This is a genomic window from Paraburkholderia sp. RAU2J (assembly GCF_003634845.1).
GTDB lineage: Bacteria > Pseudomonadota > Gammaproteobacteria > Burkholderiales > Burkholderiaceae > Paraburkholderia > Paraburkholderia fynbosensis.
The window spans coordinates 691,553-749,223 of the sequence record NZ_RBXG01000003.1; the positions used below are offsets into that span (position 1 = coordinate 691,553).

A 57,671-nucleotide genomic window follows, 5' to 3' on the forward strand; every position below is an offset into this window, starting at 1 on the left:
AGACCAACTCGGTGTTCGACAGGATCGCGTCCTCCGTCACCGTCGACGGTTCGAGCTTCATTCGTCGCAGCATCAGCTTGCCTTCCCGCGATGCCATCCACGCGTGCATCAGATCCTTGCGTGTCTTCGCGTCGGCCGCGTTGAAGTGGTCACGGCCCTTGCGCGAGTCCTCGTTCATGCGGGCGCGCACTTCCTCTTCGCGCGACGCAACGCTAAGCGCCACCGACTTTCTCGCCTCGGATTTGGCCACCTGTTCCTGCGTTTCGTCGGCGAGAAGCTTGGCCTGAACGTCGACCATCGTTCGTTCGGCTTCGGACATCTTCCAGTTGTCGCGCAGCGCTCGCATCAGGTAACCCGCGGGGCTCTTCTTGACCTGCCCGCGTTGGACCCTGAATCGCGTGTATTCGACCGCCTGCTGGATGCGTTCGTCGGTCCATACATCCCGGTTCTCGGAAATTTCGCTGAACTGCTTGGTGGACAGCGCGAATTCGTCGGTGAGAATCTTGTACAGGTGACTCGCATCCGCGAGGCTGGCCAGCACGGCGTCCGCGGTGTCCTTGCGTTTGAGCAGGAATCGGATGCGGTCGATTTTTTTCGATGACGTTGACGCGGTTCGAGTCTCGTACGACAGCTCGATGTCCGAGACGTCGTTGATCTCACGGACCGCCGGCTCGAGCCAGTCGCGCTTGAAGTATTTGAAGATGGCCGCGTTCGCGCCCATTCTGCCGGGCCAGTTGCGCATCTCATCGAGCTGAATCCAGTCCGTCCGGCCAGCCGGCACGTGCGGCAGCACTTTGTCATAGATCGCGCGCGCGAGGCTGCGCGTGAACGCGGTCGAAATGCGCAGGCTCAGCCAGTGCGACTTTTGCGGATCACGGATGTGGGGGACCAGGCGTGGATGCACGTCGAAACGCATCCGCCCGCGGTGAAAACCGACCATCCCGATTAGCTGCACCTGGACCCACAAATCGTTCTCGTTAGGGTCACGGTCCATGGGCGTGTTGGTCACCCGGACCTTCGCGTTCTGCGCTTCATCGGCGATGGTGCGCAAGTGCTTGAGGTTGCGGCTGTCATAGCGCATCAACCACTTGAAGTAGTTCAGCTCGACGTCGTATTGATCGCGCTCATCGGTCTCCTGCGCAACGATGAAATACGCGGCATCGAGGAAGCGCCGCGCCGGCAAGCCCATGTTGACGATTTCAGTGAAGAAGTCATTGCGCTGATAGCCGATTTCACGATTGGCTTCATTGATTCGCAATCCCTGGTCGAACATGTCTTCGAACAACGCGAGCGCCATCTGGCGAGACGTTGCCTTCGATTTGCCCTCTTCCGGATTGTCCGACGCCATGTTTTTCATCCACTTTTTCGCTCCCGGGACTGTAGCACGCAGTGGTGAGCTGTCAACACACAGAACCTCACCTTCGATGAGGCGTCGCAGATGAATTGGGTAGTTCTCGCCAATTACGCACATAGAACCTCACCAACGACACAATCAACCTCACCACGACGGCGTGTCTTTCCCTCCCCGACTCCTTATTCCACGGGGGCTAGGCGTGGATCCTGCAGCGAGTGCACAACCTACCTCACCTTCTGATCGTGGCTCGGGGTGAAGCACACCTAACCTCACCTTGATGTGGAAGGAGTCTCACCTTACTGCACAATTGACCGCACCTATTCGCACACCGCACCTCACCTTTGACACATCTGACCTCACCTTTTCGAGGTTAAGTCATTGAATCAAATGTGGATAGAAATTCTCTGTTGGTTTGTTGGCTTGTTTAGGTTTTAAAAAAAACAAACAAACCGGTAGTCAGGGATGAAGTCGTTGAGGTGTCTAACATGGTGAGGTTGATTGTGCTGTTGCTGTGCTTGCTAGATGCCCGGCACCGCGATGGTGAGGTTGGTTGTGTTTGAAATTCGCGCAGTCGCCTGTCATGTCGCGGCGGTACGGGGATTCCGACCTTTTTCGTGGACAGACGGCAGGGTGAGATTGATTGTGCGCGGCGAAAAGTAACGCCCACCACGGCATCGGTTGCTCACAAACAGCGTCGCTGGCCTCATCAAGGTGAGGTTGATTGTGCGGGCAGTTGGCCCGCTGCCTGCGCGATAGGGAAACCTGCACAACTGACCTCACCCTCTGCCGGTTTTTTGAGCAAACGGACTCGTTGGATTCCCCGTTTGCCTCTTGATGGTGAGGTCATTTGTGCATATTCGTTTTTCTACGAGCGGCGTGTCCTGTCAGGACGAGCCTAAATTCGACTTGAAATCGTCCATCGCGCTTCATAAAAAGGCGCTGTTTCCATAGAGTGCTAAAAATTGGACGTAAAAACAGCGATTTAAAGAGCTAACTTCAAGTATTTCCTGTATTCTGAGCTTTCTGGAATTTTATGGATAAACCTCAGAATGGTCAGAACGAGCCAACTTCCTGCCGTAGACCGAACGGTTCACTTTGAACAGATCAGCCAGTTTGCGGAAAAGGTCACGATTTTCACGAATGAACTCCGTGACACGATTCTGGCGCCGCGTCCGCGAAAGACGGCTCCAGTTTTCAAGACGGGCGAGATCGCCGAGATGTGCAACATCTCCCACTCCCAGGTTCAATATCTCGCCACCAAAGGCGACGGCGAGTTGCCGCCCGGCACCGCAGCCGGCACCGGCCGAACTCGCACTTTTACGTTGGAAGAAGCGCGCATTTGGGTTCAGAAGGTCTCGGACATTTATCAGACTCCTCTCGTCACGCGGTTAAAAGAACCGGATGGGAAGATCATCATCACCGCCCAGCTTAAGGGAGGGTCGGCCAAGACCACCACGACTATGTGTCTTGCGCAGGGGCTGTCGCTTCGCGGGCGGAAGGTACTGGTGGTCGATCTGGATCCGCAGGCCTCTCTTTCGGAGCTCTGTGGACTCTACGCCGAAAAAGACGTGACGCCGGAAGACACGGTGCTGCCGTACGTCTACGATCAGGACATCGAGGGCGGTCTGGAAGCTCGAGTTCAGTCGACGTATTGGGACGGGATTGATGTGATTCCCGCGCACACGGAACTGATTGGCGCCGAATTTCATTTGCCGGCAATGCAGAAGATGCGGCCGGGATTCCGCTTCTGGACTGTGCTGAGGCAAGGGCTCGAACCGCTGCGCAAGAAGTATGACTACATTCTCATGGACACGTCCCCGTCCCTGTCGTACCTCAACCTGAACGCGCTTATGGCAGCAGATGCGATGGTGATGCCGATGGTGCCGGAGAATCTGGATTTCATCAGTTCGTTATCGTTCTGGAGACTTTTCTCGGACGTCTCCAAGAGCTTTATCAAATACGAGAAGGACAAGAAGTACGACTTTGTTTCGTTGATGCTGTCGCGTGTCGACTATGGGCGAAATTCGTCAGCACCCATCGTGCGCGCTTGGGCGCAAAGCGCATACGAAAATTGGCTGCATTCGATTGAGGTGCCGGCAAGCTCCGTCATGAGCACGGGAGCGCTGGCGTTCTCGACGGTCTTCGACATCAGCAGTACCCATAGTGCGTCCAAATCGCTGCAACGCGTACGGCAGCCCCTTGTCGATTACTGCCGATGGGTGGACGAAATCTATTCGGAAAAATGGAGGAACGCGCAATGAGCAATATGCGTGAACAATTGCTGGCGAAGACGTCTGGCATCCGTAAGACCTCGTCGATTAATGAAGACGAAGTTAAGCGCAGCAATCGGACGCAAACGGCGCCTGGACTTGCGGGCGCGTTGGCGGTTGCGCAACTTCGGGTACAGGAGCTTGAGTCGACGGGTGTTGCGTCCCAATTGCCGGTAGCGGGAATTTTGCCGAACCCTTGGCAACCGCGCCGAGTATTCAACGAGGCCAAGCTGACGGAACTCGCCGAGTCTATTCGCGAGGTTGGGCTCATGCAGCCGATCGTGGTTCGGCGCGTTGAAAATGACTATCAGATCGTGGCGGGGGAGCGTCGGTGGCGGGCGCACAAAATGTTGGGGAGCGAGACGATCAAGGCAGTCGTCGCGGATTGCTCCGATTCAGATATGGCTGTCCTGGCGATGGTGGAGAACATCAGCCGCGATGATCTCGCCGATTACGAAATCGGCGTCGCTATTCGCCGCTCGGAGACGGAATTTCCCAATCGCAAACGGCTAGCCGAAGCGATGGGGCTATCGCGTGCGGGCCTGTACCAGTTTCTCGCATTCGATAATTTGCCGGATTTCATCAAGAAGGATCTGGACATTCAGCCTCGCCTGCTCGGGGGAACCGCGGCCCAAGCCATTGCCGCAACAATTAAGAAGCATGGCGACGACGGTATGAAAGCCGCCATGGAGATCTGGCCGCTCGTTCTGAAAGGAGAGATGGATCAGGGTAAAGCCGCTTCGGCGATTACTGCGCTGGCAACTCGCCGGACGACGTCGGAAGGAACTGGCGGGCGCAGCATCGATAAGTTTTTTGCCGGAAAGGAACACGCAGGCAGTATTACCAAAGACATCAGTAATTTCACCGTGAAGATTAAAACCGGCGTGATTACCGAGGCGCAGGAAATCCAGATTCGGGAGCTGATCGGACAGATGTTTCAGGCACAGCCCAAGGCTGGCTGATAGAGGATTGTGTTGGGAAATGAAGCCCGCGATTGCGGGCTTTTTTTGAAGAAGCCTTTCCTGCTGCGAGAGGGGAGTGTCTAGACTCTAGACACTCCCTTGTAGGCTCAGATCGGACCAGAGCATCGTCCCATGGATGTCGTCTCGGCAGGGACATCCTGCGTGTGGCCGGTCATAGCTGCATTCGAATTATGGCTGCTGCGGCCGCACATCGTCTGATTTTCGTATTCTATCGGGATCTGGCCGTTTTCAGATAATCGCTTGGCAATCGAGCCTGAGGTCCCTCCACTTGCTGCGCGAGGTTCGGTGCCGTCGAAAAGTCATCAAGGCGGGCGCCGATCTTATGTATCCGGGGAAAGACGTGCCGCAAGCGCGGGGTGGCGAAACCAAATTTGGCGTCCAATGGGTGCCATCAGAAGCCGCTCAGAAATTTCCCTCGTCGTGCCCGCCGCGTTCAATGGAAGCCTCGTCCAATGGGATCCCTGGTCGATGCGCATGTTGTCTGTGCGCTAAACGCGCTCAAACGATCTATCCCATTGTTCAAAGCGTGGCGTTGGTCGGATCCCTCAAGATGTTGTTATATGAGTCGTGGTCACTCGGGCCGACCGACCGGAATCAACGGATATAGCCAGCCGCTGCTGGGACGCAGGATTTGCCAGCCGCATTTTTCAGGGCACAAAGCGGGGCTGGAAAGTTCTGAATTTTCTAGTGGCGCGCGTCGTGCCAAAAGTCCGACTATTTCATAGCTCGACCAATTTCTCTCGTCTTGATGATTCCAGGAGGGATAGGGCTGTCCCTCCTGCATCTTCGCTTCACGCGAGTCAGGGCGATAGCGAGAACGCAACAAGCGCAGCGGAGCCAAGACCAACACCCGCGCGCAGCCTTCCATCGGCATGACCCAATCGGACGCTCGGTAACGTAAGTCAGTATCACCGACGGATATCAGGAAAGACGACGACTTCTTTCCGAACCGCCGCCGGCCGGATGGGGCGGCTATCAAAGTCTGCGCTCCCGACGATGGTGTTCTTTAGCCTGCACTGCAGTGATGCCGGACGAAGCTATTTCTGAGAGTGGCCCTCGATAGGCGGCCATTCGAATCGCCGATGACTTTTCCCGAGTGTCGGCTGTCAGCGGATCGATGCCATGCGAACTGCCAGCGGTTCCGCGAATTCCCTTTGGGTGCGTGGAGAACCGCCGATTGGCAAAGTCGCCTGTTCCGAATTCGTCTTATCTTCATCGAACGGGACTTGGCCGACTGTGTAGCCGCCCATCCCGTCTTGAAGGGCGCACCAGCGCGCGGGATGCACCTTCCCCTTCGGCCGCACGTCACTTGATGATTCGGCGAATGTGTTCAACAGGGTTGTTGAGGTCTTGACGGACCTCCACGCGAAACGACCTCGTGAGACCGGAGCGAAAGAGTTTTTTCGTCTCAGCCTAGCAAATCAATCGCGGCTCGACTCCATGTAGTAGCCACCGTGTCCATTGGTGCGCACCAGAGCTTGATTTGATTAAGATTGAACGGTGGGCTAAATCAGATTCATACGAACCGCATGAACATTAATTCCACGCGACGACTGGGCGAGCATTGCATGGTCGATGGCACACAACATTGCCTCGCAAACCCTGCTCGATGGAGCGGACCGCGACACCGCGTTGATGGAGGGAATGCGGCAAACTGTAGTCACCTAGAACAAAGGTATTAACTTCTGAAGAGCGTCACAGCCGGATCCTGAGATGGTTGTTACCACCGGGAGGGGACGCCTCGCAGTTGATTACCCGCTTGTTGCAAACTACCGGATACCCGTCGTTCAAAGCAGGTGATTTAGCACCCAGACAAATAGCCCACCTTCGCGGCGCCTACACAGAGCGAAAAAGTTTCGCGCTGCAGAGCAACGCAGAATGCCCAATTCGTTGCACGGGCGCTCATTTAACAATTCAGAGAGCATTCAGATTCGAGTTAATTTTAATTATTGGGGCCATAACAATTTGGCCTTGGAGCATCTGGAAAGAACTTAGTCTGAAGCGTCGTATCGATTCCGTTTCCTCTGCGCCCTACACCGAGCAGCACCGGCGCTATTGAGACCCTTGCAGAGGCCTGGCGAGTTCGGTCGTTCCAAATCACGCGTCATCTAGTATCTGCTAAATGCAATTCGTCGTGAAACATCCTAAAAATCGGAAGCGAATCGAATAACTTGCTGTTTAATATATAGTTTCACCCGATTCTGCCAATATGTTCCACGCGAAAGGACCTCTTACGCGTGCGATCGCACTGACAAGACGCCTTTTTCGATTTGGTTTCAAAACACCGGCCAAATTTCCCAAAAATGTAGTATTCGTTACGTGATATGTAATGGCTCTGTCTGACAGTGGCGATTTCGTCTTTCATCCGTAGCCTTGGGCCTTGCCGCGCTCCTTAGCACAACTGCCGGAGCGCCCCAAAGGCGGACAGCGGTTCAGCGCATGTGCCCCTCGTGCCGATTTTCCAAAAAGAATGAGCCCTCGCCCGCGACGCCTCGCTGAAAGTCTCACAGAATTGGCCGTCTTTACACATCTCAAAATGGCTATCGCCAGAGGCTTCGATAACGCGCCTACCAGCGGCGCAGCGAAACGCAGATCGGCTAAGGGCTCTATAGGATTCTCGAGTCGGACTCGTTTCTCAGGTGAAGCATTCACGTTTGACCCCGAGGGCAAATCAACTTGCCGCCTGCGCCCCCTGCGATCCATACGCTTTCTGCGGACGCTTCATCAAGCGAAGACAAAACGCTCGCTGAGCGCTTCCCCTGATCGAGCGCCTCAATCCGTTCCCGAGAGGGTGTCAGATCTTCGCGGAGCCGCACTGGGCGAGATCGGTGTGTGAATGAAAATAGGCGCGTCGCCACATCTTGCATGCGGCGACAAGGGCACGGTCTGTGGTGGTAGTCGGCCTTGAGGCTCCCTCGGCGTAATTGCCAACTACGCCGCCTGCGTGTGCGGTTGAATGTCGATGGCGGATTCGTTCACCGTCGGGCATGCTCCACGGCGCTCCGCTGAGTGCGTCCGGTAGCCGCCTTCGGCCCGCGCCATCCTTGAAGGCCGCAGACATGTACCTTTGCATTATCAGCTGGCAAGACCGTTGCAACTCTCGATCGACGCCGCGTCGTGGACCGCATGGTGCGAAGTGGGTGCAAGGCGCAGCACACGCGCCATGGCTAGCCTCGTCGAAAGGCCAAGTTGTGCGCGGTCACGTGATAAGGAATCCGGAATAAAACGAAGCTTGTGAACTCTATCTGTTAGCCCGCCCTGTTCCCGCTAGATCGTGATTCGCAGAGTCAGCTTTTGCCGACCGTCCGGTTTGCAAATTCTATCCAACGTCCGCATGGCGCTTTCTCACAGCCGACACTTGCCTGAGCGCTACAAGCCTAGACGAGGCCTCGCGCAACGAGCCCGCATCCCGCCGCCCACCATGGCGCAACAAACCACGACCCTTAACGCTTACACGCACGCCGCTCTCTATTGAACAGCCATCCCCGGCTCACAGCCCACGAATAACCCGGACTCACCACTTCTCGCCACGTCCGCAATATCCTCGTGCAGAATCCGCCGGATTTCAAAAATGGCTTCGGGCGTTTCCTGAACACTGTGTCCGGAAACGATCACCTTCTCGGAGACCGCGCCCGCCAGATGCGCACTGCGATAAGGCACGACTCCGTCGTCCGAATCCTCGAGCGGACCCGTCGCCCGGCGTCTCGCGATAATCGAATGGAAGCACACGTCCGGGCTGATCGGCAGCTTGGCGGTGGCGCGGATGAGCGGATCGGTTTCGCGCAACTGTTCAATACTGTTTGGAACGTGGAAGGTCTGGCCTTCGAGCTGTCCGCCGCCATTGTTGGTGGCCGTCTGCATCACGTCTTCGAACTCGTGCAGAAGGGCGAGCGGCAAGCGCACCAGGTTCGACGCCCACCGGGCAATGCGATTGCTGGCGAAGGGCGTGCCCCGGTGCGGGGCCGCGATGAAAATTGCTCTCTCGACTTGCGGCATCGGCGTAAAGCGCAGAAAGCGATCAAGCCGCTCGTCCTCGCGGTCGAGCTCGGCGCCCTCGGGCACATACTTGTTTTCGAAGGTAGCCCACAGTTCTTCGTCGGAGGTCGAAACGAGCAGCCTCGCCAGAACGCCGCCCATGCTATGTCCGATCAGCACCATCCTCTGCGAAGCCGGCAACGTGCCGGTTGGATCGAAATGCTCGAGCGTGAGTCGCGCCGCTCTGCGAATTCGCGCGAGGCTGACGAGAATGGGGACATTGGTCGGGTAGTAGACCTGCCACACCTGAAAGTGCTGGCGGAGTATTTCATCACCCTGAATGTCGTTCGCGAGATTTACCCACGCTTCGGGACTGCTGGCCAGGCCGTGCAACATCAGAACGATGCGCCGCTGCGGATCGAACGGCTGCATCATGTAGATACGGGGACTATCAATGCCGCGCGCCCGGCCAAACAGTGTGCGCAAGGATTGTCCGGCAAAGCCGGAGCGCGCGAGCCAGATGCCGTAACCCGCGCTGAAATTGGCCGCCAACGGCACGGTCTGGTCATGCCGTACCACGCTTTTCTCACGATAGGGATCGTAAACGGATAAGACGACATCATGTGCGTCGCGCAGTTGTTCGAGATTCTCGGCGCTGAAGCCAAGAAGTACGGTGACGTTCGGCGACGGCATTTCGCTAAACGGGCGCGACGGTAGCGTTGACCAGGTCGACGGACGTGACGCAGTGTCTGCGCTGGCATCCGAGGCGGGCGAAGCTTTCACGTCCGGCGCGGGGATGTTCATGACGGCGACAAGTTCGGCGCCCAGACCGTCGCGGCGATAGATGCTGCGCAGCCCTGCGAACGAGAGTCTGGACGCCGGGATCACCTCGCGCAGTTCGCGCACGCCTTCGGGAAGCCGGACCCGGCTCAGGTCGATATGAATGGTCCAGCCCGCGATGAACTGCGTTGAGGGATCGCCTTTGCCCAAATCTGTTTCGAGCGCGCCGCGCCGGAATAGCGCGCCGGCCAGCTCCTGGACGGCATAGTTGTAATAGTCGCGAACCTGCGTTTGACGATCCTCGAAGGCGCGTTCACCCGCTGTGCGTTGACCGAGGAAGAGAAACGCGTATGCATAGCGGGCCGTTCTCAGCCACAAGTCGAATCGCGCATCGCTCCACGCCGTGCTGTCGTTAGGTGGCGTTTGGGCAATCGCCATCGCCAAGGAAAGCTCGGCCAGACTGGCGAGACGGCGATCGACGTTGATTCCCGGAACGGTCGTGATCGAATCGATGCACTCCTGCGGCGCTTGCTGGCAACGCGCCTCGTCGTGAGCCGCGATGCGCAGTGTGTCACGCGTCGCCGCGCTGAGTCGGCCGGTTGAAAGGATATCGCCGCGCCGCATGGCGATGTATTGCTGCGGGCCGAGCGAACTGACCCGCACCATGGCGCAGCCGGACAGGAGAACGGTGACTAGCAGGCTGAACGTAAAGCAACGCGGTATGCATCGTGAGAGAGTGTGCGTCATCGCGCGTTCGCCCTTGCGAGGCGCCGGGCTGTTTTCGGATTGCCGACGCCTTTGTTCGAGCAGACGATCTGGTATGCGGATCGCCGGGCGGGTGGCGAGAGTCGCGCTTGCAATCCGGCAGGACTCCGTCTGTTCGGATGCCAGGATGAGAAGAGGCGCGGTGCCGACATCGACAGGTCAACGCCTGCATATCTGAGCACTGAATAGTTCGGCCGCCATCCGCGTGGTGACGCGCAGTCAGTAGTCTTGCTGGGGACCGTTGCCATGGCTGCATCACCGACAGGACTTTCCGATCTCTCAGGCCATGATGTGCTTGGCCAGTGAAACCGGCAAAATGATGGAGGGTCTATCAGCTATAAGTCGCTGTTTTATGCGCAGGACCGACAAGAATTCATGCATATTATTCGTCGCAGAGTACTGTACGCTTGGCAAATTGCTTACGCAAGAAGCGACAGTCAGCGGGCGCTTAGTAACGCTGGCTTTTGATGACCATAAGAATGAAGCGTGTCCCGGTTGAACGCACTGCATGCGCTTATTAAGCTGCACGATTGGCATATCAAAAGTAGGTGTGCTCATCTTTGCGATTGAACAATCGTCAAAGCTCTCCGCGGCCACATGTGTATATTCGCGATGTCGATCTCGAACCAATTGACGCCGCCAGCTTCGATCCGCCATCATGCGCTAAAGCGCGCGACGCTCCGTCATTCAACCCCGTGGTATGAGCATGCGTTCGACAACCAGGCACTTTGGCGGCAGACGGTGACATGCTCATGACATCCCATCGTGGACGGTCGCAATACGAGCGCGCCAGTTTTCCGAGTAGCAATACCTGAAGTGCGCTTACCGCTGACAAAAGCAAAAACAATCTGGCTGAGTGTTCAGAACGTCAAGTTTTATTTCGACAAGACAAGGCAGTGGCAGCGAAATTCTTGACAAGGATTTGTTTGGGAACTTAAATACTTTTCAGGCAGCCCCGTCTCAATGAACCGGCGTCTCATGCTATGACAACCGATACGCAAAAGCTTTCGTTGTTGGATCTAGCCGGCATGGTTGTGTTTCCCATACTGAAGATGGGACAGCGTTGTCTCCCGCGATCTTTCGTCAGAGTGGCGAGGTCGTACCGCGCATCAGCAAGAATATCGACATGTCAGTCATTGTCTCCCAGGCCGAAGGGGTAACTCCGCGTTTGCCGTGATTGGAGCGTTGCCGGCCACTTTCCTTGTGGCGACAGGCAGGAAACCTTCAACCCGAGGAACGGACATGAACAATATAAAGCAGGGTGGAGCAAGCCTCGATAGTCCGAATACGACGCATAGACCTAACTGTTGTAGAGGGCGGGACCGAAGCCATGGCGATCGTCGACACAGACCCGGAGCGCGGACGCGGTAGCGGCCATTGCATGATCTCTCGGATCGTGCGCGGCGTGTCGGACCAGTCGCGTTCACGAGTATCGGCGGGCGCGAAGGCGCCAGTCATTCCTTTACCTCGCATCGCCTGTCTGATTCGTTGGGCCTGACCTCGGCGCCGGAAGGGCGCCGCAGTCCGCATGGACGAGGTTTTCGGTGAGGCTTCGATCGGAGCATGTCGGCAAGTGGCAAGTGTCTTCATATCGCGCGCACACGCGATATTGAATCAACCATACCGAGAGGCCTGAATGTCCGCTCACGAAAGCCACCCTGCAGTTGGGTCCTGCGAGCTGCACGGGGTACAGCGGGCGGCGTACCGGTCGCGGATAGTCATCGTTCTGGCATTCGGATTACTGGGTGCATGTGGGCGGCAGCAGGAGGCCGCGACCGACACCGGGCCGCGCATGGTGCAACTGGTGCCTGTCACGCAGGAAGGGGCGAACGAACTTCGCGAGTTCACCGGCCGCGTCGAGCAGACCAGCATTTCGTCGCTTGCCTTCGAGGTGTCCGGGCGTGTCGTCCAGATCGCCGTGCTCGACGGCGCACGCGTGCGCAAGGGGCAACTGATCGCGAGAATCGATCCTGAGCCCTTTCAACTGGTGGCGCGCCGCGCCGACGCGCAGTACGCACAGCTTGCCGACGACCTCAAACGCAAGTCTGTGCTGCACGACGAAAACATTCTGTCGGCGGGCGCGTTCGAGCAATTGAAAACCACGCTGGAAGTCGCCAGAGTACAACGAGATCTCGCGCACAGGGACTTGCGCAATACCAGTCTCATCGCACCGTTCGACGGACGGATCGCGCGCCGGACGATCGAAACCCAGCAGACGGTGCAGGCCGGTGCGCCCGTGTTCAATCTGGAGAACGCGGAGCGCATCGAGATCGGCGTGGAGTTGCCGCAAAGCATCGCCGAAAGTCTGCCGCTCAACAGTGGGCTGCGTGCCGAGGCGTGGACGCCGGATCGTCCGGATAACGTGTTGCAGCTGGTCTATCGCGAACATGCCACGCAGAGCTCCGCCGCCGCGAGTTCATACCGGCTGCTGTTCAGCGTCAAACAGCCGAGGAATCTGACGCTGCTGCCGGGCATGGCAGTGCGCGTGCGCATCGGCCTGAACCAGGCACCGGCCGCGAACCTCGCGCTCTCTGTGCCGATCGCCGCGCTTGCTGTCACGCCTGATGGCAAGCACAGGGTATGGCGCTATGACACCGCGTCGAGCAAGGTGCATGCGGTGCCGGTCGATCTACGTGAGATCCGCAATAGCGTGGCTATCGTGGCGGGCGATCTGCATGCGGGGGACAAGGTCGTAGGGGGCGGCTCGCAGTTCGTTGCCGAGGGGCAAGCGGTGCGGCCTCTGGATGTGAATCAATGAACCTCGCGCGCCCCCTTATCGAAAAGCCGTTGATCGCATGGGTCATCACGCTCGTCTCGCTGTTCGGCGGACTCTTTGCGTACATCAACATCGGGCGGCTCGAAGATCCGAAATTCACCATCAAGACCGCGGTCGTCGTCACGCTCTATCCCGGCGCCAGCGCGAAGGAGGTGGAGAACGAGGTGACCGACCGGCTTGAAAGCTCGATCCAGCAGATGGAGCAGATCGACTTTCTGCGCTCGCGGTCGATGCCCGGTTATTCGGAAGTCCGCGTCCAGATCCGCGACAGGTACACGTCCGCCGATCTGCCTCAGGTGTGGGACGAGTTGCGCCGCCAGGTGAGCGACGCGCAGCCGCGGTTGCCGCCGGGAGCAGGCCCGACGGTCGTGTTCGACAGGTTCGGCGATGTCTACGGGATGTTCTACGCGATCACGGGCAAGGGCTACTCTCAGGCGCAACTCTACGAATACGCCCGCGAGTTGCGCAAGCAATTGCTGACGTTGCCGGATGTCGCCGATATCGTGATCGCGGGCAACCAGCAGGAGCAGGTCACGGTCGAGGCCGACCAGGCCAAGCTGGCGGCGAACAATCTCTCGACCGACGATCTCGCGCAGACGCTCGCCCTGCAAAACGAAATCCGCTCAGCCGGCCGTGAGCGGGTGGGGGATCTGCTGATGCGGATCGCGCCGACGGGCACGCTGGATTCGCTTGACGCAGTCCGCGCGCTGCCGGTGGGCACGACCGCCGGCCCAGTTCTGCTCGGCGATCTCGGGACCGTGAACTACGGCTACGCGAAGATTCCGAACGCGTTGATCCGGTATAACGGCGAACCCGCACTCACGATCGGCATCAGCGCGCGCGCTCGAGTGAACGTCGTGAACGTCGGTGCGGCAGTGAAGGCGAAAATGCGCGAGCTGGAGCGCGGCCGGCCGCTCGGGATGGAACTGCATGTGCTTTACGATCAGCCGGAAGCCGTCGATGCCGCTGTCAAGGGCTTCGTGTTCGACGTAATGCTGGCGGTGGCGATCGTCGGCGTGGCGTTGGGCATCGGCCTCGGTTGGCGCGCGGGCGTGGTGCTCGGCGTCGAACTGTTCCTGACGATTGTCGGCACACTGTTCGTGATGTATGCGGCGGGTATCGAGTTGCAGCGAATTTCGTTAGGCGCGCTGATCATCGTGATGGGTATGCTGACCGACAACACGATCGTGGTGTGCGAGGGCATGCTCGTGCGCGTGCAGAAGGGCATGTCGCACATTGACGCGGCCAACCAGGTGCTGCAGCAGGGCCAGTGGATTCTGCTGGCTTCGACTATCGTGGGGATTCTCGCGTTTTCGGGCATCGGTCTTTCGCCGGACGCCGTCGGGGAGTTTTGCGCATCGCTGTTCGCGGTGGCGGCGATCTCGCTGCTGTTCAGTTGGGTGATCGCGATCGGACTGACGCCGCTTTTCGGTTTCTACCTGTTCAAAGCCGACGAGGGCGACCGGCCCAATCCGTTCGACTCGCGGTTGTATCGCCAATACCGGGGCCTGTTAGGCTGGGTGGCGGCACGCCGGGTGCCGGTGGTGGTGTCTCTGGCGGTGCTGACCGGCGTGTGCATGTGGGGATTTCGTTTCGTTGAGCAAAGTTTCTTTCCGAACTCGACGACGCCGATCTTCTATGTCGACATGCGTTTGCCGCTTGGCTCCGATATTCGTGCGGTCGCTGAAAAGACCCGTGGCGCGGAGAAGTTCCTGCTCGCGCAAAATGGCGTGGCGAATGTGGGCACTTATATCGGCGGCGGAGCGACGCGCTTTTTTCTCGTCTACGATCCGGAAACCCGCGACCCGAGATACGCGCAATTCATCGTCACGGTCAAGGATCAGCGCGATATTGACGGGATGATCCCGCCAATTACGGCGGAACTCGAGAAGCGCTTCCCCGACGCGACCTGGACGGTCACCCGGCCGAGCTTCGGTCCGGGCGGCGGCACGCCGATCCAGGCGCGCTTCATGGGCCCGGACCCAGGCGTGCTGCGCGCGTTGAGCCGTCAGGCGCAGGCGATCCTGCATAAAGACGGCGGCATGGTCTCGATCCGCGACGACTGGGAAAATCCGGTCAACGTGGTGCGGCCGATATTCGACGACTCGCGCGCCCGCTCCGCCGGTGTGACTCGACGCCAGGTGAACGACGTGCTCGCGTATGCCACCGAGGGCATCACCACCGGTATCTTCCGCGAGCACGACCAGCTGTTGCCGATCGTCCTGCGCGCGCCGGAGAGCGAACAGGGCATGGAGCGCCTGCTCACGATGCAGGTCTTCAGTGCGGGACAGCAGCGCTACGTGCCGCTGGGCGACGTGCTGGACGGCGTCTCGCCGCAAACGGAAGAGAGCATCGTTTCGCGTAACGACCGGATTCGCACGCTGACCGTCTCGGCCGGCGTCACGTACGGCAGCAACAGCGTGGCGGCGTTCGAGCGCGTGCGGCATTCGATCGAGTCGATTCCCTTGCCGCCCGGTTATACCTTCGAATGGGGCGGCGAACACGAGTCGTCGACGATTGCTCAGGAGAGTCTGTTCCGTCAGTTGCCAATGGGTTTCCTTGGGATGATTCTGCTTGTGCTGTTCATGTTCGGCCGCCTCAAGCCCGCGCTCGTGGTGCTGCTGGTGGTGCCGATGTCGATCTGCGGCGTGACGATCGGCCTGTTGATGTTCCGTGGCGCGTTCGGTTTCATGGCGCTGCTCGGGCTGCTCAGCCTCATCGGCATGATGATCAAGAACGGCGTGGTGCTGGTGGAGGAGATCGATGGTCAGGTATCCGCGGGCGTGCCACGCATGCAGGCGGTGATCTTCGGCTCGATGAGCCGTTTGCGGCCGGTGGCGCTGGCTGCGGGCACGACGATCCTCGGCATGGTGCCGCTGCTATGGGACCCGTTCTTCAAGGACATGGCGATCACGATGATGGCGGGGCTGGCGTTCGCGACGGTTCTGACGATGGTCGCAGTTCCTGCCCTCTATGTGCTGCTCTTCTCGATCAAGAGTACGGAGTGGGAAGAGGGCCAGCAACCCGGGGATCAACATGGAAAGACCTGATAACCGGAACCGCGTGATGTCGCCGCTCGCATCACTCGTTGCACGACGTTTGCCGCTGGCGTCGATCGTCGTGGCGATCGCTTCGGGCTGCACGGGTACGCTGAAACTCGACTCGCCGAAGACGCTTCCGCAGCACTTCAACGAAGCGTCGCCGGCGCTCGCCGATGCGCACGTCGCGCCCGACGACGCACAGCTGGCGACGTGGTGGACGCAGTTCAACGACCCGGCGCTGACCCAGTTGATCGAGACGGCGATCGAGCACAACTACGACATCTCGATAGCGGCCGCGCGCGTCGATCAGGCGCGCTCAGGCATACGCCTCGCGCGCTCCCAACTGCTGCCTTCAGTGGGCGTGGGCGCGCAGGCTGCGAGTTATCACGGCGGGGAAACCCAGCTAGAGTTTCAGGAGTTTCTCGGGATCAACGATGTCGATGCGAAGTTCTGGCGTATCGGTCTTCAGACGCAATGGGAGATCGACGTATTCGGCCGCGGACGCGCGCGTCTTGCCGCCGCGCGTGCGTCGACGCTCGCAGCGGCGGGCGATGCCGAGGCGGTGCGGCTGAGCGTCATCGGTGCGGTCGCCGATCTGTATATGACTTACCGTGGCTTGTTGCAGCAGCGCGAGTTGCTGGCGCAAAGCCACCAGATCGCCGCAGATTTCGTTGGGATTGCAGAGAAAAGTTTCACGGCCGGCGTGGGGTTGAGCACGAATATCGAGGTGGCTCGCGCGGGGCTTGCGCAGGTCGAGGCGCGACAACAGGATGTCGAGACGGCCATTGCCGCCTCGCAACTGGCGCTCGAGAATCTGTGCGCGGTCCAGCCGGGGGAACTCGCCGCCACGCTGAGCACCGTCAGCGGTTTGCCGAAGCCACTGCCGGAGATCACGCCGGGGCAACCTGTCGATCTGCTGATGCGACGCCCCGATCTGATCGCTGCGCGTGACCGCCTGTTCGCGAGCGTGAAGCAGTCGGACGCCGCGCGTCTGAACTACTGGCCGACATTCTCGCTGAGCGCGATGCTCGCGCGCAACGGCTGGGACATTGCGGGTCAGGGTCTCGGGCCCAGCACATTCTGGCTGTTCGGCGCAGCGACGGCCCTGCCGTTGATCGATTTCGGTGCGCGCGAATCGCAGGTCGAGTCGTCGGATGCGCAGGCGCAACAGGCGTTTCACGCTTATGAAAAAGCTGCATCGGGCGCGCTGTTCGATGTCGAGCAGGCGCTGTCGAGATTGAAGCGGCAGGAACAGTTGCAGCTCGCGCGCAATGAAGAAGTCAAACAACGCACCGAGGTGCTAAGGAAGACGACGCGCCAGTTCACGGTGGGGGATATCGGCGTGATGGATGTCGATCAGGCCCGTCTTGCGTTGCTCGAAAGCCAGGCGACCCTCGTGCGGGAAGAGGTCGGGCAATTGCAGGCTCAGGTTGCATTGTTCCGCGCGATGGGGGGCGGATGGCAACCGGCGGGCTCCGCGATCAGCGCGTCGCCGCCGTACCCGGCACCATCGGCGAGTCAGTAGTTGGGGCGATGTGCCGGCAAAACCCCATAGGTTGCCGGGCGTGACGATTCGCGTGAAAACGCCGTTACCGTGATGCAACGATAACGGCGTTCTCTCTGAGTGGTCGAACGTGCCATAATTTCAACTCCACTAGTTAATATGACTAATTGATGCATACAGCGTGATGAGCTTGCGGCTTTTCTGTGAGTCCGGCGCTTCCTCGTTGGTCAACCTCTGCTTGTGGTCTACTCCTTTCGAAATACTTGCTGCTTGTTTGGTTTAGTTCTTGAGCGATTAGTATCAAGACAGGATACCGAAATGTACCATGGCTAACCTTTCACTAATTCTGCAACGTGGTTCAAGGGGGTGAATGGCATAGGAGATTTAATTCGCTTGTCACATGCGATACGGGTTAATTTCTAAAAGAAGGAAATGTCAAATAGGCGTTGCATATCGCAAGCTATGCGCTGGAGCAGAGGGTGCAGGAAGGTCCGTCGTCTTCAGAAAAATTCATTGTTTGTCGATGCACCGTACGGCTTATTCCGCTAGCGGATTCGCAAAGACTTGCCGTGTCGTGTGGTTGTCACGTGAAGTGATGCAGGAGGACTTCAATGGGCGCTCGCGATAAGAACAGCTCTTTGCTTTTCCCCGCAACATTGGCGGAGGAGGAGTGCAAACCAACTGACCATATCGCTGCAGATATCCTATTATGCCTAGAGGCGCGACGCTGAGGAAGAGACACTTCAGACGTGTGCAAACGGGCCTCTCTGAAGCGGCTCTTCAACCAAGACGACGAGGACATTCCCGACTACAACAAACACCGCCTGATCGAGAGAGCCGGTTTGACGTTGCACGCCGGCTGGCCAGCATGGATGCGACGAACCGATTCGCCTCTTCCGGCGCAATAGAAAACGCGGTTCGGGAGGACTATCGCTGTAGCGCTCGGAGAGAAGAGCGCAATGCTCACCCGCGTTGGTCCACTTCTAAAAGAACCCCAGCTCCTTGAATGGTGAACAATGGCGTCACAGGTCGAGCCGAAACTGTCCTTGCCCGCATTGACCGCGATGGTCGTCGGATCAATGGTGGGCGCAGGGATCTTTTCGCTGCCGCGTAACTTCGCGCGCGCGACCGGGCCGGTCGGCGCGATCATTGCATGGTGCATCGCGGGCATCGGCATGTATGCGTTGGCGCGCGTTTTCCAGGCGTTGGCCCAACGGCGGCCCGAACTCGACGCCGGCGTGTTCGCGTATGCGAGAGCGGGCTTCGGCGACTATGCGGGCTTTCTCTCCGCATTCGGCTATTGGATGGCGGGATGCTTCGGCAATGTCTCGTACTGGGTGCTGATCAAATCGACGCTGGGCGCATTCGTCCCGGCATTCGGCAATGGCAATACGGCGACTGCGATCGCGGTGTCGTCGGTCGGCATATGGCTGTTTCACTTCGTGATGTTGCGAGGCGTAAAGCAGGCCACGATGATCAACACCATCGTGACGGTGGCGAAAGTCATTCCGATTATCGTGTTCATCGGCATATTGATCGTCCTGTTCCGCGCCGACATGTTTCACGCGAACTTCTGGGAAAGCGGCGATGCGCTCTCGGCAGGACTGTTCTCGCAAGTCCGCGCGACCATGCTCGTCACCGTGTTCGTGTTCGTCGGCATCGAGGGCGCAAGCGTGTATTCACGTTATGCGAGGCAACGTTCGCATGTCGGCGCCGCGACGCTCTACGGCTTCGCGGCCGTTCTGTGTCTGCTGGTTCTGGTGACGCTGCTGCCCTACGCGACCTTGCCGCGCGCGGACATCGCCGTGATGCGGCAGCCGTCGATGGCGGCGGTGCTGGGCGCACTGCTGGGTCCGTTCGGCACGGTCTTTATCGGCGTGGGCCTGATCATTTCGATTCTCGGCGCGTACCTCGCTTGGTCGCTCATTTGCGCCGAAGTGCTGTTTGCCGCAGCACGCATGGGCACGATGCCGCGCATCTTCGCCAAGCAGAACGAGCGCAAATTGCCGGTCGCCGCGATCTGCTTGACCAGCACCGTGGTGCAGCTATTCGTGATCAGCACGTATTGGTCGACGGATGCGTTTTCGCTGATGATCAACCTCACCAGTTCGATGGCGCTGATTCCGTATTTTCTGGTCGCGGCTTTCGGCATCAAGGCCGCGCGTCACGATATCGAACAGGGCGACGAGCAGCGCAGCGTATTGCGCCGGGAATACTTCATTGCCGCTTTCGCCACGCTGTATACGGCATTCCTGTTATTTGCGGGCGGCGCCAAATTCCTGATGATGTCGGCGATGCTCTATGCGCCTGGCACCGTGCTGTTCATCCTCGCCAGACGGGAGCGCGGTGTGCCGGTGTTCATCAGAACCGAGTGGATCATTTTCGCGGTTGCGGTGTGTGGTGCTATCGCCGCGCTGGTCGGTTTGATAACCGGAGCGATCGTGATCTGAGCTAACGGGTTGTCGTAGTCGTGCCGGACGGCATGCCATGTCTGGCAATCGAACGTCGGCTGAAGCTTGCCGATGTCTGCGCTATGCGGGAACGACGATCTCTCGCGCACCAATTCAGGCAGCTTGCCTCGTGTGGACGAATGATTGTCCGCACGGCACGCTGTCTCGTGCTTCTTTCTTGCCCTCACTCGGAAACGTATCGCACTTCATCGTGTTGTCCATCCGTTCTCGCGACGAGAGCATCGCGCTCGCCACGACAATCGCGGGCTATTCGCTGCCCGTGCTAATGACGATCAAGGAATCGGGCGATCGCAAGTACGAGAGTTCGCTGATCGAGGGCATGGGCGGTGAGGCTCCGATGGCTGGACAAGTCTAAGTTCAGTTACGCAACTAACCGTCCACGCTCATTTCGCCGCCACAAACGTAAGGCGAGGCCTTAGCGGCAGATTTTCGCACTGCTGCAATGCCAGCTTCCCAGGAATGGATGGGCGGGGTTCAGTAGCTGCCTGAGCACGGCTGTCCTGCTTCGCCGAGGCGATATGGCGGATTGGCGCACTATTTGTTATACGTTGTCGTATATCTATAAGCCTCGTCGTCCGTTCACTTCGGCTGGGCTGCGGTTTGGCTGGGGACCCGACAAAGCGAAAAAAAATTCCATTAAGCTTTCGCTGACTTCCTCGGGTAAATGCTACTTTTCCTGCCCCGGTAGCACCCTTAAACTTGCCGATGATGTACGACGACATACGAGATTCGGGACGCTACGGCACCACCTCCCGACCTTCGAGTCGCCGCCAAAATAACCGCCCAGCTCGGCGCAAAGCCCACCGCATCACCAGGCCCGGAAGCTCCTGCAGTCATCAAAAGCCGCACTCCCGTTCCAGGCCGACGCATGCGTTCAGGCGCAGTCCACCGACCGGGCCACGTGAGGAGAAAAGCCATGAAGTCGCGATACCGCTGGGTGGTTGCCGCGTTGCTGTTCTTTGCCGGCATGCTGAATTATCTGGATCGCGCCGCGTTATCCGTGGTGGCGCCGATCATCAAGGCGGACTTGCACATCAACGACGCGCAAATGGGTCTGCTCTTCAGCAGCTTCTTTATCGGCTACTGCGTGTTCTGCTTCGTCGGCGGTTGGGCTGCCGACAAATTCGGCCCGCGTAAAGTCTTCATGCTTGCGGCGGGGTTCTGGTCCGCGTTTTGTGGCGCAACCGCGTTCGCCGGCAACTTCGCCACGCTGATGGTCGCGCGGGTCGCGTTCGGCGTCGCCGAAGGGCCCATGGGCACCACGACCAACAAGTCCATTTCCAGCTGGTTTCCGCGCAGTGAAGCGGGCAGGGCGGTTGGTCTCACCAATGCCGGGCAACCGCTTGGCGCGGCCGTCGCGGCGCCGATCGTCGGGTTGGTTGCGCTGCAATTCAGCTGGCGCGTCTCGTTCGCCGTGATCGCGGTACTCGGTTTCGTCTGGATGGCGTTCTGGTGGCGCTGCTTTCGCGATCAGCCGGATGAACATCCGTCGGTATCGAAGCAAGAGGCTCAATGGATTGCCGCCGATCGTCAGCCGACGCCTTCGAGCTCTACTGGCGCGGCCGCCACGTCGCATGGTGTCTTCCACTATCTGCTTTCGCTGCCGGTGCTCGGCGTCGCGATGGCGTTCTTCGCGTTTAACTACGTGTTGTACTTTTTTCTTTCGTGGTTGCCGAGCTACCTGACCGACTACCAGCATCTGGATATCAAGCACATGAGCCTGGTCGGTATTCTGCCGTGGCTCGGCGCGACGCTCGGCTTCGTGCTGGGCGGCATGATCTCGGACGGACTCTACAAGCGCACGGGCAACGTTCTCTTTGCGCGCAAGACCGTGATCATGATGGGCCTCGGCATGGCGGCGATCTGCGTGATGCTCGTCTCGCGCGTGAGTTCGCTCCTGCCTGCCGTCACGCTGATCGCGGTTGCGAGCCTCTTCGCCTTCATGACGCCGCAGGCCTGCTGGTCGCTGCTGCAGGACATCGTGCCGCGCGAGCGAATCGGGGCGACTGGCGGCTTCGTGCATTTGCTCGCGAATCTCGCGGGCATTCTCTCGCCGAGCATCACCGGTTTCATGATTCAGTACGGCGCGGGGTATTCGTCCGCGTTCGTCGTCGCGAGTGCGCTCGCGGCGCTTGGGCTGGTTGCCTTGGCGCTTACGGTACGTGAGCGGAACGTGGCGCGGCTGCGTAGCGCGCCGGTGTGAACACGCAGAGGAGCGCCGGGTTCTGGGGCAGCGCTTCGTGGTGTCGACGAGTCGAGGACCACGAACGCCTGGTCAGTCGATTGGGCAGTTGAGATCGTCGACGAATCGAAGGCGCGTCCGCGCGATAGTTCAGTCTCTCCGACAACTCGCCCGCCGCCTGCTTCACCTGGGCGACGAGGCCCTGGTCGAACATCGCCTTCGCCCATCAGCACGTGTCCATGCACACGGACGCGTGAGCGGGAATACGCGTTCCGACGTTGACCTTGATCGCGCTGAGCACCGAATCGCGCGTCCAGGCCTTGGCGACGAACACGGCATCGCGTCCGTCGCGAACGACTCCGGCCTCACGTACATCAGCAACAAGAAAGGCGGCTCATCCGTCGGCACGGCATCGGGCATCGGTTCGCCGACGCGTTGGCGATTGCAGGGCAGCGAAGATCTGGGCGGCGGCTACAGAACCGTGTTCATGCTGGAGAGCGGTTCAACATCAATTCAGGCACGTTGATCAAAACAAATACGTTGTTCGATCATCAGGCCTATGTCGGCATTGATGGGCCCTATGGAACGCTCACGTTCGGGCGGCAATCGGATCTGATGGACGATGTTGCGATTCGCTACTCGAACGCATTCTGGAATCGCAACCTCTATAGCTTCCACGCAGGACTGCGGATAGAAACTGGTGCCCAGGGCGGGATTTGAACCCGCACGCCTTTCGGCGCTACCCCCTCAAGATAGTGCGTCTACCAATTTCGCCACCTGGGCAAGGGGGCGCCATTGTAACGGGCGAATCATCTTTTGTGAATGCCCGCATCTTTATCCGCCGATGGGATGTGAACGACCGTTGTTCAGACGTACGATGCCAGGTGAACTCCAACGCCGCCTCGCAGATCGTAGCCACTAACGCGCGACTTCAATACCACCGCACGCGCGCAAAATCGCGTGCGGCAACGGACGCCGCGCGCCCATCCATCTTCACAGATAGCTGCAAACGTAATCGAGCGTTTCGATCACGTCGATATCGAAGCGGCTCTTGCCGGGCACCGAGAACGACTCGCCCGCGCGATACGTCTTCCACTCTTCGCTGCCTTCGAGGCGGATGCGGCACTGGCCCGCCTGCACTTCCATCAGTTCCGGCGCGTCGGTGCCGAAGTTGAGCGCGCCTGGCAGAATCACGCCGAGCGTCTTTCGCGAGCCGTCGGCGAAGAGCACGGTGTGCGAGACACACTTGCCATCGAAATAGACGTTGGCTCGTTTGATAATGGAAACCTGATCGAATTGCGTTGCGGCCGTCATGGCGAGTCTTCCTCCGGGTCGTCGTGAATGGATAGGTTGGCACCGTGGAACCGCGGCGGGCGGTGCGCGATCTGCTGCGCGGGCCGACCGCGCGGGCTTTCGCTCCGGCGCGAGCCCGCCATCATACAGCTTGTCGGCGACGCCAAGCGCGGCCCGGCATGCAGCGGCGCTTGTCGTTGGCGAGCCTGCAATCAGCTCGTACCAGAACACCGAGCGCGTGCGTTCAGACTGCGCAGCCAAGGGTGCGCATCGTGCCAACAACACCCTCGGCCAGCAAAGCGTTTACTTGCGCGGCAAATAGCATCACCGTGGTCATCGCATGCGTGATCATCCAGTTCGAAGGCATGCCCGATTCCGTCGTGTGCATCGGCGACCGTTATCGGATCGGCGGCGCACTGTTCGAGGTGACGCAGCCTCGGGTGAAGTGCAATCGCGTGGGCATCCGGATGAACGAGCTACGCATGCCGGCTTTGCTGACAGCCAGCGGGCGCCCGGGCTTCTACTTGCGCGTGCTGCGGGAAGGCGAAGTGTGCGCCGGCGACGAGACCGTGAAAGTGGGCGAGGCGCGCGAGCGCATGACGGTCGCCGAGGTCAACGCGCTCCTTTATTCACCTGATCATCCGCGTGACCGGCTGGACGGCGGGGAACTGAAGTCGATCTGAATGCGACGCGACGTCACGTGTGGAGTGCAGCAAGGGTCGGCAACGAGGATAGAGCGCAACGTCACTGTGAACGCTGCTGCGCCTGTTCGCGCAGCGCAAGGAATTGCAGCAGCATGATGGTCTTGGCATCGACGATGTCGCCACGGCGCATGCCTTCCAACGCTTCTTCCAGCGCCAGCTCGACGACCTCGATGTCTTCGCCTTCGGTTTGCACTCCGCCGCCGTTGCCGACCCGCGTCCCGGCATCGTATTCGGCGATGAAAAAGTACAGCTTCTCAGTCACGGAGCCGGGGCTCATATAAGCTTCGAAGACTTTCTGCACGTGTTGCACGCGGTAGCCGGTTTCTTCCTCCACCTCGGCGCGAATGCGTTCTTCCGGCGACGCCTTCTCGAGCAGACCCGCCGCGGCTTCCAGCATCATTCCGTCGTGACCGTTGACGAACGCGGGCAAGCGGAATTGCCGGGTCAGCACCACGGTCTTTCTCGCACGGTTGAACAGCAGCAGCGTCGCGCCGTTGCCCCGGTCGTACGTTTCGCGCGTTTGCCGTTGCCACGTGCCGTCGCGCCGCAGGAATTCGAACGTTGTTTTCTTCAGTACGTACCAGTCGTCGGACAGCACGGTCGTATCGATGATGCGCACACGGTCTTGCGTGGCTGCCATGGCCGGCTCCGGCTGGTTGGATAGTGGCATTGATGATATCGTGCATATTCGTGTAATATCAAGAAAAAACGTGCAAAACCATGTTGACCAGCCAACGTAAGAAAACCATCCTCGAATGGCTTGCCCGGGACGGGCAGGTGCTCGCGGCGCCGCTCGCCGTGCAGTTCGGCGTGTCGGAGGACACCATACGGCGCGACTTGCGCGAACTCGCCGCCGAGGGTTCGCTGCAGCGGGTGCACGGCGGCGCGCTGCCCGCGTCGCCGGCTGTCGCCTCTTTTTCAAAGCGGCGCACGCTGGAGTCCTCGGGCAAACGCGCGATCGGCATGGCCGCGGCAGCCATGATCGAGCCAGGACAGATCGTGATCATCGACGGCGGGACGACCTGCGCCGAACTCGTCAGGCACATCCCGTCCTCGCTGGCGGCGACGGTCGTGACGCACAGTCCCACGATTGCCGTCGCGCTGGCCGAGCACCCGTCGCTCGAAGTGATCGTGATCGGCGGCAGGCTCTATAAACATTCGATCGTGACCGTCGGCGCAGCCGCCATCGAGGCGATGTCGCATATCCACGCCGACCTCTACTTCATGGGCGTGACCGGTGTTCATCCAACGGCGGGACTCAGCACTGGTGATCTTGAAGAGGCCTACGTGAAACGCGCGCTTGCCGCGCGTTCAGCGGAGACCGTCGTTCTTGCGACCAAGGAAAAGCTCAACGCGGCGTCGGCCTATGCCATCGGCGACGTGACGCTTGCACAGACCGTGGTAGTCGAGCGCTCGACCGATGCGGGGTTGATCGCGCCACTGGAGGCCGCTGGCGTAACCGTGGTTCGTGCGTGACGTCCAACGCGTGCGATGCGTGGCCGTTCTTCTTGCACAGGGCTTTCGCCAATGTCCGCGAGTCGCGCAAGCAAACCCGCGAGCGCTTCCGGCACACAGCTATAATCGCGCTCGAACGTGGCTTAAGAGGTTTGACTCGTGAAAAAGATCGCTGCTTCTGTGCTTGTTGCGCTTGTACTCGCCGGTTGCTCGTCGCCTGAAAAGCAGGCGAAGCAAGCCGAGCAATTTCTCCATAACGAAACCGGCCTGGCTGCTGCTCAGCGCAATGCGACCGTCAATTGCGATGCACAGAACTGCGACGCGGCGTGGGCGCTGACCAAACGCTACATCGAACAGCATTCCGACACGCATGTGACACGCGCGGACGCGGTCGCGATCGAAACCGACGTACCCTCTGGCTCGGGCGATGCCGCCTTCTCGGCGAGCCGCGATGCGAAAGGCGCGGGCGCGACGCTCACGCTCTTTGCACAGTGCCGCGGCATGTACGGACCGGACGGCGCGAAGGGTTCGGACTATGACGAGTGCGCCGAGAAGATCCTCAAGACGCAGAATGGTTATGTGGCGTTTCTGCGCGCGCATACGTCGGGGCAATAAGCGATTATTTAATCTCTGCTCTCACGCGATGAGCGCGCTTTGTTCCATCCCAATTCGCTCATGAGCTAATCACCGTTTTCCTGCGCATACTCATTGCACATTGGCGGCCGATTCTTTTTCATCGGAAGCGACGTTCTGCCGCAGCAACGCCCGGTCTCGTTCACCAGCACTAGCTCTTCTCCAGATCACGCGCCTGCTCATCGAGTTCGCGCAAACGAACGAGCTTCTCGCCGATCCTGCTTTCGAGGCCCCGTGGCACCGGCTGATACCACCGCTGCTCGGGCATGTCCTCCGGAAAGTACTTTTCTCCCGCTGCGTACGCATCCGGTTCGTCATGAGCATAGCGGTAGTCCTTCTTGTAGCCGAGGTCCTTCATCAGTTGCGTCGGCGCATTGCGCAAATGCAGCGGAACCGCACGCGTGCGGTCGGCGCGCACGAACGTCAACGCCTGATGCCATGCCGCGCTGACCGCATTCGACTTCGGCGCCACCGCGACGTAGACAAGGGCTTGCGCCAACGCAAGTTCGCCCTCGGGCGAGCCGAGGCGTTCATACGCTTGAGCGGCGTTCACGGCAACTTCCAATGCTCGCGGGTCCGCGTTGCCGACTTCTTCGCTCGCCAGAATGATGATGCGACGGGCGAGATAACGAACGTCGACACCGCCATCGATCATGCGCGCCATCCAGTACAGCGCGGCATCCGGATCGGAGCCGCGGGCCGATTTGATCAGCGCCGATATCTGGTCATAGAACGCTTCGCCGCCTTTGTCGAATCGTCGCGTGGTGTTGGCCGACGCCGTGCCGACGAAGTCGCTGTCGATGTGTTTGATGCGTGCCGCGGTTGCCGCGTTGACCAGTTGCTCCAGCAGGTTGAGGAATTTCCGGCCGTCGCCGTCGGCGAATTCGATGATCGCGTCGACAGCGGAGTCCTCGAACGCCAGTTCGCCCAAACGGGGACGGGCGCGCGCAAACAGCTCCCACAACTCCCGATCGGATAACGGCTTGAGCACATATACCTGTGCGCGCGACAGCAGCGCACTGTTGACCTCGAAACTCGGGTTCTCCGTCGTCGCGCCAATCAGTGTGAGGCGGCCCACTTCCACGTGGGGAAGCAGCGCGTCCTGCTGACTCTTGTTGAGCCGATGAATTTCATCGAGGAACAGGACGGTCGATCGGCCATGGTGGTCGAGCACCTGCTGCGCGTGCGCGGCGGCCTGCCTGAGTTCCTTGACGCCGGCGGCGACCGCCGATTCGGCGATGAACTCATGATCGAACGCCTTCGCGGCAAGCCGCGCGATCGTCGTTTTGCCCACACCGGGCGGACCCCAGAGAATGAACGAGTGCAGCCGGTTCGAATCGAGCGCGAGCCGCAGCGGCTTGCCTGCGCCCAGCAGATGGGACTGACCCACGACTTCTTCGAGGGACTCGGGGCGAAGCTGTTCGGCTAGCGGCGCACGTGGGGTGGAGCTGAAGAGGTCGGTCATGTCGCGGATAGCGTGCGGCGTGGGCGCCGGAGCGCAGATCGAAGGTTTCGAATCGGGAGTGGGCGGGATTTCTGCGGTTTGTGAATTCTACGCATACCTGTGGGGGTCGTCATTGGCTGCGTCGGGCGCTGGTCGCCGAATGGTGAGTGAGGCCGTTGCAAAGGGAGCAGGTAAAGACAGTGCAATCAGAAAAGGCCTTCAGGGATTGACTCTGTTCCCTCGCCCATCGGTGATCTGAGGCGAGGCGCGACGCTCAGGATACTGAGTTGCAAACCACAGCAGCGCGGCGCCCCCAAAACGCCGTGCGAACTCGGCGTCTCGAGAGGAACGGCGTCAACGGGGCGCGCGCCGACTGCATGGGCGAAGACCTGGCGCGTGATTCCCGGCAGTTGCTGACAGGGTTTGCTCTGAACCCCTCGTTCGACCTGATTCGTCGTGATGTGACCGTTGACTTAAGGTTCTCTTAAGGAGGCGGCTCACATAGTCTGGCAACTCGCACATCGCCCTGCCGCGCAGGCCGACAGCCTTACCGACCACTTCCTCGCATTGACAGACGACCCAGGCGCTTCCGGTTGCCCGTCTTGTGTTGCCACCACGTCCATGAACATTCACCGAATTCTGGAACAAGCCGGCTTGCGGCCCACGTTCCCACGTGTGCTGGTGCTGGAGTTCTTTCAGCAACATGCCCACGAACACTTCAGCGCCGAGCAGCTTTACAAGCGGTTGAACGAGGACATGCGCAATCTGAGTCTGGGCACCCTCTACCGGGCGCTCGGTTTGCTGGTCGACGCGAAATTGCTGTCGAGTGTCGCATTCGGTGACGGCCGTCTGGTTTATGAACTGAACGACGGCAAGCGGCACGATCACCTGGTGTGCACGGCCTGCGGCTGCATTCATGAGTTTTTCGATGCCGAGATCGAGGCGCGGCAGAAGGCGGTGGCGGACAATTTCGAGTTCGACGTGTCGGAACGGCAACTGGTGGTGTTCGGTCTTTGTGCCGAATGTAGAAAGGGCGAGGTGCGCGTGAGGACGGTGGTCAGGCGATAGCATGTCCAAAGGTTTGACAGGCAGCGGGTAACCCGTTGAACTGCGGTTTCGATTCGACGACTGCGGAGCAAGCCGATGACCCTTCTGAACGCCATACCGATTTTGCGCATGTTCTCCATCGAGAGGGCATACGAGTTCTATCTGACCTACCTTGGCTTCGAACTCGACTGGGAACATCGGTTTGCCGACGATTTACCGTTGTATGCGCAGATCAGGCGTGACTCTGTCATCCTGCATCTGAGCGAGCATCACGGCGACAGTACGCCGGGATCAGCCGTATTCCTGCCGGTCGACGACATTGAGTCGTTGCATGGGGAGTTGCACGGCAAGCAGTATTCGTATGCAAGGCCCGGCATCGAGGAAGCCGGTTGGGGACGGCAGATGCAAATCACCGACCCGTCCGGGAATCGGCTGCGCATTTGTCAGTTTTCGTAGATCTCTACCGGACGTGTCGATCGCTCACGTCATCGAGATGCGCAGGCCGGCTCATTGCTCACTCACCTGCGTCGTTACCGGCACGCCGCTGCCAAGCGCCTGAAATAGCGCCGCCGAATCGGCGAACTGCTCGGCTTGCGCCCGCGTCCGGTCGATTGCGGTCTGCAAGGCCTGACGCTGCGCGTCGAGCAACGCCGTCTGGCTAATTCCTCCCGCTGCATATTGCCGGCTCGCAATTGAGACGCTCGCCTGCGCGTGTTGCCAGGCGTCGTCCCGGGCCTGCAATTCGTGCGCGTCATCCCGCAGTGCTGTCAACGAATCGGCAACCTGCTGCAGCGCCTGCAAAACGGTTTGCTGATAGCCGGCCAGGGCGGCCTCGTAGGCGGCCTGCGCTGCGCGCTTCTTCGCATGCAATTCGCCGCCACGGAAAAGAGGCTGCGTCAGATTGAGTCCGATGTTCCAGATGTTCAAACCATTGATGACGTCGCCGATGTTCGTGCGCTGCGAGCCGAATCCCGCCGATAACGAAAACTGCGGATAAAGGTTGGCCGTCGCGACGCCGACATTCGCGCTGGCCTGATGCAACAACGCTTCGGACGCGCGAATGTCGGGCCGCTCGCGTGCGAGTGTCGAAGGCAGCGTGACGGGCAGGTCGTTGGGCAGATGAAGCGCATCGAGCGTGATGCCGCTGAAATCCGCTTTCGACGGCGTGGCGCCCAGCAGAATCGCGAGTTGATGATCGGTTTGCGCAAGCTGCGTGGTGAGCGGCGGCAAAGATGCGCGCGTTTGCGCGAGCAGGGTGTGCTGGCTGTGGACGTCGAGTTGAGCCACGCCACCGGCGGCGAAGCGCGCTTCGACGATCGTCAGTTGCCGGGCCTGGGCGTGCTCGAGATCTTGTGTCAATTCGATCTGCTGTTGCAACGACGCGCGCCGGATTGCCGCCGACACGACATTGCCCGCAATGGATAGCCGCGCCGCGTCGAGTTCGAACGACTCGTAATCGACTTGCGCGAGGCTCGCTTCGAGCGCGCGACGATTGGCGCCGAACACATCGAATACATACGACACACTCACCGAAGCGTTGAACAGCGAGAACGGCCCTGGACTGTTCACGTTGGGCACGCCGAACGCGGCAGGGTCGACCTTCTGGCGCGAAGCGGAAATTGTCGCGTCTACGCTGGGAAATTGCGTCGAACCCGCCTGCGCGTTGTAGTCCTCGCGGGCTTCGATCAGCTTTGCGCGAGCCTGCGCCAGCGTCGGGCTTTCGCGCAACGCCTCGTCAACCAGCCGGTCCAGCGCATCCGAATGAAACTGCCGCCACCACATCGGCGTCGCACTGTCGCTGATGCGCAAGGTCTGCGCAAATGCGGCCGTGCTGTTGGCCGATGCGGCGCGTTGCGGCAGGCCATCGCGAGTATAGGTTTGCGTGTCCGGCGCGGCCGGGCTCTGAAAATCCGGGCCGACTGCGCAGCCACATAGCGCGAGCGCGCCCACGATAACGAGTGGTTTCATCGCCTTGTCCTTCTAATCGAGCGTGCGCCGGTAGAAGCGCAACGCAATCGCCATGACGATCGCCGTAAAGAGCATCATCGGCCACACCGACGGCCACAGGTCCGCCCAGCCATTGCCTTTGAGCAGAATGCCGCGGATCAGGCGATTGAAATACGTCAGCGGCAGCAGATTGCCAATGAACTGCGCCCAGCGCGGCATGCCTGCGAACGGAAACATGAAACCCGACAACAGGATGTTCGGCAGGAAATAGAAGAAGGTCAGTTGCATCGCCTGCAACTGGTTCTGTGCGAGCGAGGACAGCGTAATGCCGACGGTGAGATTGGCCGCGATGAAGAGCAACGCGGCAAGATAGATCGCCACCGGGCTGCCGACGAACGGCACGTTGAAGACGAAGCGCGTCGCGGCGAGAATGATCGACGCTTGAATCAACCCGATCGCAACGTAAGGCACGATCTTGCCGGTCATCACTTCGATCGGAAGGACCGGTGTCGCGAGCAGATTTTCCATCGTGCCGCGTTCGCGTTCGCGTGTGATCGCGAGGCCCGTCATCATGACGAGCGTCATCGTCAAAATGACGCCCATCAAGCCGGGGACCACGTTGTATTGCGTAATGCCCTCGGGGTTGTACAGGTTGTGAACCTGCACGCCGAATGCGCTCGGGCCGCCGTTCAGATGCGCGAGCGGACCCGTGATGTCCTTGTCGGCGACGGGCTGGATCAGACCCGGCAGCGCCGCGACGGCGGTGCTGGTCGCGGTCGGATCGGTTGCATCGGCTTCGACCAGCAACGAGGGGCGCTCACCGCGCAGCAATCTCGCAGAGAAATCGACCGGAACGTTGAGCACGAATTGCACGCGGCCTTGCGCGAGCGCACGACGGCCGGCTTCTTCATCCGGCAAGCTTTCTATCACGTTGAAATACGCCGAGTTGGTCATTGCAGCCACGAAGCTGCGGGAGAACTCGCTTTGATCGTGAATGACGACGGCGGTGGGTAGATGCCGCGGATTCGTATTGATGGCGAAGCCGAATAGCGAGAGTTGAACGATCGGCAAACCGATGATCATCGCGAACGTGACCCGGTCGCGCCGAAGTTGCAAAAACTCCTTGAGCACGATGCTCCACCAGCGGCTCAACGAGAACACGGTTCGTCTGCTCATGATGGCGCTCCGAAGTTGTCTTTCGCATGACTCATCAGGTAGATGAAGACGTCTTCGAGTCCCGTGCCGATCGGCTCGATACGCAACGCGGTGCCCGCTGTCGCCTGCCTGATTGCCTGTTCGAGCGCGGCGTGGTCGCGGCCGCTGACATGCAGCGCAGAGCCGAAGACAACGGTCTGGTCGACGCCGGGCATCGCGCGAAGCTGTTCGGACAGGGCGCTAAGGTGTTCGCCGTGGATGCACCACGTCGACAGATGCTGTGACTCGATGACTTCGTTCGATGTGCCTTGCGCGAGCAACTTGCCGTAGGCGATGTATGCAAGCTTGTGACAGCGTTCGGCCTCATCCATGTAGTGCGTGCTGACCAGCACCGAAATGCCGCGTGCGGCCAGCCGGTGCAGTTCCTCCCAGAAATCGCGCCGCGCGGTGGGATCGACGCCGGCAGTCGGTTCGTCGAGCAACAGCAGCTTCGGTTCGTGCAGCATGCATGCGGCGAGCGCGAGCCGCTGCTTCCAGCCGCCGGACAACGAACCCGTCAACTGATTGGCGCGGCTTTGCAGTCCAAGCGATTCGAGCGAGCGGTCGACCGCCTGACGGCGGTTCTTCATCTGATAGACCCGTGCGACGAAGTCGAGATTTTCGCGGATGGTCAGGTCTTCCCAATATGAAAAACGCTGCGTCATGTAGCCGACATTACGCTTGATGGCTTCGCTCTCGCGCAGGATGTCGTAACCGAGACAGGTGCCGGTGCCGGAATCCGGCGTCAGGAGTCCGCACATCAATCGGATCGAGGTGGTTTTTCCGCTGCCGTTCGGGCCGAGAAAACCGAAGATTTCACCTCGTCCGACCTGTAGCGACACGTCGTTGACGACATGCTTGTCGCCGAAATGCTTGTTCAGATGCTGCACGTCGATGACATGCTCGGGGATCTCGCCGCTCATTGCAGCACCACCGTCACCGGCTGGCCCGGATGCAGCCTGTTTGCGTCCGCGACGGACGGATGCGCTTCGACCATGAACACGAGCTTCGCGCGGGTTTCGTTGCTGTAGATGACGGGCGGCGTGTATTCCGCCTCGCTCGATATGTAGGTGATTTTCGCGGACACATCGGCTGCGCAACCGTCGCAATGAATCGCCACGCTGCGGCCGTTCGCGAGTCGGCCGACGATGCTCTCCGGCACGAAGAAGCGCACCTTGATATTTTGCGGTGGCAGCATCTGCACGACGGGGCTTCCCGCCGGCACCCATTCTCCCGTTCGATAGATCGTGTCGTAAATCAGGCCCCCGGCAGGCGCGCTGACACGCTTCTGATCCAGCTTCCATTGCGCCTGCGCGACGACTGCTTCGGCGGCTGCTACCTGCGCCTGGAGCGCCGCGATCTGTTGCGAACGCCCGGGCAGGCGCGCCACTTCGACCTGATTCGTCAGCTCGCGCACCTGCGCGGCGGTGGCGTCGGCGTTGGCTTGCGAATCGTCGAGTTGCGCTTTGGCAATGCCGCCTGCCGCGAACTGTGCCTTGTCGCGCGTGAGTTGCAAGGACGCCTTGCGCGCATTGGCGACGGCCTCGGCAAGCTGCGCGCGATTGACGTTGACCTCCGGCACGCGCTTGCCGGTCTCGATGTCCGCCAGTTGCGCGCGCGTCGCCGTGAGTTGCTGTTCGGCCTGTCTAAGCGCGGCTGTTTCGTCGATTGCTTCGAGTGTGAAGAGCTGCGTATCCGCTTTCACATATTGCCCACGTGCGGCCGATAGTTGCGTCAATCGCCCTGCCTGCGACGAGCCGAGATAGACGAATTCACCTTCGACATAGCCTTGGTATGCGTTGTTGTCGGAATGGGAGCAGGCTGCGAGCATAGCGCCCACGAGCATGGCGAACATCATCATGAAGCGGCCGGGAACCGGTGGCACAAGGTTCGTTAGCGAGGTAAGCATGGGTTCATCCGCAAAAACGCGCCTGCTCGGACACGCATGTTCAGTAAGTAATCCATATCATTGAGAGCGCGATACAGCGTTCATCTGGCTGACTCGTGGCTACCAAAAGCGACTGCGCGGTGCGCGCTGTCCGCGGCCGAAGCCGCCTTGCATGCGGTTGAACCGACGCAAGGCGGCCTCGGATGAAGTAGAATCGATGATATGTGAATTTGAATTTGAATTCAAACTATTTCCAGAGTCACCGATTCTTCATGCGCACATCCTCAGCAAAAACCGCTTCGACGCGCAAACAGCGGGCGACGCGTCCTGACGGCGCGGCGACGCGCCAGCATCTGCTCGACACAGCCGGGCAGGTATTCGCCGAGCGCGGTTTCGCGGACGCCACGAGCAAGGAGATCTGCGAACGCGCAGGTACGCCGATGGCATCGGTGCATTACCACTTCGGCAGCCGCGAGGCGCTTTACGAAGCGGCGCTGGTGGAAGCGCACCGGCAGGTTGTCGGGCTCGACGAGTTGAAGGCGTTAACCGAGGGCGTGAGCGATCCGAAGGACAAGCTTCGCGCGGTGATCTCGCACTTTGTCGGCTTGTCGGTCAACGCGGCGGCGCCGTGGGGATTCATGCTGATGCTGCGCGAGGTGCTCTCGCCGTCGCCGGCGATTCCGGCGCTCATCGAGAAAGCGGTGCGGCCCAAGGCCGCGCTTTTGCTGGGACTCATCGGCGAGGTGCTTCAGTTGAACCCCAAAGAGGCTGCCGTGCAGCGGGCGTTGATGTTCACGGTGCTGCCGTGCATCGCGATGATGATCGCGCCGAAGCAGGTGCAGGCGGCCTTGCTGCCCGCAGTCGCTAAAGACAGGAAAGCGCTTGCCGATGACTTTGTGCGTTTCGTGCTGGCAGGGCTGGATGCGATTGCACTCGCGCATCGCGCAGGCAAGTAGCGCGTTCATTGGGCGACACGAACTACATCCTCAACCACCCCTGCTCGGGCGATTGATCGGTACGGCGCCGTTACTCGAAGAGATCAGCCTGCACATACTGCGCGCTGGAATGTTTCGGCGCGGGCTCACGCTTTGGCTCGATCCTGAAGAAAGCCGGGTCGACGCCGGCATTCTTTGCTGCCCGCAGCCAGTCCGGCATGTCGCCGAGTCCGTTCCAGTCGTTGCCCTTGGCGTCACGGTAGATCGGCGGATTGTCGAGATCGTGCTGGATGGATTCGGCGAGCGCTTCGAACGTGATGCCGAACTCGCTCATGCGGCGGCGACTCCAGATAATGAGACGTTCGCGCGCCTCACCGTCGGCGATTCTTCCTGTCATCGTTGTGCTTGCTGTGTCGGATAAGAAAAAGCCCGCTCGGAGGCGGGCTGAATCCATATCAGAGGAGACATGGAGGAGACGTGCCTAGTATAAACCCCATAACTCCATCGTGACCGGTGACGCGGTCAATCCGTTGTGTACTTGCCACTGAGGCCGCCGCCAGTGATCTTTGTCGAAAAACGCTTCGGTGCGACAGAATCATCAGCGGCCTCACACCGCCTTTTCGGCGTCCCGGCAATACACAGCACGCGCGCGACGATCCTCGTCCCCATGCCTCAAGCGAAGACTACCCACCGCGGCGATGATCAGCGCAACTGCCAGAACGATGAGGCCGTTGGTCGCGCTGCCCGTCGATTGTTCGATCAGGCCCATGACCGTAGGCCCGACGAATCCCCCCAACAGGCCACACGAATTGACCAGCGCAAGACCGCCGGCCAACGCGGCGCCGCTGAGCCGCGAGGACGGGAACGTGAAAATGATCGACTGCACCACGAAGAACATGAATGCGGCGAGGCACATTCCAAGCAGACCGATCGCGGGCCGCGAGTGCGCGGCGATCAACAAGCCGAGCGCCATCACAATCAGCCCGCCGACCAGCAGCAGCCGGCTGCGTGCCGACGTGCTGGCGAAACGCGGCAGCGCCGCCGCGCCGATGGCGGCGGCAATCCACGGTGTCGCCGACAACGTTCCCACCATCAGCGGCGAGAAATGTCCCGACGCGCCGATCACGCCCGGCAGAAAGAAGATGGTCGTGTAGATGGTCAGTTGATGACAGAAGTACACGAGAATGGCGAGCCAGACTTGCGGATCGCCCAGTGCGTGGCGCAGGGAATGGCTGGCACGTCCGTCTCCGGCTTGCGCGTCGCGTTCGGCGGCGAGGCGCGCCTCGATCTCCGCGGCTTGCGCCGGCGACAGCCACGATGCTTCCAGGGGCTTGTCGGGCAGCATCTTCCAGACCACGATCGCGAGGAGCACCGCGGGCAACCCTTCGATCACGAAAAGCCACTGCCAGCCGCGCAAACCGAGCATGCCGTCGAGTTCAAGAAGTGCACCGCCGAGCGGCCCGCCGACAATGTTCGCGACGCACACGCCGATCAGGAAATAGCCTGTTGCAAGCGCCCGTTCTTCGCGGGTGAACCAGTACGTCAGGTAGAGCATGACACCGGGGAAGAGGCCTGCTTCAGCGGCGCCCAGCAATAGCCGCATCACGTAGAACGACGTCTCGCCGCGCACGAAGGCCATGCCAATCGATAGCACCCCCCACGTGACCATGATGCGCGTGATCCATAGCCGCGCGCCCACCTTGTTCATCACCAGGTTGCTCGGTATTTCCAGCATTGCGTAGGTGAGAAAGAACAGGCCCGCGCCGAGTCCATAAGCGGCCGCGGAAAGCCCGAGGTCGATGCTCATGGTGTGTCGAGCCAACGCGATATTCGTGCGGTCGAGAAAGCTGATGACGTAGACAACGACGAGTAACGGCATCAGCTTGCGGATCAGGAGCCGTGTAAGTGCGGATTGCGCAAGCTGATCGGCTTGCGGCTTCGTTGATCGATGCGTTGACATGTGATTCCCCAGATCTGGGTAGGTGGAACGTCGGAGTTCCCGGTGCCCGGTTCGGCGCAGCAACTGCGCCCCGGCAACGGGCAACGACCCGCTTTGCGCGTGTATGCGTGGAGGCGAAGGGCGAGGCACGCGCGGCCAGATGCCCTTCGACTGCCCCTGCCGTCTCCTTCCGTTTCCGTGCCGGAAGGCTCGCGTGGGCGGCGATTAGAAACGCACGTTGTCCTTGCCCTTGAGACCGAGCATCGCGCGCGCTTCGGCCGGCGTGGCGATGTCGAGAGACAGTCCTTCGATCACATTCCGGATCTGCCGAACCTGTGCGGCGCTCGATTCGGCGAGTTTGCCTGGTCCGATCCAGAGCGAATCCTCGAGTCCGACACGGACGTTCGAACCCTGCGTCAGACCCATGGTCGCGAGCGGGATCTGGTTGCGGCCGGCGCCGAGGATCGACCAGACATAGTCGTTGCCGAACAGACGGTCGGCGGTGCGCCGCATGTGCATCAGGTCTTCCGGATGAGCGCCAATGCCGCCGAGCAAACCGAAAACGCTTTGAATGAAGAACGGCGGCTTGGCCAGATTGCGCTCGACGAAGTGGGCGAGGTTGTACAGATGCGAGATGTCGTAGCACTCGAACTCGAAGCGTGTTCCATTGGCGCCGCATGACGTCAGGATGTACTCGATGTCCGCAAACGTATTCTTGAAGACGAGATCGCGGCTCGCTTCGAGATGCTGCCGCTCCCAGTCGTGCTTCAGCTCCTTGAAGCGTTCGAGCATCGGATACAGGCCGAAATTCATCGAGCCCATGTTGAGCGAGGCGATCTCCGGCTGGAAGTGATGCGCGGGGCGCAGCCGCTCCGCCACGGTCATATGCGGGCTGCCGCCGCTGGTGAGGTTGATGACGGCGTCGGTTTGCGCCTTGATCTGCGGCAGGAATTCTGAAAACACGGCCGGGTCCTGCGTGGGCCGTCCATCGCCGGGATCGCGGGCATGCAGATGCAGGATCGCGGCGCCTTCGGTTGCTGCCGCCAGTGCGGCCTCGGCTATCTGCTGCGGGGTGACCGGCAGGTAGGGCGACATCGACGGTGTATGGATCGCGCCCGTCGGCGCGCAGGTAATGATGACTTTACGGGTTGAGGCCATGAGAATCGGAGTCCACGCTGAGGAAGGAAAGAGTGAAGCGTCAGAGCACTTCGACGTTGCCGCACACGGAGATCGCCTGGCCGGAAATGCCACTGCCGCCCGGCGCGCACAGGAATAGCGCGGTCGCCGCGATTTCCTCCTGAGTGGTCATGCGGCGCAGCGAGATCTTTTCGAGGTACTTCGCTTCCATCTCCGCGTAGCTCAGACCGAGCTGCTGGGCTCGCGCCCCGATCACCCCTTCCATGCGGGGGCCGCGCACAATGCCCGGCTGAATGGCGTTCACGCGAATGCCGGCGGGTCCGAGTTCGATCGCGAGGCTTTTGGTCATGCCGATTACAGCCCACTTCGTCGCGGAATAGGGCGCGCGATACGCATAGCCCAACCGCCCGGCCACCGACGACATGGCGATGATCGAGCCACCGTGAGGCGATTCGCGCAGCAGCGGCACCGCCCGTCGCGCGAAATAGAACTGCGCGTTCAGGTTGATCGCGACCGTCTGTTCCCATTGCGCGGCGTCGATTTCATCGATGCCGCCGGTCGGTCCGGCGATGCCCGCATTGTTGATCAGCACGTCGAGACCGCCGAGCCGGGATTGGACGTCCTCGAAGACACGGGCAACCGCGCTTTCATCGGCGACGTCGGCGAGCGTGGCCGAGATGCTTTCGTTGTTCCTGTCGGCGCGCATCGCTTCGAGCACGCGTTCGCTCGCGTCGCAGACGTGCACTTTTGCGTCCACCTCGGTGAAGGCCCGCGCGATCGTGAGGCCGATCCCACCGCCGCCGCCTGTAACCAGTACACGCAAACCCGGCGGTGGTTGCAGCATTGTCACAATACTCATGTCTTCTCGCTCCGTTGACAGACTGATGTGCTGACGCGTGTTGGCAGTCAGGAATGGATAGAAATAGTTGTACTAATCGAATCAATTGCGTATGAATCCGTCCGGATTCATGTGTGTTTGTTAGCGGTTTGCCTGCTTCCCGCCGACGTCTTCGCGCATCTGCAGGCGGTCGATCAGACTCTGCGCTGCGTCGCCGATATCGCGCGCAATGCCCGCCCGCGCGGCTTCGCCGTCCCGCCGGCAAAGCGCGTCGACGATCTGCCGATGCGCTTCCATCGAGCGCCGCATGTGCGGGATGTCCGGCGCGACGACGTTGAGGAACGGCCCGATGCGAATCCACAAACTCTGGATGGTGGCGAGCGTGATTTCGCTCGCGCCATGCCGGTAAATTCCGCTGTGGAACGCAAAGTTGCTGCGCAGATAGTCCGTGACTTCGCCGGCTTCCGCGTGCCCGTTCATGACCTCGTAAATATCCTGAACGGCCCTGAGATGAGCGTCGGACATGCGGGTGGCGGCGCGCTGTGCCACGCAGCCCTCCAGCGCGATGCGCACGTCGCGCAGTTCCTCGACGAGTTCCAGTGTGATCGGCGGAACCATCAGCGCCCGGCCCGGCCCGTCGACGAGCGCGCCTTCTGTCTGGAGCCGGGTGAGCGCGGCGCGCACCGGCATCGTGGAGGACCCGACGGCTTCGGCGACGGAACGCAGACTCAACGGCAGACCCGGCTCGAACCGGCCGCTCATGATCGCCTCGCGCAGTTGCTGATAGACCTTGCCGGCCATCGTTTCGTGCGCGACCACTTCGAGCGGGAGCACGGATGGGGATGTGGGACGGGTTGCCAAGCTCGACTCCGTTGATTTGCATTGCTGTGATGTGTGATCACAGTGAGGCAAATTCTATCCGCTGGTCGTGGGGAAGGGGCCTGGGGGAAACGTTAAGTGCGTGAGTTTCTGGTTTCGGGTTTCGGCGCCGCCGGGCACCTTCATTGTCGGCTCAGATTCTGAACCGGCGCGGTATCCCACGATTCGTCTGCTTTTTATCGGCCTTCATTTTCCTTGCGGCACGCAAGATGCTCATTCCCAGAACAACGGCATGCGCCGTGAAACCAGGAGACAGTCATGGATACCTTGAAAGTTGCTTGCGCCGCGCTCGTGCTTTGCATGAGCAGCGCAGCCTACGCGCAACAGGCCGGCAAAGCACCGGCAAACAGCGGCGCGCAAACGAAGGAAACTCAGCCTGGACAGGCGGGACAAGCCATCGATGCCCCGGCCGCGCAAGGCACCCCCAACAACTCGCCCGGAACGCTGATGGATAAGCGTGCGAATGCGCTGTCGCCAAATGGTGCGTCATCATCGGCGCGAACGGGGACGGTGAAGCAATAGCAACAGACGGGCGGCCCTTGCACTTCGCGACGCATCGTGGCGCAAAGGCCCGCATCGGCATGCGTATCGCCAGCAGCGGCGCGACGATCGGAGCACCGCCGATCGCACCGTCGTTCAGGCATTGGCCGCGAATCGAATCCAGGTCCCCACGTCTTGTGAGCAGGGCGTCTGCGGCACCTGTCTGACGAGGGTCTTTCCGGTCAACCCGCCCTCTGGATTCCTGCCTTACCGCCAAGGAGAAGCAAGCGAACGATCAATCTTTGCCACGCTCAACCCATCACGCATAACTTGCCTGACTTTCCGTACAAGTCATAAATGACGGGCTCACTATGGACCCGCTGTCCGCTACGACAGCTAATCCTATGGAGCCACAAAATGAAAAGCGTTCTTGATCGCACGACACAGCGGCATAACCGACCGGTGTTGCCGGCCTTCGTCACCTCGCGCGTCGAGCGGTATTACCGTGAGCGGGTGCAGGAAACCTGGGGCGGCGGACATATCATGCGCGGCCGTATCGCTGGGCCCGACGCGTTGCATCTGTCGAGCAACGACTATCTCGCGATTGCGCGGCATCCGGACATTATCGACAGCATGGCCGGCACGCTGCGTGAGAACGGCAACGGCCTGCTGATGTCAGGCATCTTCCTGCACGGCGATTGCCCGCAGCTTCGATTCGAAAGCCGGCTCGCAACCTTCATGCGTGCGGAGGCGGGCGTGCTGTGTCAATCGGGCTATGCAGCCAATACCGGGCTGCTTCAGTCGATCGCGTCGGCGCAAACGCCGGTCTACGTCGACATGATGGCGCACATGTCGTTGTGGGAAGGCATTCGCAGCGCGGGTGCGGTGCCGGTCGCCTTTCGGCATAACGACGTTGCGCATCTGGAGCAGCAGATCGGGCGTTATGGACAGGGGGTGGTACTGGTCGACTCGGTGTACAGCACGACCGGCGGCGTCTGCCGGCTCGTTGAGATCGCGGACGTCTGCGAGCGGCACGCCTGCGTGTTCGTCGTCGACGAATCGCATTCGCTCGGCACGCACGGCCCGCGCGGCGCGGGACTCGTTGCCGAACTCGGGCTGGAGTCCCGGGTGGCGTTTCGCACCGCGAGTCTGGCGAAGGCGTTCGCGGGCAGAGCTGGCTTCATCACCTGTCCGGTCGATTTCCAGGAGTACTTCAAATTCGAATCGAATCCCGCCATCTTCAGCTCCACGCTGTTGCCGCATGAAATCAGCGGGCTCGACGCAACGTTGTCGGTGATCGAAGCCGCGGACGGGCGGCGCGCGCGACTCACTGCGAGCGCCGCATGGCTGAGGCAGCGTTTGACCGAACTCGGCTACAACCTGAACGGCAGCCAAAGTCAGATCATCGCCCTCGAAGCTGGCACGGAACAGCGCACGATCGTATTGCGCGACGCGTTGGAGTCGCGTGGCATTTTCGGCTCGGTGTTCTGTGCGCCTGCGACGGCGCGCAACCGTGCGCTGATGCGCCTGTCGGTCCACGCGGGGCTGAGCGATATGCAGGTCGAAAAGATCGCGAGCGTGTGCCGCGACATCCGCAGCGAGGTCGAACTCGACAAGTGGGCGTCCACGCGGCGTCTCGGGGATGAGCTGTCGTCCCGCCGGCGCAAGCGCGAGACCATGGACGAAAACACCGCTGTGACAGCCTGATAGGCGCGTGACATGGAGCCCGGTTTGCCGGGCTCCATGTCGCTTACATTTCGCGGTCGAGCCGTTCGAGGTAATGGTCATAGCTGAGCACCTGGCTCAGGTCCAGCCCCGGCGGGTTGGATATGACCGAGTACACGTAATTCTGCCGGCCGCCAAGTTGCGTCGCCGGGTGCATATAGGGTTCCCACGCCGTGCAATCCGTGGGGTAATGTCCCTCGGTTTGCCAGAAGTAAGGCAGGCTGCGCCGACTGTCGAGTTCCTTCAGAAACTCCGCAGGCGCGTCCTGTTCGATGGCTATTTCCCGCAAACCCCGCAGTGTCTCGTCCGTATGGACGATCAGCAGATACGACTTGCCCCCGCTGTCGAGCATCAGCAGCCCGCCGGGGCAGTACGACAGATAGTGTTCGACGATGCCGAGCGAGTCGGAGATCTCGGCCACTCGCGCGGCCAGCGCTTCGTCGCGCAGGAACGCGTATTCCGACACGGCCAACGTATCGAGGATCGACTGGCACACGTCGTCGAAATAGGCGTTCTGCAGATCGCGCACCGCGCGATTGAGCGCCGGCACCGCCGCCGCATCCTGCTTGCTGATGAAGCGGTGAATGATGCCTTCGTTGAAGCTCTGCACTGCGATGTGTTCGTCCGCTTTGCCGGTCAGCATGATCTTGCGCACGGTGGGGTCGGTCATGCGGCGGCAAAACTCCAGACCGTTCATGCCGGGCATGTCGTAATCGACCACCACGACCGACGTCGCCAGAAATCGCTGCGCGTTGTGCACCTGCTTACGGACCGTATTGACGCTCAGCGCGATCACCTGGTGAGCGACGTCCTCGTCGGTGCGGTCACGAAACGGCGCGAAAATCGGTTCGTCCAATGGTCCTGGGCGCGGGCGGCTGTTCACGAAGTCGAGCGCTTCCCCGGGCGAACTGAAGAGGCGGAAAGCCAGTTGCGGGTCGAGCTGAAGGCACAGATTCGACAGGAAGGTCGGACTGTCGTCGACGAACGTGACGGTCGTCGGGAAATAGAATGGTTTGATCGTGTGCATCGTTATGGCCGGGGAAAGGTCAAAGCGAATTCGGTAAACATCCCTTCGACAGACTTGCAGTCAATGGCGCCGCCTATTCCGCGCATCACATCGCGGCAGAAAGCGAGACCGATGCCGGTACCGATCGAGGCGTCGTCGATCCCTGCCGACGACGTATAGAAGCGGGTAAAGATGTGCGGCAGCACATCGGGTGCGATGCCGGCGCCGGTGTCACGGAACAGCAACTGGTTGTTCCGCGGCCCCGGCACGAGCCGGATCGAGATCAGTGCGCTGTCCACACTGGCCATGCCGCGCAACGCGTTTTTCAGCAGATTGAACAGCACGTGGACCATCAGCATGTCCGAGCCGTGGAACGTGAAGTCCGTGGCAAGGTCGGTCAGCACCCGGTCGCGTTCGCCTTCGCGAAACGGATAGCGCTCCAGCGCGCTTCTGACCGACTGCGCGATGGAGCACCCGGTCGCGCCATGCGCGTAGCCGCCCGTGAAGCGCGCGTTCGCGAGCAGCATGTCGATGATCGCATTCGAATGGATGGCCTCCTGTTCGATGCGCGAGAGCACGCCGTCCATCGACCGAAGATGCACGAGACGGATTTTCGGCACCGGCAGTTCGCTCTGTTGCGCGATCGAATAGGTTTCGAGCAGCGACGGAAGATAACAGCCAAGCCCCGAAGCGCCCGCGCGAATCGCGAGGAGCGGCGTGCGCAGCTCGTGGGCAATGCTGCTTGCGGTGGCGAGCATCGCGCGCTCCTGTTCGATCCTGATCCGGTCCATGTCGTAGTTCGCCACTACGCCGATCGCGACCGCGAACGAGAAAATCGCCAGATGCGCGGGGTAGGTCGTATGAAGGACGACGGGGTCCGTCGTCAGCCAATAGGCGAGATACGCGACCCCGATGCCGATCACGAAATTGAGCAGCAGCATCAACCAGTCCAGCAGCAGCACCATGACAAACGCGGCAATCAACGCGCTTTCTATCCATACATTGGAGCCGTTGTTTTTCAACAGCATGAACGTAAAGAAGAAGGGCAGCGAATAGAAGATCGTTACGTACCAGTAGTACGGTAAGAATTTCTTGACCGGCGCCGGCCAGCGATCCGAAAACAGAATGGGGACAAACAGCGCGGAACCCACGAGCCGCAGCGCCAGGTTTTCGTACGGCTGCGGAAAGAGCGTGTGCCAGACGTAGAAATAGAGCGGGAAGCCGATGATCGCAATCAGCGCAAAGGGACGCATCCTGCGGCGCATGTATTGCAGATTGCGCGCGGCAGGGATGAATGCCTGAGTTAGAAACGGGCGCACTGCCGCCAGTTTGCGCATGCCCCAAGGCGATATTCCGGTAGTACTCATCTGTGTGGAGCCAGGAATCTATCAGCAATTTCCAGAGCGGCTCTTCTCCTAACGATCGCTCCCCCGTTCACATGCGCCGGCTGAAACAACCGGACATGTATTTGTACTGCGCAAATCAGGCATTACGCCACGGCTATGACTGCCGTGTGAATGCGAATTCTGACCGACCACGCCGCGAATGTCACGGCAAATGAGTGAATTCCGAATTTGACGACGATAAGTCATGCATGCCGGAGCGCTGTAAAGGGCGGTAAAAAAGTCCGCCGATTATGCAAATTGGATTAAATGGCGTATCTCATCGCGTCGCACGCTCCGCGTAACCAGGTATTGCCGGCCAATCAATAGCTTGCAATCACGCGATTCTAAATGAGCGATTCACCATCGACATATTGGAATAGATTCAGCTATGCCAGGCGCTGGTGACGGGTCATGAGGATGTCAGCTTCGCATTGGGCGAAGGCCAAGCCCATGAGTCGCTTCGCAGACCGCGCCAAGGTCAACGCGCGTGGTTTTCTGCCGTGGTTTTGCACAAGGCCATGCCACAATGCCCAACAGATGCGACCAGAATCGCCGGTCGTCACGCAGTGCGTTTCCGATACCACTGGACAGCAAGGCGAGGATGAAGACTACCGGTACTCTTCTGATTGCGGCTGTGGCGTTTTGCGTGGGCTCCAGCCGGGCAGTGGCCCAGGAGTTTGCGCTGTACGCCGGACCGTTAACCGGCGAGCACGAACACACTTATGCGTGGGCGAGGACTACAAGGAGGGCTTCGGCCGTTACTTCGCCGGCAGCATCACCTGGCTCAACGAAGGGCACATTCCCGGTCATCACCGCGACGGCCCCACCGCCCAGGTATGGGGCAAGCTTCCACTGATGGATCGGCGCGTCGTCCTGGCGCTGGGCGTCGGCCCGTACCGTTACTTCGATACCGAGGCCGCCGATCAAGGCGCGGGCTATTCGAATACGCACGGCTGGGGCGTCGTGTACAGCGCCCGCGCGACCTGGTATTCGTCGCACCGCTGGACCGCTAATCTGCAACTCAATCACGTGCAGGTGACCAACGGCTCGTCAACCACCGCAGTCATGCTCGGCGTCGGTTATCCACTGGACGCACCCGAGACGCCAGGCCCGCGCGACTTCGCACTGCCGCGCTCGCAGAAAGTCACGAACAACGAAATCACGCTGATGGCTGGCGCGACGATCCTGAACAGCCTCGATTCGCAGACCGCTGCGGCGCAGGCGATCGAATACCGGCGCGGCCTGACGAACTACCTCGACGCGACGCTCGGTTATCTGCACGAAGGCAGCGGGATGTCCGCGCGACGCGATGGCGCGACGGCCCAACTCTGGCTCACACGTGCGTTCTTCAATGACCATCTGTCGCTCGGCATCGGCGTGGGTGCTTACGCAGCAATCCACCACGGCAATTCTGACGACGACAACGACACGGGCGATGGGATTCTGGCGGGTCTCATGTCGATGTCCGCTTCGTATCGCATGACGCCGCACTGGTCGGCACGCGTGAGCTGGAATCGCGTGATGACGCGCTACAGCCGCGATACAGACGTGATTCTGGCCGGTGTCGGCTACCGGTTCTAGCGGTGAAGCGGCGGGCCATGACGATGACGAAAATCTCCGCTTCAATTTGCCAATGGCATACCGCCATATATTACAAATAGCTTATTAAAGCGCATATTGCATCTGCACAAATTCAATAAAAAATGGTGCAGAAATTCGCGGGAAAGATATGGTGATCCGCATTCGATCGTTGAACGCGCAATGGATGTTTCAGTAGGCCATGTACTGAATGCAAGCCGATTCATACATTAAACAAACCGAATGGCCTATAGCTCTTAATTAGCATAGGCTATTTAGCATAAAAGCATATTCTATTGGTATAAATACCGATGCTGTAGTCAGACTACATTCTTACATTACCTCACACGGAGCATCGCTAACAGCCAATCCGGCTGGCCCGATTCTTCTGCCGGCAGGTACACGTCCTCGCAGTCACCCTGCGTTGCCGGCGCTCGCGTCCGCATTGAACCCATTCGACGCGCTCCACTTTCGCATCGCCCCATCCAAGCTGGATCTCGGAGAGACAGACATGCAAAAAAGACTATTACCGGTCGTCGCGTTAGTGGCGACCGTGTGCGTCGCTGCGCGCGCCGGTGTGCCCGATTTTCCACTCGATTTCCGCCCCACCTCGGCGGTCCTGAACGCGTTCGAATCGGCGGTGGCGCATCGGCGCGCCGATTCCCTCGTCGGCAAAATGACGCTCGACGAAAAGCTGCAGCTCATCCATTCGCAGTACGTCATGTCCGCGGTGCCGGGCGGCGGCGCCGGCTACATTCAGGGCGTGCCGCGCCTCGGCATTCCTGACCTGAACATGGTCGATTCGTCGACGGGTTCGGGCAGCACATCGCAGCCGAGCACCACCTTCCCCGCGACGATCGCGCTCGCGGCAAGCTGGGATCGCGGCCTCTCGTCCGACTTCGGCAAGCAGGTCGCCATCGAACTGCGTGCGCAGGGCTTCGGCATGGGACTCGGCGGCGGCACCAACCTCGCGCGCGAACCGCGCGGCGGCCGGCTCTTCGAGTATCTCGGCGAAGATCCGGTGCTCGCTGGCGAAATGCTCGCCGAGCGCACCGACGGCACGCAGAGCCAGAAGGTCATCGCGACGATCAAGCACTACGCGGGCAACGAGCAGGAGCACGGCCGCAGCGGCGGCAACAGTCAGATCGACGAGCGCACGCTGCGCGAGCTCTATCTGCTGCCGTTCGAAATCGCCGCGCGACGCGCGCAGCCGGGCAGCGTGATGTGCAGCTACAACCGGCTCAATGGCGACTATGCGTGCGAGAACTCGCATCTGCTCAACGATGTGCTGAAGAACGACTGGCGCTTCGAAGGTCAGGTGCAGTCCGACTGGGGCGCGGCGCATAGCACGGCGAAAGCGATCAATGCCGGTCTCGACGAAGAAGAGGACGTGGGCGCGACCGTCTATCTGACGCCGGCTGCGGTGAAGCAGGCGATCGCGAACGGCTCGGTGTCGACCGCGCGTCTCGACGACATGGTCAAGCGCAAGCTGTACGTGATGATTCGAACCGGTGTGATGGACCATCCGGCAAAGGCCGGCGGAACTATCGACTTCGCTCGCGCAAACGTTTTCGCGCAGTCGGCCGCCGAACAATCGATGGTGCTGCTGAAGAACGACAACAACCAGTTGCCGCTGTCGGCAGGCTCGCTCAGCCGGATCGCGGTGATCGGCGGACATGCCGACGCGGCGGTGCTGACAGGCGGCGGCTCGGGCAACACGCGCGATCCGGTCACCGGCTCGTTCGCCGGTTGCGGCGGCTTGACGTTCGGCACGACGAGCGGCTGCAGCTGGTGGAGCAATCCGTGGCTCAAGCTCGATACGCCGATCGTCGCGGCGGTTCGCGCACTCGCGCCGTCGGCGCAGGTGAGCTTCGCCGGCAACAGCGATCAGCAGTCGCCGTTCCGTGCCTACACGCAACAGGAGATCGACCAGGCGGCGGCGCTGGCGAGCCGTTCTGATGTGGCGATCGTCGTCGTCGCGCAGCCGGCCGGCGAGGACATGGGCGACCTGCAAAGTCTGAGCCTCGCGAATCCGTCGAACCAGGACGCGCTCGTCGATGCGGTCGCGCGGGCCAATCCGCGCACGATCGTCGTGCTGGAGAGCGGCAACCCGGTGCTGATGCCGTGGAAGGACCGCGTGTCCGCGATCGTCGAAGCATGGTATCCGGGCGAAGGCGGTGGCAAGGCGATCGCGAACGTGCTGTTCGGCAAGGTCAATCCGTCGGGCAAGCTGCCGGTCACGTTCCCGCTGCACGATCAGGACACGCCGACCTGGGGGCAAAACGGCGCGTTCGAGACGGATCCGGTCTACTCGGAACAGCTGAACATGGGCTACCGCTGGTATGACGCGAAGAACATCGCGCCGATGTTCGAGTTCGGCTACGGGCTGTCGTACACGCACTTCTCGTACTCGGGGCTGTCGGTGGCGCATCGGCCGGACGGCGCGCTCGACGTGTCGTTCACCGTGCGCAACGATGGCCGCAGAGCGGGCGCCGAAGTGCCGCAGGTGTATCTCGGCGTGCCGTATAACGGCGAACCGCCGCGGCGTCTGGTCGGCTGGGAGAAGATCGGCATGAACCCGGGCGAAACGCGCCGTGTGCGCATCACGGTCACGCCGCGCATGCAGAGCGTGTGGGACACCTCGCGCAACGGCTGGCGGTATGTGCCGGGCGGCACGGTGTACGTGGGCGCTTCGTCGCGTGATATCCGTTTGCAAGGTAGCTAGGCGGTGTAGGGCTGTCGCGTGCCCGGGGGTGGAATGGTTCGCACCCGGGTGCGTGACTGCTGGATGTCTATGTATCGGCTTCAGCGTTTGACGTCAGTTGCGCGCGAGCCTTCGCTTCGCGCTTTTCCTTCTGTTCATGACGCCGACGGCGATGCTGACGCGCTTCGGACGATGACCTCTTTCCGAAGCGCACGAGTTTCTGGCCTCGTCCATCGCCGTTCGCGCCGGTGATATTCTTGCTGCTCACTGCTTTGCCCCATGCGGGCATAGTGCAACGATCAGGACGCGGAACCAGGATTGAATGTCATGAACGACAAGCAAGACATCGCACCAGACAGCACGGCGGCGCGGGTCGCTTTGTGGCGTGCGCTGCACGTCGAGGCCGATGCGCCGCCGCACGTGCTCGAAGACAGAATCGGCCTCCAATTGCTGGCCCCGGACGAGGAATGGCGCACGCGCGGTGACATGGACCCGCAGTTCACGCGCGCCTTCCGCGCGTCGATCGTGGCGCGTGCGCGCTTTATCGAGGACCTCGTCGTGGAGCAGGCCAAGCTCGGTCTCACTCAGTATGTGATTCTCGGCGCCGGCCTCGACAGCTTCGCGCAACGCAGGCCGGAGATCGCTTCTGGCCTTCGGGTGTTCGAGATCGACCGGCCCGGTCCGCAGGCGTGGAAGCGTCAGCGTTTGATCGAACTGGGTTTCGGCGTGCCGGACTGGCTGCGCTTCGTGCCGGTCGATTTCGAAGCGGGCGAGGCCTGGCGCGAGCGGCTCGTGACGGCCGGCTTCGATGACAGCAAACCGGCCATCGTGGTCTCCACGGGCGTCAGCATGTATCTCAGCAAAGAGGCGAACGCGGCCGCGCTGCGCGAGGTCGCGGGCCTCGCACCGGGATCGACGTTGGCGATGACGTTCCTGCTGCCGTTGGAGATGGCGGACCCCGAGGTACGTCCCGGGCTCGAGATGGCGGAGAAGGGCGCGCGAGCAAGCGGCACACCGTTCGTGAGCTTCTTCACGCCGGCGCAGATGTTGACGCTGGCCCGCGAAACAGGCTTTGGAGAAGCGCAGCACGTGTCGGCCGCCGATCTCACCCGGCGCTACTTCGCGCATAGAACAGACGGTCTACGCCCGCCGAACAACGCGGAGGAACTGCTGGTGGCGAAAACCCTGCCGCCCGTCCGCTGAAGCAGGGACGAATTGCCGGCGCCGCGTCGCCGGCAATGAAGCAGGCTCATTTCCGCCGGACGTTGTTCTTCATCAGAAAGAAGGTGAGCGCGGCAACCACCAGCGCCAGCGCAACACCGAAAGCGGCGATGTCGTGTGTACCGTCCCAGGCGACGGCCTCGCGCAGAAACAGCACGGCAAGCACCGCGATCACGACGCTGACCAGATTCCCTTTCAGGTCTTCGAGATTGCTGACTTCGAGCCACTTCGGCAACGGCAGCTTGTCGTCGATGAACAGCGAGTAGAGTCCGATGCTGATGATGTAGACCGCGATCGCGATCAGAAACACATCGACTGCCTCGACTATCCCCACCGCGAATATCTTGACCGACTTGGCCGTCAGGGAGCCGACTCGCAGCGCGGTGACGCCGCCCCAGAACAGGACGATCGTCTCATACAGCAGCAACGCCACGGAACCCAGAAACGTCCCGATGACGGGAACGATCATGATGTAGCGGCTCGAAGCCAGGACACGTCGCAGCATCGAAGGAACCTCTCTTGGATAAGCGTGATGGAACGGGTTGAGGGCAGGTCATTCTGCTTGCGGCGCGGTCGGTTCGGCTTCCAGCTCCGAACTTATAAGGGAAGCGGCTGCGAATCAAGCCGATGACCCGATCGCCGGCGTCCTCGCGAAGTATAGAACCCGTGAATGGGTGACGCGCGAACCGGGCGCCGAGCAGGCCCGGGACCACGCAGATCGATCATGGAGACATGCCGGTTTCGATCCTGGCGTGCTGGCAAATGCGGCACAACCGGTGCGGGCCATGCCGGATACGTTAAAATTCCCAGGTTTGGAATGCCGGGCGAAAGCGATGGCAATTGAAAGTTACGAATCGGCCATGACAAAAATATCCATCGTTGTTCCGTGTTTCAACCAGGAAGAGTTCATCGGCGAGACCTTGGAGTCGGTGTTGCGCCAGTCGTACAGCGATTGGGAATGCATCGTCGTGAATGACGGATCCACCGACGGGTCCGAAGGCATCATTCAGCAGTACGCAAATAGGGACAGTCGATTCCTGCCGTTTACCAGAGCTAACGCCGGGGTCGCCGCCGCGCGCAACTTCGGCTTCTCGCAGGCAACGGGAGCGCTCTTCGTGCCGCTCGATGGCGACGACAAGATACACCCCGATTTCCTGAAGCTGTGCGCCGAATGCTTTGCCGAGCATCCTGATACCGAGCTTGTCCACTGCAAGACGAAGCGCATCGGGGTGTCGAAAAAAATCTGGCGCTTGCCCGAGTACAGCTATGAGAAGCTGCTTTGGCAGAACATGATCGTCAACACGACCATGTACCGGCGTGAAGGCTTTTTCCGTATCGGCGGGTACTCGTCGGAAATGATCCACGGCTTCGAGGACTGGGAATTTTACGTGCGGCTTCTGAGCCCAGAATCGAAGGTGCGATTCGTCGATGCGCCGCTCCACCTGTATCGCGTGAAGAAAAGTTCGCGCTCAACCGAGCTGGTGATGTTGGGCAAGGTCGAGGAATCGCAACGCCTCATATTCACGCGCAATCGCGCGAAGTACGAGCAGTTCCTGAACAACCCGATCAGTGTCTTCGGCCAACGCATGAAGGAGTTCGCGCCGTTCTATTCGTCGCGCTACAGGCGGCAGGTGCGCTACATGCATATGGCCTATGCGGACGTGATCGTCGTGCTGCTGGCGGTAGGCGCATTTCTGCTGGGGCATCACTGACGCGCGGTTCCACGCCCGCCGAATCCGGCCACTCTGACTCGGGCGTCACCCACGTCCGGCAGCCTGCACGATCAGCACCATCCCGGCGCCGACAACGACCGTGCCGATAACTTGCGCGACGCGTTTCCCACCCGGCAGCAGACGTTCGCTGGTAATCGCGGTTGTCACGACCGCCATCGCGCGCAGATCCATCACGCCGACGACGAGCAGGATCGCGGTCAAGCCGGCGCAACAGCAACCGCAGTGAAGGCCGAGGCGCAGCCCGTGCCGCCAGGCAGTGCAGGCATCGGCAGGCAGCTTGCGGCAACGCCCCGGCGCGTTGCGGCAGCATTCGAGCTGACGCGCCTTCCACCCGGTGAACTGCAGTGCGCCCGCGATCAGCACCACCACGCCGATCGCGCCCGGAACGGCACGCGCCAGCGCCGGCACCCGCGTTACGAGCGCCGCGAACACGGCGCCGAGCCCAAAGACGACGACGCCGAGCGCCGTCCACACGACGAAGTACCCGACGGCGACCAGCACGGTCAGCCATCCGGCGCGCGCTTGCGTTGCCCTGCCGACCGCCTCGCGATAACGCCACAACATGGGCACGAGAGACGGCAGCATCATCGCCACCATCATCACGATCCACATGCCGATGAACGATGCCGCGACTTCGGCCCATGTCTGTCCGCACATTCGCGTCCAGAGCGTCGACATCGTCCAGCCGCCGGGCATCGGCGTGTCGCCCATCGCCGCCATCGACGCGCTACCGATGATCGTCGCCGCCGCGCTCGCCGCCAAGCACAGCATGCAGACGCCGACGAACATCGCGCGGCAGATGCCGCGCCGCGCGAACGCCGCTTGCGGCGCTGCGCGAGCGGCACTCACGAGTTTGCTCATCGCCTGTTGTACTCGTCGTGGCGGCGCCACCAGATGCCTGACTCGTTGCGTCCTTTGGGCGCACGGTCCAGCCACTGATACATGCCCCACAGCCCGTCCACGCCGCGCGCATAGGTGGAGTAGGTGTGATAGACCACGCCGTCCTCGATCACGAACGCGCTCATGCCTGGGCGGTCGCGCGAGTAGGTGGCCGGATCGGTGCCGGACATCGCCGCGAATTCGACGACGGGCTGCGGCGCCGGTGTCGCGTCCATGGCGTGGCCGCCGCGCTCGAAGTTGTAGTCGATGTCGCCCGAGCGCTGCTGCTCTTCCGTGAAGGACACGTTGAAGTCGAAATTGAAGTCGCCACCCGCCGAGGACGCCCACGGGAACGTCCACCCCATCCGGTGCTTGTACGCCTGCAGTTTCGCGAGCGGCGCGCGCGATACCGCCATCAGCATCACATCGTGATTCGCCAGATGGACCGCGAAGCCGTCGAAGCCATCCGCGATCGCCGAGCACGACGGGCATCCCGCCGCATAGTCAGGCCCGAACATGAAGTGATAGACGAGCAGTTGCGAGCGTCCTCTGAAAAGCTCGGCGAGCGACGCGCTGCCTTCATCGGTTTCGAACCGGTAGGTTTTGTCGATGCGGACCCACGGCAACGCCTGACGTTGCCGCGCCAGCTCGTCGCTGCGCCGGGTGAATTCCTTTTCCGCCGCGAGCAGCTCGCGCCGCGCGGCCAGCCATTGCTCGCGTGTTCCTGTCAGATGTTGTGTCGTCGTCATGTGTGCCTCCGAGGGTCGTCCCGCGCCGCCCAGCCGGTTGCCGATACGGCGTCGTGTACGGGTTGTTGGTCGTGCTAGATTAGTACCGGGCCTCGACCAGGTGGGAGTGACAAGTGTGGCGGGATTTGGGTGACCCGATGGACTCGCCGATCACGGCGGCGGCGCGTGCGCTCGCAGCGGGTGATCCGCTTGGCGCGCTCGACCGCGTCGCGTTGCGCGACGACGCGCCCGCGCTCGCGCTTCGCGGCATCGCCATGGCACAGCTTGGCGATTTCGTTCGAGCGAGGGCGCTCGTGCGAAGCGCGGCGCGCGCCTTCGGTCCTGACGACGCGGTGGCCCGCGCGAGATGTGTCGTCGCCGAGGCCGAGATTGCGCTCGCCTCTCGCGATCTGGCTTGGCCCACGAAGACACTCGACGCCGCGAGAGCGACGCTCGACGCTCACGGCGACCGCGTGAACGCCGCGCATGCGCGCTATCTCGAAGTCCGGCGCCTGCTTTTGTTCGGACGCCTCGAAGCGGCCGAACAGGCGCTCGACGGATTCACCCCCACGCTGTTGCCGCCCGCCTTGAAGGCCGCCCACGAGCTGGTCGTCGCGGGTGTCGCGCTGCGCCGCCTGCGCACCAGGACCGCACGCAGCGCGCTCGCGAGAGCCGAACGCGCCGCGCGCGATGCGGGCATCCCGGCGCTGATGGCGGAAGTCGAAAGCGCGTCGCTCGTGCTGAGCACGCCGGCTGCGCGTCTGCTCGCGCGTGGCGGCGAGCGCCTCCTGCTGCTTGACGAAGTCGAGGCGTTGCTGGCGTCGAAGGCGCTCGTCGTGGATGCGTGCCGTCATGTCGTGCGCGACGCGGGCACGGTGGTTTCGCTCGCGAGCCGTCCGGTGTTGTTCGCGCTTGCTCGCACGCTGGCAGAAGCGTGGCCCGACGACGTGCCGAGGGGCGTGCTCGTCGCGCGTGCGTTCCGGGCAAAGCGCGCCGACGAGTCGCATCGCGCGCGGCTGCGAGTCGAGATCGGCCGGCTTCGCGCGGCGCTCGGCACGCTGGCCGGCGTGAGCGCGACGAAGCGCGGCTTCGCACTGACGCCGCGCCGCGCCGGCGAGGTCGTCGTGCTGGCGCGGCCCGTCGAAGGCGAGCATGCCCAGGTGCTCGCATTTCTCGCCGACGGCGAGTCGTGGTCGAGCTCGGCGCTTGCGCTGGTGCTCGGTGCGAGCCAGCGCACCGTGCAACGGGCACTCGATTCGCTGGCGGCCGCGGGCAAGGTGCAATCGTTCGGGCGCGGCCGGGCGCGTCGCTGGATAACCCCGCCCATGCCGGGATTCGCGACGGCTTTGTTACTCCTCCCTCCACTACCCAATGATTAGGATGGCGACATGAATCGATCAGCGGCCAGAATCATTCGTGAATATGGACCCTTTCCGGGCGTCGATAAAGTACATGGGGTGACGTATGACGGCCGGCAGGTGTGGATTGCCGTCGGCGACAGTCTGAACGCGTTCGATCCGGCCAGTGGCAAACCGCTGCGCTCGATCGACGTCGCCGCCGATGCGGGCACGGCCTTCGACGGCACGCACCTGTTTCAGATCGCCGGCGGCCGCATCCGCAAGATCGATCCGCAGAGCGGTCAAGTGCTCGCGACGATCCCGGCGCCGGGCGGCGGTGGCGACTCGGGGCTCACCTGGGCGGAGGGAACGCTGTGGGTGGGGCAATATCCGGAGCGGAAGATTTATCAGGTCGATCCCGAAACCGGTGCGGTGCTGCGCGCGATCGAATCCAATCGCTTCGTCACCGGCGTCACGTGGGTCGACGCAGAGCTGTGGCATGGCACTTGGGAAGACGACGCCAGCGAGTTGAGGCGCATCGATCCTCGCACGGGACAGGTGCTGGAAAGCGTCGAGATGCCGGCCGGCATGAGCGTGTCGGGACTCGAGTCCGATGGCGCGGATCGCTTCTTCTGCGGAGGCGGCGGCAGCGGAAAGGTGAGAGCCGTCCGGCGGCCAGGACGAGATGACGAAGACGGCAGCGGGACCGAGGTGCCGGCCGATTCGACGAGCGAATGACGTGAAAACAAAGTACGGCAGAAATCGGACAATGGTGGATTGAGTTGGTTTCCCGTATTCTGCTGAAAGCGTCACTAGTTATGGGATGACGTATGAGATCTTTGGATATTTGAAATAACCATGAGAGATCCTTGATTCAAGGTCATGGGCCGGAAGCGAAGCAGTACGAGTCGCTCGACAACACAGTTGTGCCCCGCTGTCGCATCCGCTAATGCACGCTGCGGGCATCAAATCGGCACTCAACCAACATCCTTCGGGTGGCTCGCTTCGCGAGCAAATGCGAACGGCCATCATCGGCCTCGGCAATGCGTTGCCGTCGTGGCGGCGTGCATCACATTCGGAGTACGTCTCCATTGATACGTTGCTCACGCGTGCGATCTGCACGGCTATGCGAACCGGCTTTGCACTCCAATCTTCATTCGCTGGCGAGATGTTGCAATGAAACAATCTGGTATCGTGAGGCCGGAGAAGCATAAGCGTTGAGCGACGGCAACGAACTCGCATGCGGGCGTGGACAAGGGGGTCGAGCGGCGCGTGATTCGGCTTGCTTTCAGCGCTGTTGGCAAGGCAAAGAGCCCGCGCACCAGATGACAAATATCGCTCGCTGCACGAGGATTGTCCGCTGGCCGGGGCGCTGCTACGCTAACGCACGCGAGGACCGCACTCCGCCCGAGCAAGGTTGATGAGAGAAGGCTAACGATGCCCAAACACGACCCAGCGCTTCATCGTATTCAGAGAACCCCGATGACGCGGGCTCGCCGGCGGTTTCTCATCATCTGGGCGATCGTGCTGGTGACCGTGCTTGGCTGGGCGCTGGTGACGGCGCTCAGGCCGGTGCTTCAGCGCACGATCGTCATCACGACCGGCGCCGACGGCGGTATCTATCGAGGCTTTGCGGAACGCTACGCACCGATTCTGAAGCGCGCAGGTATCAAGCTCGATATCCGCAGTTCTTCCGGCTCGGTCCAAAATTATCAGCGGCTGACGAATCCGGACAGCGAATACGAAGTGGGCTTCATCCAGTCGGGCACGATCAGCCCCAAGGAAACCGATAACCTTCAGACTATCGCCGCCGTCTCATACGAACCGATCTGGGTGTTCTATCGTGGCGACGCCGTCATCAATCGGCTGGCCCAATTGCGCGGCAAGAAAGTCGGCATAGGCGTTCCCGGTAGCGGCTTGCTCAACGTCTCGCTCGTCTTACTCGGCTATAGCGCTGTCACCCGCGACAACAGCACGCTGCTGGAGCTCGACGCGCTCAACGCCTATCAACGCCTCGAAAGTGGCGAGCTGGACGCCGCGTTCTTTATCGGCCGCCCCGACGCCGCGATACAAACGAAGCTATTGAACAGCGATCTGAAGCTGATGAGTTTCGCCCAGGCCGAGGCCTTGGTGCAGAAATTCCCGTCGCTCTCGAAGATCATTTATCCGCGCGCCTCGACGAGTATCGTCAACGATCTGCCGCGGACCGATGTCACTATGCTGGCTGCCACGGCGCTGCTCGTCTCCAGGGACACCTTGCACCCGGCGCTCGTTTATCTGCTGCTGGACGCGGCCAAAACGGTCCACGGCGGCGAAGATTACTTCACGCCGCTCGGCACGTTCCCCAATCTGCGTACCGAGGAATTTCCCGTTTCGGACGAAAGCACGCGCTACTTCAAATCCGGCCGGCCATTTCTGCAGCGCTACCTTCCGTTCTGGCTGGCGAGTCTCATCGAACGACGCTTCCTGATTCTGCTGCCCTTCATGGCGCTGTTGATCGGCTTGCTGCAGGCATTGCCGCGCATGGTGGAGGCGCGGATAAAAAAGCGGCTGGTGGTCTGGTATCGGGAAATCAAATCGCTGGAAGACGAAACCTGGAAAAACACGCAGCCGACTCGCGCCCAGATCGCGAAATGGCGCGAGGAGATTGAGAACATTGATGCGCATGCGAGCCAGATACGGATTCCGCATCGTTATTTCCAGGACGTTTATGCGCTGAAGCAGGCGATCGGAGTCGTGCGGGACCGGATTGCTCAAGTGGCGACGAAGGTGAAGGAGTAGCGGAGCCGTTGAAAGAGCGTGATTGGGAAGCTGCATGGCGTTGCCCGGGGGGCAGGGTGGTTGCCCGCCAATCGACATATCCATGCGCTATGGTGCGCGTATCGTGCGGCGAGTTTGGACACACGCGATTTCTTGCCGCGCCGCCCAAAATACATGCGAGCATTAGCGCTGATGAAATTCAGCCATACATGCTGCCGGCGCCACGTGTAAGGTAGTCGTACGGCAGCCTGGGCAACGGACAGGAAAAGACGATTTGGCCGCCGCTTGCATCGTTCATGCGGCAATACTCGACAAGCGAGCAGTTTGCAGATCAATGGAGCATGAATAGATGAGCGACAGATTGCAGGCGTCCGTATGCGTTGTCGTACTGCTGTTGATTGTCGGCTGGGTGCTCTACATTGGGCGCGCGGTATTCGTTCCTATCGTGCTTGGCATCATCGCGGTTTATGTGATCGTCGGTTTCACCCGATTGCTGGAGCGCATTCCTGTCGTGGGAGCGAGGATGCCGACGCAGTTGCGTTATGCGCTGTCCGTGTTCGTCATCGCGGCTGGAATATTTCTCGCTGTCGACATGCTCGTCGCGAACTACGACGGCCTTATCGCGCTGGCGCCGCGCTATCAGGAATCCGTTCTCGCGCTGATCCAGAAAGTCGCCGTCCTGCTGCACGTGGAGAGCGAGC

At 60.9% G+C, this 57,671-nt stretch carries 44 protein-coding genes, 1 tRNA gene and 3 pseudogenes (2 of these 48 running past the window's edge); 26 read left to right on the forward strand and 22 right to left on the reverse strand.

The window, feature by feature from the left end:
* On the reverse strand, positions 1-1,348 hold the 5' portion of the coding sequence (locus B0G69_RS34620) for a replication initiation protein (RefSeq protein ID WP_175159624.1). The gene continues 56 nt to the left of window position 1, outside the view; only the first 1,348 of its 1,404 coding nucleotides appear in the window; it begins with the start codon at positions 1,346-1,348; its stop codon lies beyond the left edge, outside the window.
* Positions 1,349-2,403: 1,055 nt separating this feature from the next.
* On the opposite strand from B0G69_RS34620, the gene B0G69_RS34625 reads away from it, so the two are divergent.
* Both B0G69_RS34625 and B0G69_RS34630 read left to right on the forward strand, forming a co-directional pair.
* The gene (locus tag B0G69_RS34625) at positions 2,404-3,615 is read left to right on the forward strand and encodes an AAA family ATPase (RefSeq protein WP_175159524.1); all 1,212 of its coding nucleotides are present in this window, start codon (positions 2,404-2,406) and stop codon (positions 3,613-3,615) included.
* Positions 3,612-4,586 (forward strand): ParB/RepB/Spo0J family partition protein, encoded by a 975-nt coding sequence (locus tag B0G69_RS34630; protein ID WP_121324607.1) that lies wholly within the window; start codon positions 3,612-3,614, stop codon positions 4,584-4,586. The genes B0G69_RS34625 and B0G69_RS34630 overlap by 4 nt, the downstream gene beginning before the upstream one ends.
* Before the next feature lie 3,489 nt (positions 4,587-8,075).
* Here the strand turns inward: B0G69_RS34630 and B0G69_RS34635 are convergent.
* A complete protein-coding gene (locus B0G69_RS34635) occupies positions 8,076-9,986 on the reverse strand; it encodes an alpha/beta fold hydrolase (RefSeq protein WP_241991621.1) in 1,911 nt (636 codons plus the stop codon).
* Positions 9,987-11,763: 1,777 nt separating this feature from the next.
* Here B0G69_RS34635 and B0G69_RS34640 point away from each other — a divergent pair.
* The 6 genes from B0G69_RS34640 (at position 11,764) to B0G69_RS34665 (ending at position 22,122) form a co-directional block, all read left to right on the forward strand.
* Positions 11,764-12,885 (forward strand): efflux RND transporter periplasmic adaptor subunit, encoded by a 1,122-nt coding sequence (locus tag B0G69_RS34640; protein ID WP_241991622.1) that lies wholly within the window; start codon positions 11,764-11,766, stop codon positions 12,883-12,885.
* Positions 12,882-15,953, forward strand: coding sequence for an efflux RND transporter permease subunit (locus B0G69_RS34645; RefSeq protein WP_121324610.1), 3,072 nt, complete (start codon positions 12,882-12,884; stop codon positions 15,951-15,953). Before B0G69_RS34640 ends, B0G69_RS34645 begins: the two co-directional genes overlap by 4 nt.
* Complete coding sequence (locus tag B0G69_RS34650; RefSeq protein WP_241991623.1) at positions 15,940-17,469, forward strand: efflux transporter outer membrane subunit; 1,530 nt, start codon at positions 15,940-15,942, stop codon at positions 17,467-17,469. Before B0G69_RS34645 ends, B0G69_RS34650 begins: the two co-directional genes overlap by 14 nt.
* A gap of 995 nt (positions 17,470-18,464) precedes the next feature.
* Entirely contained in the window at positions 18,465-19,898 is a 1,434-nt protein-coding gene (locus B0G69_RS34655) for a basic amino acid/polyamine antiporter (protein WP_121324612.1), read from the forward strand.
* A 178-nt stretch (positions 19,899-20,076) separates the two neighbouring features.
* Positions 20,077-20,274 carry a hypothetical protein gene (locus B0G69_RS34660; RefSeq protein ID WP_121324613.1) on the forward strand — a complete coding sequence of 66 codons (198 nt, stop codon included), beginning with the start codon at positions 20,077-20,079 and terminating at the stop codon, positions 20,272-20,274.
* Between the two features lie 561 nt (positions 20,275-20,835).
* The gene (locus tag B0G69_RS34665; RefSeq protein WP_121324614.1) at positions 20,836-22,122 is read left to right on the forward strand and encodes an MFS transporter; all 1,287 of its coding nucleotides are present in this window, start codon (positions 20,836-20,838) and stop codon (positions 22,120-22,122) included.
* Positions 22,123-22,319: 197 nt separating this feature from the next.
* Here B0G69_RS34665 and B0G69_RS42360 read toward each other — a convergent pair.
* Positions 22,320-22,459 (reverse strand): annotated as a pseudogene (locus B0G69_RS42360) (IclR family transcriptional regulator); the annotation flags it as partial.
* Positions 22,460-22,623: 164 nt separating this feature from the next.
* Between B0G69_RS42360 and B0G69_RS42365 the strand changes: the two are divergent.
* Entirely contained in the window at positions 22,624-22,821 is a 198-nt protein-coding gene (locus B0G69_RS42365; protein WP_241991624.1) for a porin, read from the forward strand.
* Here B0G69_RS42365 and B0G69_RS34680 read toward each other — a convergent pair.
* The 3 genes from B0G69_RS34680 to B0G69_RS42885 all read right to left on the reverse strand — a co-directional run bounded on the left by B0G69_RS34680 (position 22,800) and on the right by B0G69_RS42885 (position 23,761).
* A tRNA-Leu gene (locus B0G69_RS34680) sits at positions 22,800-22,884 on the reverse strand. The genes B0G69_RS42365 and B0G69_RS34680 overlap by 22 nt on opposite strands.
* 210 nt (positions 22,885-23,094) lie before the next feature.
* Complete coding sequence (locus tag B0G69_RS34685; RefSeq protein WP_121324615.1) at positions 23,095-23,415, reverse strand: pyrimidine/purine nucleoside phosphorylase; 321 nt, start codon at positions 23,413-23,415, stop codon at positions 23,095-23,097.
* Positions 23,416-23,638: 223 nt separating this feature from the next.
* Positions 23,639-23,761, reverse strand: coding sequence for a hypothetical protein (locus tag B0G69_RS42885; RefSeq protein WP_277873604.1), 123 nt, complete (start codon positions 23,759-23,761; stop codon positions 23,639-23,641).
* Between B0G69_RS42885 and B0G69_RS41550 the strand changes: the two genes are divergently transcribed.
* Positions 23,760-24,077, forward strand: coding sequence for an MOSC domain-containing protein (locus B0G69_RS41550; RefSeq protein WP_241991625.1), 318 nt, complete (start codon positions 23,760-23,762; stop codon positions 24,075-24,077). The genes B0G69_RS42885 and B0G69_RS41550 overlap by 2 nt on opposite strands.
* Before the next feature lie 61 nt (positions 24,078-24,138).
* On the opposite strand, the gene B0G69_RS34695 is transcribed toward B0G69_RS41550, so the two are convergent.
* Positions 24,139-24,738 carry an NUDIX domain-containing protein gene (locus B0G69_RS34695; protein ID WP_121324616.1) on the reverse strand — a complete coding sequence of 200 codons (600 nt, stop codon included), beginning with the start codon at positions 24,736-24,738 and terminating at the stop codon, positions 24,139-24,141.
* Positions 24,739-24,818: 80 nt separating this feature from the next.
* Here B0G69_RS34695 and B0G69_RS34700 point away from each other — a divergent pair, with 80 nt between their 5' ends.
* Complete coding sequence (locus B0G69_RS34700; protein WP_121324617.1) at positions 24,819-25,574, forward strand: DeoR/GlpR family DNA-binding transcription regulator; 756 nt, start codon at positions 24,819-24,821, stop codon at positions 25,572-25,574.
* A gap of 138 nt (positions 25,575-25,712) precedes the next feature.
* Positions 25,713-26,168, forward strand: a complete 456-nt coding sequence (locus B0G69_RS34705; protein WP_121324618.1) for a hypothetical protein — start codon at positions 25,713-25,715, stop codon at positions 26,166-26,168.
* Positions 26,169-26,337: 169 nt separating this feature from the next.
* On the opposite strand, the gene B0G69_RS34710 is transcribed toward B0G69_RS34705, so the two are convergent.
* Positions 26,338-27,651, reverse strand: coding sequence for a replication-associated recombination protein A (locus B0G69_RS34710; RefSeq protein ID WP_121324619.1), 1,314 nt, complete (start codon positions 27,649-27,651; stop codon positions 26,338-26,340).
* A 600-nt stretch (positions 27,652-28,251) separates the two neighbouring features.
* Between B0G69_RS34710 and B0G69_RS34715 the strand changes: the two genes are divergently transcribed.
* Positions 28,252-28,698, forward strand: a complete 447-nt coding sequence (locus tag B0G69_RS34715) for a Fur family transcriptional regulator (protein ID WP_121324620.1) — start codon at positions 28,252-28,254, stop codon at positions 28,696-28,698.
* A gap of 75 nt (positions 28,699-28,773) precedes the next feature.
* On the forward strand, positions 28,774-29,133 hold the full coding sequence (locus tag B0G69_RS34720) for a glyoxalase superfamily protein (RefSeq protein ID WP_121324621.1): 360 nt from the start codon (positions 28,774-28,776) through the stop codon (positions 29,131-29,133).
* A gap of 51 nt (positions 29,134-29,184) precedes the next feature.
* Here B0G69_RS34720 and B0G69_RS34725 read toward each other — a convergent pair whose 3' ends face one another.
* From B0G69_RS34725 to B0G69_RS34740, 4 genes are read right to left on the reverse strand one after another with little or no spacing between them, the layout of a single operon-like run.
* Positions 29,185-30,645: an efflux transporter outer membrane subunit gene (locus B0G69_RS34725; protein ID WP_121324622.1), complete on the reverse strand. Its 1,461-nt coding sequence runs from the start codon at positions 30,643-30,645 to the stop codon at positions 29,185-29,187.
* 12 nt (positions 30,646-30,657) lie between these two features.
* Positions 30,658-31,800 (reverse strand): ABC transporter permease, encoded by a 1,143-nt coding sequence (locus tag B0G69_RS34730; protein WP_121324623.1) that lies wholly within the window; start codon positions 31,798-31,800, stop codon positions 30,658-30,660.
* Positions 31,797-32,741 (reverse strand): ABC transporter ATP-binding protein, encoded by a 945-nt coding sequence (locus B0G69_RS34735; protein ID WP_121324624.1) that lies wholly within the window; start codon positions 32,739-32,741, stop codon positions 31,797-31,799. Before B0G69_RS34735 ends, B0G69_RS34730 begins: the two co-directional genes overlap by 4 nt.
* Positions 32,738-33,673: an HlyD family efflux transporter periplasmic adaptor subunit gene (locus B0G69_RS34740; protein WP_241991689.1), complete on the reverse strand. Its 936-nt coding sequence runs from the start codon at positions 33,671-33,673 to the stop codon at positions 32,738-32,740. The genes B0G69_RS34735 and B0G69_RS34740 overlap by 4 nt, the downstream gene beginning before the upstream one ends.
* Before the next feature lie 305 nt (positions 33,674-33,978).
* Here B0G69_RS34740 and B0G69_RS34745 point away from each other — a divergent pair, with 305 nt between their 5' ends.
* A complete protein-coding gene (locus B0G69_RS34745; RefSeq protein WP_121324626.1) occupies positions 33,979-34,662 on the forward strand; it encodes a TetR/AcrR family transcriptional regulator in 684 nt (227 codons plus the stop codon).
* Positions 34,663-34,732: 70 nt separating this feature from the next.
* Here the strand turns inward: B0G69_RS34745 and B0G69_RS34750 are convergent, their stop codons facing one another.
* The 5 genes from B0G69_RS34750 to B0G69_RS34770 form a co-directional block, all read right to left on the reverse strand.
* Positions 34,733-35,038, reverse strand: a complete 306-nt coding sequence (locus B0G69_RS34750; RefSeq protein WP_121324627.1) for an H-NS family nucleoid-associated regulatory protein — start codon at positions 35,036-35,038, stop codon at positions 34,733-34,735.
* Between the two features lie 210 nt (positions 35,039-35,248).
* On the reverse strand, positions 35,249-36,601 hold the full coding sequence (locus B0G69_RS34755; protein WP_121324628.1) for an MFS transporter: 1,353 nt from the start codon (positions 36,599-36,601) through the stop codon (positions 35,249-35,251).
* Between the two features lie 204 nt (positions 36,602-36,805).
* Positions 36,806-37,738: a 3-keto-5-aminohexanoate cleavage protein gene (locus tag B0G69_RS34760; protein ID WP_121324629.1), complete on the reverse strand. Its 933-nt coding sequence runs from the start codon at positions 37,736-37,738 to the stop codon at positions 36,806-36,808.
* Positions 37,739-37,778: 40 nt separating this feature from the next.
* Positions 37,779-38,576, reverse strand: coding sequence for an SDR family oxidoreductase (locus tag B0G69_RS34765; RefSeq protein WP_121324630.1), 798 nt, complete (start codon positions 38,574-38,576; stop codon positions 37,779-37,781).
* A 120-nt stretch (positions 38,577-38,696) separates the two neighbouring features.
* Positions 38,697-39,356, reverse strand: coding sequence for a GntR family transcriptional regulator (locus B0G69_RS34770; RefSeq protein ID WP_121325098.1), 660 nt, complete (start codon positions 39,354-39,356; stop codon positions 38,697-38,699).
* Positions 39,357-39,692: 336 nt separating this feature from the next.
* Here B0G69_RS34770 and B0G69_RS34775 point away from each other — a divergent pair, with 336 nt between their 5' ends.
* The 3 genes and pseudogenes from B0G69_RS34775 (at position 39,693) to cqsA (ending at position 41,621) form a co-directional block, all read left to right on the forward strand.
* Positions 39,693-39,956, forward strand: coding sequence for a hypothetical protein (locus B0G69_RS34775; protein ID WP_121324631.1), 264 nt, complete (start codon positions 39,693-39,695; stop codon positions 39,954-39,956).
* 106 nt (positions 39,957-40,062) lie between these two features.
* Positions 40,063-40,243: pseudogene (locus tag B0G69_RS34780) on the forward strand (2Fe-2S iron-sulfur cluster-binding protein); the annotation flags it as partial.
* Positions 40,244-40,331: 88 nt separating this feature from the next.
* A complete protein-coding gene (gene cqsA / locus B0G69_RS34785) occupies positions 40,332-41,621 on the forward strand; it encodes an alpha-hydroxyketone-type quorum-sensing autoinducer synthase (RefSeq protein ID WP_121324633.1) in 1,290 nt (429 codons plus the stop codon).
* Between the two features lie 43 nt (positions 41,622-41,664).
* Here the strand turns inward: cqsA and B0G69_RS34790 are convergent, their stop codons facing one another.
* Positions 41,665-42,666, reverse strand: coding sequence for a response regulator (locus tag B0G69_RS34790; RefSeq protein WP_121324634.1), 1,002 nt, complete (start codon positions 42,664-42,666; stop codon positions 41,665-41,667).
* Positions 42,667-42,668: 2 nt separating this feature from the next.
* Positions 42,669-44,012, reverse strand: coding sequence for a HAMP domain-containing sensor histidine kinase (locus tag B0G69_RS34795; RefSeq protein WP_241991626.1), 1,344 nt, complete (start codon positions 44,010-44,012; stop codon positions 42,669-42,671).
* A gap of 619 nt (positions 44,013-44,631) precedes the next feature.
* Here B0G69_RS34795 and B0G69_RS34800 point away from each other — a divergent pair.
* The 3 genes and pseudogenes from B0G69_RS34800 to B0G69_RS34815 all read left to right on the forward strand — a co-directional run bounded on the left by B0G69_RS34800 (position 44,632) and on the right by B0G69_RS34815 (position 49,515).
* Positions 44,632-45,611 (forward strand): annotated as a pseudogene (locus B0G69_RS34800) (hypothetical protein).
* 508 nt (positions 45,612-46,119) lie between these two features.
* Positions 46,120-48,333, forward strand: coding sequence for a glycoside hydrolase family 3 C-terminal domain-containing protein (locus tag B0G69_RS34805; RefSeq protein WP_121324635.1), 2,214 nt, complete (start codon positions 46,120-46,122; stop codon positions 48,331-48,333).
* A 306-nt stretch (positions 48,334-48,639) separates the two neighbouring features.
* A complete protein-coding gene (locus B0G69_RS34815; protein ID WP_121324637.1) occupies positions 48,640-49,515 on the forward strand; it encodes a class I SAM-dependent methyltransferase in 876 nt (291 codons plus the stop codon).
* A gap of 46 nt (positions 49,516-49,561) precedes the next feature.
* On the opposite strand, the gene B0G69_RS34820 is transcribed toward B0G69_RS34815, so the two are convergent.
* Complete coding sequence (locus B0G69_RS34820; RefSeq protein ID WP_121324638.1) at positions 49,562-50,038, reverse strand: YqhA family protein; 477 nt, start codon at positions 50,036-50,038, stop codon at positions 49,562-49,564.
* Between the two features lie 37 nt (positions 50,039-50,075).
* Here B0G69_RS34820 and B0G69_RS34825 point away from each other — a divergent pair, with 37 nt between their 5' ends.
* Positions 50,076-51,245, forward strand: a complete 1,170-nt coding sequence (locus B0G69_RS34825; RefSeq protein WP_147440816.1) for a glycosyltransferase family A protein — start codon at positions 50,076-50,078, stop codon at positions 51,243-51,245.
* 45 nt (positions 51,246-51,290) lie between these two features.
* Here B0G69_RS34825 and B0G69_RS34830 read toward each other — a convergent pair whose 3' ends face one another.
* Together B0G69_RS34830 and B0G69_RS34835 are read right to left on the reverse strand one after the other, a co-directional pair.
* Positions 51,291-52,127 carry a DUF2182 domain-containing protein gene (locus B0G69_RS34830; RefSeq protein ID WP_121324640.1) on the reverse strand — a complete coding sequence of 279 codons (837 nt, stop codon included), beginning with the start codon at positions 52,125-52,127 and terminating at the stop codon, positions 51,291-51,293.
* Complete coding sequence (locus tag B0G69_RS34835; protein WP_121324641.1) at positions 52,124-52,894, reverse strand: DUF899 domain-containing protein; 771 nt, start codon at positions 52,892-52,894, stop codon at positions 52,124-52,126. Before B0G69_RS34835 ends, B0G69_RS34830 begins: the two co-directional genes overlap by 4 nt.
* A 137-nt stretch (positions 52,895-53,031) precedes the next feature.
* Here B0G69_RS34835 and B0G69_RS34840 point away from each other — a divergent pair, with 137 nt between their 5' ends.
* The 4 genes from B0G69_RS34840 to B0G69_RS34860 form a co-directional block, all read left to right on the forward strand.
* Entirely contained in the window at positions 53,032-54,252 is a 1,221-nt protein-coding gene (locus tag B0G69_RS34840; protein ID WP_121324642.1) for a helix-turn-helix domain-containing protein, read from the forward strand.
* 9 nt (positions 54,253-54,261) lie between these two features.
* Complete coding sequence (locus tag B0G69_RS34845; RefSeq protein WP_121324643.1) at positions 54,262-54,948, forward strand: PQQ-binding-like beta-propeller repeat protein; 687 nt, start codon at positions 54,262-54,264, stop codon at positions 54,946-54,948.
* A gap of 744 nt (positions 54,949-55,692) precedes the next feature.
* A complete protein-coding gene (locus tag B0G69_RS34855) occupies positions 55,693-56,991 on the forward strand; it encodes a TAXI family TRAP transporter solute-binding subunit (RefSeq protein ID WP_121324645.1) in 1,299 nt (432 codons plus the stop codon).
* A 328-nt stretch (positions 56,992-57,319) separates the two neighbouring features.
* On the forward strand, positions 57,320-57,671 hold the beginning of the coding sequence (locus B0G69_RS34860) for an AI-2E family transporter (RefSeq protein ID WP_121324646.1). 722 nt of this gene lie beyond the right edge of the window; only the first 352 of its 1,074 coding nucleotides appear in the window; it begins with the start codon at positions 57,320-57,322; its stop codon lies off the right edge, out of view.

Bases quoted from the DNA above. Each gene is read 5' to 3' on its own strand.
- B0G69_RS34625 (WP_175159524.1), top strand. From the start codon at position 2,404: ATGGTCAGAACGAGCCAACTTCCTGCCGTAGACCGAACGGTTCACTTT.
- B0G69_RS34630 (WP_121324607.1), top strand. From the start codon at position 3,612: ATGAGCAATATGCGTGAACAATTGCTGGCGAAGACGTCTGGCATCCGT.
- B0G69_RS34635 (WP_241991621.1), bottom strand. From the start codon at position 9,986: ATGCGGCGCGGCGATATCCTTTCAACCGGCCGACTCAGCGCGGCGACG.
- B0G69_RS34640 (WP_241991622.1), top strand. From the start codon at position 11,764: ATGTCCGCTCACGAAAGCCACCCTGCAGTTGGGTCCTGCGAGCTGCAC.
- B0G69_RS34645 (WP_121324610.1), top strand. From the start codon at position 12,882: ATGAACCTCGCGCGCCCCCTTATCGAAAAGCCGTTGATCGCATGGGTC.
- B0G69_RS34650 (WP_241991623.1), top strand. From the start codon at position 15,940: ATGGAAAGACCTGATAACCGGAACCGCGTGATGTCGCCGCTCGCATCA.
- B0G69_RS34655 (WP_121324612.1), top strand. From the start codon at position 18,465: ATGGCGTCACAGGTCGAGCCGAAACTGTCCTTGCCCGCATTGACCGCG.
- B0G69_RS34665 (WP_121324614.1), top strand. From the start codon at position 20,836: ATGAAGTCGCGATACCGCTGGGTGGTTGCCGCGTTGCTGTTCTTTGCC.
- B0G69_RS34685 (WP_121324615.1), bottom strand. From the start codon at position 23,415: ATGACGGCCGCAACGCAATTCGATCAGGTTTCCATTATCAAACGAGCC.
- B0G69_RS41550 (WP_241991625.1), top strand. From the start codon at position 23,760: ATGCCCGATTCCGTCGTGTGCATCGGCGACCGTTATCGGATCGGCGGC.
- B0G69_RS42885 (WP_277873604.1), bottom strand. From the start codon at position 23,761: ATGCCTTCGAACTGGATGATCACGCATGCGATGACCACGGTGATGCTA.
- B0G69_RS34695 (WP_121324616.1), bottom strand. From the start codon at position 24,738: ATGGCAGCCACGCAAGACCGTGTGCGCATCATCGATACGACCGTGCTG.
- B0G69_RS34700 (WP_121324617.1), top strand. From the start codon at position 24,819: ATGTTGACCAGCCAACGTAAGAAAACCATCCTCGAATGGCTTGCCCGG.
- B0G69_RS34710 (WP_121324619.1), bottom strand. From the start codon at position 27,651: ATGACCGACCTCTTCAGCTCCACCCCACGTGCGCCGCTAGCCGAACAG.
- B0G69_RS34715 (WP_121324620.1), top strand. From the start codon at position 28,252: ATGAACATTCACCGAATTCTGGAACAAGCCGGCTTGCGGCCCACGTTC.
- B0G69_RS34720 (WP_121324621.1), top strand. From the start codon at position 28,774: ATGACCCTTCTGAACGCCATACCGATTTTGCGCATGTTCTCCATCGAG.
- B0G69_RS34725 (WP_121324622.1), bottom strand. From the start codon at position 30,645: ATGAAACCACTCGTTATCGTGGGCGCGCTCGCGCTATGTGGCTGCGCA.
- B0G69_RS34730 (WP_121324623.1), bottom strand. From the start codon at position 31,800: ATGAGCAGACGAACCGTGTTCTCGTTGAGCCGCTGGTGGAGCATCGTG.
- B0G69_RS34735 (WP_121324624.1), bottom strand. From the start codon at position 32,741: ATGAGCGGCGAGATCCCCGAGCATGTCATCGACGTGCAGCATCTGAAC.
- B0G69_RS34740 (WP_241991689.1), bottom strand. From the start codon at position 33,673: ATGTTCGCCATGCTCGTGGGCGCTATGCTCGCAGCCTGCTCCCATTCC.
- B0G69_RS34745 (WP_121324626.1), top strand. From the start codon at position 33,979: ATGCGCACATCCTCAGCAAAAACCGCTTCGACGCGCAAACAGCGGGCG.
- B0G69_RS34750 (WP_121324627.1), bottom strand. From the start codon at position 35,038: ATGACAGGAAGAATCGCCGACGGTGAGGCGCGCGAACGTCTCATTATC.
- B0G69_RS34755 (WP_121324628.1), bottom strand. From the start codon at position 36,601: ATGTCAACGCATCGATCAACGAAGCCGCAAGCCGATCAGCTTGCGCAA.
- B0G69_RS34760 (WP_121324629.1), bottom strand. From the start codon at position 37,738: ATGGCCTCAACCCGTAAAGTCATCATTACCTGCGCGCCGACGGGCGCG.
- B0G69_RS34765 (WP_121324630.1), bottom strand. From the start codon at position 38,576: ATGAGTATTGTGACAATGCTGCAACCACCGCCGGGTTTGCGTGTACTG.
- B0G69_RS34770 (WP_121325098.1), bottom strand. From the start codon at position 39,356: ATGGCCGGCAAGGTCTATCAGCAACTGCGCGAGGCGATCATGAGCGGC.
- B0G69_RS34775 (WP_121324631.1), top strand. From the start codon at position 39,693: ATGGATACCTTGAAAGTTGCTTGCGCCGCGCTCGTGCTTTGCATGAGC.
- cqsA (WP_121324633.1), top strand. From the start codon at position 40,332: ATGAAAAGCGTTCTTGATCGCACGACACAGCGGCATAACCGACCGGTG.
- B0G69_RS34790 (WP_121324634.1), bottom strand. From the start codon at position 42,666: ATGCACACGATCAAACCATTCTATTTCCCGACGACCGTCACGTTCGTC.
- B0G69_RS34795 (WP_241991626.1), bottom strand. From the start codon at position 44,012: ATGAGTACTACCGGAATATCGCCTTGGGGCATGCGCAAACTGGCGGCA.
- B0G69_RS34805 (WP_121324635.1), top strand. From the start codon at position 46,120: ATGCAAAAAAGACTATTACCGGTCGTCGCGTTAGTGGCGACCGTGTGC.
- B0G69_RS34815 (WP_121324637.1), top strand. From the start codon at position 48,640: ATGAACGACAAGCAAGACATCGCACCAGACAGCACGGCGGCGCGGGTC.
- B0G69_RS34820 (WP_121324638.1), bottom strand. From the start codon at position 50,038: ATGCTGCGACGTGTCCTGGCTTCGAGCCGCTACATCATGATCGTTCCC.
- B0G69_RS34830 (WP_121324640.1), bottom strand. From the start codon at position 52,127: ATGAGCAAACTCGTGAGTGCCGCTCGCGCAGCGCCGCAAGCGGCGTTC.
- B0G69_RS34835 (WP_121324641.1), bottom strand. From the start codon at position 52,894: ATGACGACGACACAACATCTGACAGGAACACGCGAGCAATGGCTGGCC.
- B0G69_RS34840 (WP_121324642.1), top strand. From the start codon at position 53,032: ATGGACTCGCCGATCACGGCGGCGGCGCGTGCGCTCGCAGCGGGTGAT.
- B0G69_RS34845 (WP_121324643.1), top strand. From the start codon at position 54,262: ATGAATCGATCAGCGGCCAGAATCATTCGTGAATATGGACCCTTTCCG.
- B0G69_RS34855 (WP_121324645.1), top strand. From the start codon at position 55,693: ATGACGCGGGCTCGCCGGCGGTTTCTCATCATCTGGGCGATCGTGCTG.